This is a genomic window from Treponema denticola ATCC 35405 (assembly GCF_000008185.1).
Taxonomy (GTDB): domain Bacteria; phylum Spirochaetota; class Spirochaetia; order Treponematales; family Treponemataceae; genus Treponema_B; species Treponema_B denticola.
In genome coordinates this window covers 519,042-576,312 of the sequence record NC_002967.9, presented here as the reverse complement: position 1 = coordinate 576,312, position 57,271 = coordinate 519,042, and the positions used below count along the sequence as shown (strand labels likewise).

At 36.7% G+C, this 57,271-nt stretch carries 66 protein-coding genes (1 of these 66 running past the window's edge); 45 read left to right on the top strand and 21 right to left on the bottom strand.

Annotated features, from left to right (window positions below; translation table 11 throughout):
* The 10 genes from TDE_RS02580 to TDE_RS02535 all read right to left on the bottom strand — a co-directional run.
* Nucleotides 1–263 carry the beginning of a hypothetical protein gene (locus TDE_RS02580; protein ID WP_002681674.1) on the bottom strand. The gene continues 325 nt to the left of window position 1, outside the view, so only the first 263 of its 588 coding nucleotides appear in the window; it begins with the start codon at nt 261–263; the stop codon falls past the left edge of the window.
* A 37-nt stretch (nt 264–300) separates the two neighbouring features.
* Entirely contained in the window at nt 301–603 is a 303-nt protein-coding gene (locus tag TDE_RS02575) for a hypothetical protein (RefSeq protein WP_002681672.1), read from the bottom strand.
* Nucleotides 604–630: 27 nt separating this feature from the next.
* A complete protein-coding gene (locus tag TDE_RS02570) occupies nt 631–1,365 on the bottom strand; it encodes a hypothetical protein (protein ID WP_002681670.1) in 735 nt (244 codons plus the stop codon).
* Nucleotides 1,366–1,369: 4 nt separating this feature from the next.
* Nucleotides 1,370–1,810 (bottom strand): Imm12 family immunity protein, encoded by a 441-nt coding sequence (locus tag TDE_RS02565; RefSeq protein ID WP_002672522.1) that lies wholly within the window; start codon nt 1,808–1,810, stop codon nt 1,370–1,372.
* 61 nt (nt 1,811–1,871) lie between these two features.
* Nucleotides 1,872–2,372, bottom strand: a complete 501-nt coding sequence (locus tag TDE_RS02560; protein ID WP_002681667.1) for a hypothetical protein — start codon at nt 2,370–2,372, stop codon at nt 1,872–1,874.
* A 1-nt stretch (nt 2,373) separates the two neighbouring features.
* Nucleotides 2,374–2,967: a HEAT repeat domain-containing protein gene (locus TDE_RS02555; protein WP_002681666.1), complete on the bottom strand. Its 594-nt coding sequence runs from the start codon at nt 2,965–2,967 to the stop codon at nt 2,374–2,376.
* Between the two features lie 124 nt (nt 2,968–3,091).
* Nucleotides 3,092–3,886, bottom strand: a complete 795-nt coding sequence (locus TDE_RS02550) for a hypothetical protein (protein ID WP_002681664.1) — start codon at nt 3,884–3,886, stop codon at nt 3,092–3,094.
* Nucleotides 3,887–3,922: 36 nt separating this feature from the next.
* A complete protein-coding gene (locus TDE_RS02545; RefSeq protein WP_044971615.1) occupies nt 3,923–4,693 on the bottom strand; it encodes a hypothetical protein in 771 nt (256 codons plus the stop codon).
* 396 nt (nt 4,694–5,089) lie between these two features.
* Nucleotides 5,090–5,623, bottom strand: coding sequence for a DUF2271 domain-containing protein (locus tag TDE_RS02540; protein WP_002665878.1), 534 nt, complete (start codon nt 5,621–5,623; stop codon nt 5,090–5,092).
* A gap of 77 nt (nt 5,624–5,700) precedes the next feature.
* The gene (locus tag TDE_RS02535; protein ID WP_002681659.1) at nt 5,701–6,156 is read right to left on the bottom strand and encodes a DUF2004 domain-containing protein; all 456 of its coding nucleotides are present in this window, start codon (nt 6,154–6,156) and stop codon (nt 5,701–5,703) included.
* A 115-nt stretch (nt 6,157–6,271) separates the two neighbouring features.
* Between TDE_RS02535 and TDE_RS02530 the strand changes: the two genes are divergently transcribed.
* Nucleotides 6,272–6,985 (top strand): DUF4241 domain-containing protein, encoded by a 714-nt coding sequence (locus TDE_RS02530; RefSeq protein WP_002681658.1) that lies wholly within the window; start codon nt 6,272–6,274, stop codon nt 6,983–6,985.
* A gap of 23 nt (nt 6,986–7,008) precedes the next feature.
* Here the strand turns inward: TDE_RS02530 and TDE_RS02525 are convergent, their stop codons facing one another.
* Nucleotides 7,009–7,674, bottom strand: a complete 666-nt coding sequence (locus tag TDE_RS02525) for a DUF4272 domain-containing protein (protein WP_002681656.1) — start codon at nt 7,672–7,674, stop codon at nt 7,009–7,011.
* 296 nt (nt 7,675–7,970) lie between these two features.
* Here TDE_RS02525 and TDE_RS02520 point away from each other — a divergent pair, with 296 nt between their 5' ends.
* The 28 genes from TDE_RS02520 (at nt 7,971) to TDE_RS02385 (ending at nt 27,642) form a co-directional block, all read left to right on the top strand.
* Nucleotides 7,971–9,467, top strand: a complete 1,497-nt coding sequence (locus tag TDE_RS02520; RefSeq protein WP_002681654.1) for a carboxylesterase family protein — start codon at nt 7,971–7,973, stop codon at nt 9,465–9,467.
* A gap of 94 nt (nt 9,468–9,561) precedes the next feature.
* A complete protein-coding gene (locus TDE_RS02515; RefSeq protein WP_002681651.1) occupies nt 9,562–10,149 on the top strand; it encodes an SMI1/KNR4 family protein in 588 nt (195 codons plus the stop codon).
* Between the two features lie 84 nt (nt 10,150–10,233).
* A complete protein-coding gene (locus tag TDE_RS02510; RefSeq protein WP_002681650.1) occupies nt 10,234–10,785 on the top strand; it encodes a hypothetical protein in 552 nt (183 codons plus the stop codon).
* A gap of 162 nt (nt 10,786–10,947) precedes the next feature.
* Complete coding sequence (locus TDE_RS02505; protein ID WP_245522440.1) at nt 10,948–11,520, top strand: hypothetical protein; 573 nt, start codon at nt 10,948–10,950, stop codon at nt 11,518–11,520.
* A 97-nt stretch (nt 11,521–11,617) separates the two neighbouring features.
* Nucleotides 11,618–12,076 (top strand): hypothetical protein, encoded by a 459-nt coding sequence (locus TDE_RS02500; RefSeq protein ID WP_002665895.1) that lies wholly within the window; start codon nt 11,618–11,620, stop codon nt 12,074–12,076.
* A gap of 24 nt (nt 12,077–12,100) precedes the next feature.
* Nucleotides 12,101–12,415, top strand: coding sequence for a hypothetical protein (locus TDE_RS02495; protein WP_002665898.1), 315 nt, complete (start codon nt 12,101–12,103; stop codon nt 12,413–12,415).
* A gap of 24 nt (nt 12,416–12,439) precedes the next feature.
* Nucleotides 12,440–13,453: a hypothetical protein gene (locus TDE_RS02490; protein WP_002681648.1), complete on the top strand. Its 1,014-nt coding sequence runs from the start codon at nt 12,440–12,442 to the stop codon at nt 13,451–13,453.
* A gap of 26 nt (nt 13,454–13,479) precedes the next feature.
* The gene (locus TDE_RS02485; protein ID WP_002681645.1) at nt 13,480–13,803 is read left to right on the top strand and encodes a hypothetical protein; all 324 of its coding nucleotides are present in this window, start codon (nt 13,480–13,482) and stop codon (nt 13,801–13,803) included.
* Between the two features lie 106 nt (nt 13,804–13,909).
* Entirely contained in the window at nt 13,910–14,704 is a 795-nt protein-coding gene (locus TDE_RS02480; RefSeq protein ID WP_002681643.1) for a DUF4261 domain-containing protein, read from the top strand.
* A 76-nt stretch (nt 14,705–14,780) separates the two neighbouring features.
* Complete coding sequence (locus TDE_RS13140) at nt 14,781–14,939, top strand: hypothetical protein (protein ID WP_010956759.1); 159 nt, start codon at nt 14,781–14,783, stop codon at nt 14,937–14,939.
* Nucleotides 14,940–15,141: 202 nt separating this feature from the next.
* Nucleotides 15,142–15,810 carry a hypothetical protein gene (locus tag TDE_RS02475; protein ID WP_002681642.1) on the top strand — a complete coding sequence of 223 codons (669 nt, stop codon included), beginning with the start codon at nt 15,142–15,144 and terminating at the stop codon, nt 15,808–15,810.
* A gap of 39 nt (nt 15,811–15,849) precedes the next feature.
* Entirely contained in the window at nt 15,850–16,419 is a 570-nt protein-coding gene (locus TDE_RS02470; RefSeq protein WP_002681641.1) for a hypothetical protein, read from the top strand.
* Between the two features lie 44 nt (nt 16,420–16,463).
* Nucleotides 16,464–17,180 carry a hypothetical protein gene (locus TDE_RS02465; RefSeq protein WP_002681638.1) on the top strand — a complete coding sequence of 239 codons (717 nt, stop codon included), beginning with the start codon at nt 16,464–16,466 and terminating at the stop codon, nt 17,178–17,180.
* 50 nt (nt 17,181–17,230) lie between these two features.
* Nucleotides 17,231–17,440 (top strand): hypothetical protein, encoded by a 210-nt coding sequence (locus TDE_RS02460; RefSeq protein WP_002681636.1) that lies wholly within the window; start codon nt 17,231–17,233, stop codon nt 17,438–17,440.
* A gap of 65 nt (nt 17,441–17,505) precedes the next feature.
* The gene (locus TDE_RS02455) at nt 17,506–17,778 is read left to right on the top strand and encodes a type II toxin-antitoxin system RelB/DinJ family antitoxin (protein WP_002665927.1); all 273 of its coding nucleotides are present in this window, start codon (nt 17,506–17,508) and stop codon (nt 17,776–17,778) included.
* Complete coding sequence (locus tag TDE_RS02450; RefSeq protein WP_002665928.1) at nt 17,775–18,056, top strand: type II toxin-antitoxin system YafQ family toxin; 282 nt, start codon at nt 17,775–17,777, stop codon at nt 18,054–18,056. The genes TDE_RS02455 and TDE_RS02450 overlap by 4 nt, the downstream gene beginning before the upstream one ends.
* Before the next feature lie 62 nt (nt 18,057–18,118).
* Nucleotides 18,119–18,754 carry a hypothetical protein gene (locus tag TDE_RS02445; RefSeq protein WP_002676860.1) on the top strand — a complete coding sequence of 212 codons (636 nt, stop codon included), beginning with the start codon at nt 18,119–18,121 and terminating at the stop codon, nt 18,752–18,754.
* Between the two features lie 37 nt (nt 18,755–18,791).
* The gene (locus TDE_RS02440; protein ID WP_002681628.1) at nt 18,792–19,643 is read left to right on the top strand and encodes a DUF2262 domain-containing protein; all 852 of its coding nucleotides are present in this window, start codon (nt 18,792–18,794) and stop codon (nt 19,641–19,643) included.
* 21 nt (nt 19,644–19,664) lie between these two features.
* Nucleotides 19,665–20,729: an ankyrin repeat domain-containing protein gene (locus TDE_RS02435; RefSeq protein ID WP_002681626.1), complete on the top strand. Its 1,065-nt coding sequence runs from the start codon at nt 19,665–19,667 to the stop codon at nt 20,727–20,729.
* 181 nt (nt 20,730–20,910) lie between these two features.
* A complete protein-coding gene (locus TDE_RS02430; RefSeq protein WP_002681624.1) occupies nt 20,911–22,038 on the top strand; it encodes a hypothetical protein in 1,128 nt (375 codons plus the stop codon).
* A gap of 104 nt (nt 22,039–22,142) precedes the next feature.
* The gene (locus TDE_RS02425) at nt 22,143–22,532 is read left to right on the top strand and encodes a hypothetical protein (RefSeq protein ID WP_002665934.1); all 390 of its coding nucleotides are present in this window, start codon (nt 22,143–22,145) and stop codon (nt 22,530–22,532) included.
* 193 nt (nt 22,533–22,725) lie between these two features.
* On the top strand, nt 22,726–23,706 hold the full coding sequence (locus TDE_RS02420) for a C45 family autoproteolytic acyltransferase/hydolase (protein WP_002681622.1): 981 nt from the start codon (nt 22,726–22,728) through the stop codon (nt 23,704–23,706).
* Between the two features lie 273 nt (nt 23,707–23,979).
* Nucleotides 23,980–24,297, top strand: coding sequence for an ATP-binding protein (locus tag TDE_RS02410; RefSeq protein WP_002681620.1), 318 nt, complete (start codon nt 23,980–23,982; stop codon nt 24,295–24,297).
* Nucleotides 24,298–24,342: 45 nt separating this feature from the next.
* Nucleotides 24,343–24,849, top strand: a complete 507-nt coding sequence (locus tag TDE_RS02405) for a hypothetical protein (RefSeq protein WP_002681619.1) — start codon at nt 24,343–24,345, stop codon at nt 24,847–24,849.
* A gap of 184 nt (nt 24,850–25,033) precedes the next feature.
* On the top strand, nt 25,034–25,252 hold the full coding sequence (locus TDE_RS02400; protein ID WP_002681617.1) for a helix-turn-helix domain-containing protein: 219 nt from the start codon (nt 25,034–25,036) through the stop codon (nt 25,250–25,252).
* A 129-nt stretch (nt 25,253–25,381) separates the two neighbouring features.
* The gene (locus TDE_RS02395) at nt 25,382–25,711 is read left to right on the top strand and encodes a HipA N-terminal domain-containing protein (RefSeq protein ID WP_002681615.1); all 330 of its coding nucleotides are present in this window, start codon (nt 25,382–25,384) and stop codon (nt 25,709–25,711) included.
* A complete protein-coding gene (locus TDE_RS02390) occupies nt 25,708–26,664 on the top strand; it encodes a HipA domain-containing protein (protein WP_002681613.1) in 957 nt (318 codons plus the stop codon). Before TDE_RS02395 ends, TDE_RS02390 begins: the two co-directional genes overlap by 4 nt.
* Nucleotides 26,665–26,880: 216 nt before the next feature.
* Nucleotides 26,881–27,642 (top strand): class I SAM-dependent methyltransferase, encoded by a 762-nt coding sequence (locus tag TDE_RS02385; RefSeq protein ID WP_002681611.1) that lies wholly within the window; start codon nt 26,881–26,883, stop codon nt 27,640–27,642.
* On the opposite strand, the gene TDE_RS02380 is transcribed toward TDE_RS02385, so the two are convergent.
* Both TDE_RS02380 and TDE_RS02375 read right to left on the bottom strand, forming a co-directional pair.
* Nucleotides 27,596–28,705: a sensor histidine kinase gene (locus TDE_RS02380; protein WP_002681602.1), complete on the bottom strand. Its 1,110-nt coding sequence runs from the start codon at nt 28,703–28,705 to the stop codon at nt 27,596–27,598. The two genes, TDE_RS02385 and TDE_RS02380, sit on opposite strands and share 47 nt — an antisense overlap.
* A complete protein-coding gene (locus TDE_RS02375) occupies nt 28,705–29,271 on the bottom strand; it encodes a hypothetical protein (RefSeq protein ID WP_002681599.1) in 567 nt (188 codons plus the stop codon). The genes TDE_RS02380 and TDE_RS02375 overlap by 1 nt, the downstream gene beginning before the upstream one ends.
* A 158-nt stretch (nt 29,272–29,429) precedes the next feature.
* On the opposite strand from TDE_RS02375, the gene TDE_RS02370 reads away from it, so the two are divergent.
* Both TDE_RS02370 and TDE_RS02365 read left to right on the top strand, forming a co-directional pair.
* Nucleotides 29,430–29,951, top strand: coding sequence for a hypothetical protein (locus TDE_RS02370; RefSeq protein ID WP_002681597.1), 522 nt, complete (start codon nt 29,430–29,432; stop codon nt 29,949–29,951).
* A 216-nt stretch (nt 29,952–30,167) separates the two neighbouring features.
* Nucleotides 30,168–31,067, top strand: coding sequence for a hypothetical protein (locus TDE_RS02365; protein WP_002681596.1), 900 nt, complete (start codon nt 30,168–30,170; stop codon nt 31,065–31,067).
* Between the two features lie 40 nt (nt 31,068–31,107).
* Here TDE_RS02365 and TDE_RS02360 read toward each other — a convergent pair whose 3' ends face one another.
* Nucleotides 31,108–31,683, bottom strand: a complete 576-nt coding sequence (locus tag TDE_RS02360; RefSeq protein ID WP_002681594.1) for a glucosaminidase domain-containing protein — start codon at nt 31,681–31,683, stop codon at nt 31,108–31,110.
* Nucleotides 31,684–31,809: 126 nt separating this feature from the next.
* Here TDE_RS02360 and TDE_RS02355 point away from each other — a divergent pair, with 126 nt between their 5' ends.
* The 4 genes from TDE_RS02355 to TDE_RS02340 all read left to right on the top strand — a co-directional run bounded on the left by TDE_RS02355 (nt 31,810) and on the right by TDE_RS02340 (nt 36,527).
* Entirely contained in the window at nt 31,810–32,595 is a 786-nt protein-coding gene (locus TDE_RS02355; RefSeq protein ID WP_002681592.1) for an ABC transporter ATP-binding protein, read from the top strand.
* A gap of 15 nt (nt 32,596–32,610) precedes the next feature.
* The gene (locus TDE_RS02350) at nt 32,611–33,411 is read left to right on the top strand and encodes an ABC transporter permease (protein WP_010956754.1); all 801 of its coding nucleotides are present in this window, start codon (nt 32,611–32,613) and stop codon (nt 33,409–33,411) included.
* A gap of 20 nt (nt 33,412–33,431) precedes the next feature.
* Entirely contained in the window at nt 33,432–34,217 is a 786-nt protein-coding gene (locus TDE_RS02345) for an ABC transporter permease (protein ID WP_002681582.1), read from the top strand.
* Between the two features lie 189 nt (nt 34,218–34,406).
* On the top strand, nt 34,407–36,527 hold the full coding sequence (locus TDE_RS02340) for a methyl-accepting chemotaxis protein (protein ID WP_002681580.1): 2,121 nt from the start codon (nt 34,407–34,409) through the stop codon (nt 36,525–36,527).
* Nucleotides 36,528–36,567: 40 nt separating this feature from the next.
* On the opposite strand, the gene TDE_RS02335 is transcribed toward TDE_RS02340, so the two are convergent.
* Nucleotides 36,568–37,368, bottom strand: a complete 801-nt coding sequence (locus TDE_RS02335) for a putative ABC transporter permease (RefSeq protein WP_002681579.1) — start codon at nt 37,366–37,368, stop codon at nt 36,568–36,570.
* Nucleotides 37,369–37,456: 88 nt separating this feature from the next.
* Here TDE_RS02335 and TDE_RS02330 point away from each other — a divergent pair, with 88 nt between their 5' ends.
* Nucleotides 37,457–37,675, top strand: coding sequence for a type II toxin-antitoxin system HicA family toxin (locus TDE_RS02330; protein ID WP_002665984.1), 219 nt, complete (start codon nt 37,457–37,459; stop codon nt 37,673–37,675).
* Between the two features lie 9 nt (nt 37,676–37,684).
* Complete coding sequence (locus tag TDE_RS02325) at nt 37,685–38,026, top strand: type II toxin-antitoxin system HicB family antitoxin (protein ID WP_002665986.1); 342 nt, start codon at nt 37,685–37,687, stop codon at nt 38,024–38,026.
* A 21-nt stretch (nt 38,027–38,047) separates the two neighbouring features.
* On the opposite strand, the gene TDE_RS02320 is transcribed toward TDE_RS02325, so the two are convergent.
* A complete protein-coding gene (locus tag TDE_RS02320; protein WP_002681576.1) occupies nt 38,048–39,484 on the bottom strand; it encodes an alpha-L-fucosidase in 1,437 nt (478 codons plus the stop codon).
* A gap of 78 nt (nt 39,485–39,562) precedes the next feature.
* Between TDE_RS02320 and hcp the strand changes: the two genes are divergently transcribed.
* On the top strand, nt 39,563–41,194 hold the full coding sequence (gene hcp / locus TDE_RS02315) for a hydroxylamine reductase (protein ID WP_002681572.1): 1,632 nt from the start codon (nt 39,563–39,565) through the stop codon (nt 41,192–41,194).
* A 45-nt stretch (nt 41,195–41,239) separates the two neighbouring features.
* Here hcp and TDE_RS02310 read toward each other — a convergent pair whose 3' ends face one another.
* Nucleotides 41,240–41,890, bottom strand: coding sequence for a Crp/Fnr family transcriptional regulator (locus TDE_RS02310; protein ID WP_002665989.1), 651 nt, complete (start codon nt 41,888–41,890; stop codon nt 41,240–41,242).
* A gap of 55 nt (nt 41,891–41,945) precedes the next feature.
* Here TDE_RS02310 and TDE_RS02305 point away from each other — a divergent pair, with 55 nt between their 5' ends.
* Genes TDE_RS02305 through TDE_RS02295 form a run of 3 tightly spaced genes read left to right on the top strand, consistent with a single transcriptional unit; the run spans nt 41,946 to nt 45,070 of the window.
* Nucleotides 41,946–43,253, top strand: a complete 1,308-nt coding sequence (locus TDE_RS02305; protein ID WP_002681571.1) for an ABC transporter substrate-binding protein — start codon at nt 41,946–41,948, stop codon at nt 43,251–43,253.
* Nucleotides 43,254–43,308: 55 nt separating this feature from the next.
* A complete protein-coding gene (locus TDE_RS02300) occupies nt 43,309–44,025 on the top strand; it encodes a GTP-binding protein (RefSeq protein WP_002672626.1) in 717 nt (238 codons plus the stop codon).
* On the top strand, nt 44,015–45,070 hold the full coding sequence (locus TDE_RS02295; protein ID WP_002681570.1) for an ATP-binding cassette domain-containing protein: 1,056 nt from the start codon (nt 44,015–44,017) through the stop codon (nt 45,068–45,070). The genes TDE_RS02300 and TDE_RS02295 overlap by 11 nt, the downstream gene beginning before the upstream one ends.
* Before the next feature lie 48 nt (nt 45,071–45,118).
* On the opposite strand, the gene TDE_RS02290 is transcribed toward TDE_RS02295, so the two are convergent.
* Genes TDE_RS02290 through TDE_RS02280 form a run of 3 tightly spaced genes read right to left on the bottom strand, consistent with a single transcriptional unit; the run spans nt 45,119 to nt 47,797 of the window.
* Entirely contained in the window at nt 45,119–45,433 is a 315-nt protein-coding gene (locus TDE_RS02290; protein WP_002681569.1) for a hypothetical protein, read from the bottom strand.
* Nucleotides 45,434–45,452: 19 nt separating this feature from the next.
* Nucleotides 45,453–47,552, bottom strand: a complete 2,100-nt coding sequence (locus TDE_RS02285; RefSeq protein WP_002681568.1) for a heavy metal translocating P-type ATPase — start codon at nt 47,550–47,552, stop codon at nt 45,453–45,455.
* 26 nt (nt 47,553–47,578) lie between these two features.
* Nucleotides 47,579–47,797 carry a DUF6110 family protein gene (locus tag TDE_RS02280; protein ID WP_002665998.1) on the bottom strand — a complete coding sequence of 73 codons (219 nt, stop codon included), beginning with the start codon at nt 47,795–47,797 and terminating at the stop codon, nt 47,579–47,581.
* Between the two features lie 137 nt (nt 47,798–47,934).
* Here TDE_RS02280 and TDE_RS02275 point away from each other — a divergent pair, with 137 nt between their 5' ends.
* Entirely contained in the window at nt 47,935–49,566 is a 1,632-nt protein-coding gene (locus TDE_RS02275; RefSeq protein ID WP_002681567.1) for an InlB B-repeat-containing protein, read from the top strand.
* 129 nt (nt 49,567–49,695) lie between these two features.
* On the opposite strand, the gene ftsH is transcribed toward TDE_RS02275, so the two are convergent.
* The gene (gene ftsH / locus TDE_RS02270; RefSeq protein WP_002666001.1) at nt 49,696–51,672 is read right to left on the bottom strand and encodes an ATP-dependent zinc metalloprotease FtsH; all 1,977 of its coding nucleotides are present in this window, start codon (nt 51,670–51,672) and stop codon (nt 49,696–49,698) included.
* A gap of 563 nt (nt 51,673–52,235) precedes the next feature.
* Here ftsH and TDE_RS02265 point away from each other — a divergent pair.
* The 3 genes from TDE_RS02265 to TDE_RS02255 all read left to right on the top strand — a co-directional run bounded on the left by TDE_RS02265 (nt 52,236) and on the right by TDE_RS02255 (nt 57,217).
* On the top strand, nt 52,236–54,953 hold the full coding sequence (locus tag TDE_RS02265) for an efflux RND transporter permease subunit (RefSeq protein WP_010956752.1): 2,718 nt from the start codon (nt 52,236–52,238) through the stop codon (nt 54,951–54,953).
* Nucleotides 54,950–55,723 (top strand): outer membrane lipoprotein-sorting protein, encoded by a 774-nt coding sequence (locus TDE_RS02260; protein ID WP_002681563.1) that lies wholly within the window; start codon nt 54,950–54,952, stop codon nt 55,721–55,723. The genes TDE_RS02265 and TDE_RS02260 overlap by 4 nt, the downstream gene beginning before the upstream one ends.
* Nucleotides 55,724–55,792: 69 nt before the next feature.
* Entirely contained in the window at nt 55,793–57,217 is a 1,425-nt protein-coding gene (locus TDE_RS02255; protein ID WP_002681562.1) for a hypothetical protein, read from the top strand.
* Nucleotides 57,218–57,271 lie beyond the last annotated feature (54 nt).

Genomic DNA, 57,271 nt, shown 5'->3' with positions numbered 1-57,271 from the left:
TTTGTACTGCTCTGAGTTAAAGCTTTCATAAAAATTCTTGTAAGAAATATAAGAGCAAACGGAGTTGCATACCACAAAGTGCTTTGATGTTCAATATTTATTGCTATTTCATACAATGCATTTTCTATTTTATCCGTATCCTGCATCTTTTCCAATATTTTAAAATATTGAGGAAACAAAGTCGATCTTCCATAAGTTGTAGGAAGCCGATGCCAAGGGACATCTTCTATTTTTAAATTATGAATATAAGAATTGCTTTTCATACAATATAACTCCCTGTGTATTTATGGTAAATTTGTTTTACAGCTTATATTTTTCAATCAGCTCCATCAGCACAGACGCGGTATTAATTTCTTCTGAAAGTAAATCGTCAAACTCTTCTTCAAGTTCATCTTGTCTATCGCAAATCCATGATAAAAATTCTTTTGATTTTTCATAGTTTTGATGAATAAAATAATATTCACCTAAAATACATTTTGCAGATGTAAGACTGGCAAGATCATCATCGAGTTCGATTACCTTATTCAAAGTCGCCAATGCTTCATCATACAATTTTTTGTTTAGTTGAAGAAGACCCTTTTTTAGATATAATTCTCCGTTCATCTTTTTACCCCTATAATGTTTATTTTATCATTTTTTTACCGTTTTTGTAAGTGCTGTAATTATATTGTCCAGTATTTCAGATACGGAATTAAAACCGGCTTTTTTTGCAGCCTTAGGAGTTTTTTCCAATGAAAATGATACGGCTTCTTTTAAAGCTTCTGCATCCTTTAGTGAAATAAGATTTTCTTTCGCCACAGCATTCCCAAACGAGTCTGTAATAATTTTATCATCATTCAAAAGTAAATAACAATTGCGAACCATTATGCCGATATGAGAAAGTGTTATATAATCACGTTTTTTCTGCATAAGCTCTATGATTACAGGCCAAACTTCGGAAGTTTTCTTTAAATACCAAAGCAGGCTTGCTGCAGCTTGCCGTACAGAGGCATCCTGATGCACTAAAAACAATTTTCCGAGCTCACAAGCCTTTATTTTGAATTCTGTGTTTTCTTTTTTTGAGATAAAGTTTTGAGAATCTTTTACCAAATAAGCTAAATCAATATAACGCTCACAATATGTTTTAATCAAAAATAAATATTCCCATAACAGTTTCGGATCTTTTTCTGATTTTACTATTTTAAAAAGCTTTGTGTAATTCTTAGTTTCAGAAAACCAATCCCTTATCGGATAAGTATTTTTTGTACCCGTTTCCAAACAAGAGGCTTGTCTTAAAAACTTTATCCCTTTTGTTTTCATGCTAATATCGCTGCTTTGCGCTTGCAGCAATGCTTCATCTAATGCTTCTTTTGAATACTTTGCCATATTCTTAACTAATTCCTCTTAAACTTTTAAGAACAATTTCTTTAAACAGCTCGCCATCAAAATTATATCCGGCTGCTTTAAGTTTTTTTTCAATAATTCCGCCTAACTGTATCAACGAGTTTTCCATGAATAGAATAAACTTTCTATCCACTGGAAGAACAGGTTCTAACGACCAATAGTTTTTATCGATACAAAACTCTGTCGTATATTCTGTCTTTGCACGGAAATATCGGGTTGCAGTAATACCCGTTTTATCGCAATAAGAAGAAACATCTCCGCTGATATATACGTTGATTTTTATTCTATCTAGCCCTTCAAAAAATATTTTTTTAAAATGCTCTTTCAAGGAGTTTCTCATTTTTATTATCAATGAATGAACAATTTTCCCACCATCAACCTCAACCGTAATTTCACCGCCGATTACCGTACTCAAAATAACTTCCATATTGCTGTCTCCTCATATTTATTCTATCATCTTTTAGCAATTTTGTAAGTGTACTATTCTTTTATATTGTTACCTTCATTGCAAGATTATCAAAAACGCTGTCAAAAAAATAAAGAGAAAAAATAACAATAATGGGAATGATGATAAGTTCAATGTAGTATAGCTTAGCCGAAACTGTATTTTGTTGAAAAATTTTTATTTTTCTTGTGAGCTGACTAATAGCTAAAAACAAATTCGTTATTATAAACGATACTAAAAATCTATAGCCCTCGATAACAATATCAAAAGAAAATTTGAGAGTTCCGGTAAAAACTCCTGTCTTTGGGAAATAGTACCCGATGATATACACCGCAATATTCAGTATGATGTAGTTCAAAAAAGTTTTAAGATATTTATTTTCAATTTTCGAAAACAAATCGGGAAGCCCGCCCCAAAGAGGAGCCGAATCATTATATCTTCTTTGTTTTATCAGTGTGAAAAATCTTGTGATTAACACTATATCGGCTGTAAAAATTAAAAGAGTAAAAATTACCATTACTGTTGTAGTTACAATTTTATTCATGTTAATTTCTAAAGATATGCGGAAAATTTACTGTGAACACTTCCTGTTCTTTGGGAGAAAGATTCTCGAAGTCTTTATTTATCCTTGCAAATATCTTTTTTGCAAGTTCATTTTCCGGTGCAAATCTTGCAAGATACTCAACTATTAAAGAACCCGCTTCCGGTTTGTTTTTCGAACTTTTGATTGTCTTAACCCCATACTTAGCTGCATAAGGGACAGCTTTACCGTCGGGTTTGTGATTGAAGGCAACAGCGGCATACCATTTTGCTTTGAAATCCTTATTTAACAAGAGGCTCGCCAAATATTCATTTTCAGAACCCTCGGCTAAGTAAGCAATCGTTAAAACGCTTGCACCCTGCACATCTAAATTTTTATAAGTGCTAACTTCTTTTAAATATTGAATTGCTTTCTGCGTTCCTAGCATACGCAGAGCTAAAACAGCCCAATAGATTTCGTATTTATTACGCTTCATTTTAAGGCACTTAATCATTGTCTCTTCGGTGAAAGGTATTTTTTCATTATGAAAATATTCCGAAATTGCCCCCGTGTCATCTGTGTCATCTAATGTCCAATTTGGAAAAAGCGTTGTCTTCATTTATTTTTTCCCCCTTCAGTCATTATTTTATGCAGCTCTTTTATGTCTCTCATATTTTTAAAACTGTCAACTAAGGCTATATTGCCTATTAATTTTATAATATTTTATCATTTTTTTAATTATATCACAGTTTTTGTTCTTTGATAATCCTATCTAAATATAATTTATCTACGCTGATCCATTCAATGCTTTCTTTCCCATTTTTATAATTGCAATATTGGAATATCATCTCATCCCTTGTTTGAAATAATGCATTCACAGTCCAATTTTTTTCTAAATCATCTATTTTACAATCAATAATAAGCTCATCAATTAATTCAAGTGCGGATAAATCAAATACATAGCACTTCCCTTCAGTGGTACAAAATATTCCGAAACTATCATTGATTTTCTGTACATTGGATAATGAATCTTCTTTAAACAAAGAATATGTATTTTCAGCAATCGGTGTAAAATCCGAGGAAGAAATTTTAAAAAAAGCCGAACTGTAAAAATCAGCAAGAAAAGCATATTTATCGAAGCTAAACATATAAGATAAATTTTTAGGAAACTTATATATTATTTTCAGCTCATTATTGTTTAATTCTATGCAATAATCTTGGGAGCCGTCCTGTCCTGCTGTAAAAGATACTATTATACGATTTTCTTCATTTAAACTTGTAAAAGCTATATCTGAATCGCTCAATTCATCTTCCATTTTTATAGAAGCAATTTTGTTTGCAGTTTCATCAAATGCTATTATGCTTACGCAATTTTCGTTCAGCCGTTTTGATGCCCAAATAATCTTATTTGTATGAGGAGATTGATAAATAATGTCAGCGTCGGGATTGTTGATTATTTTTTCAATCTCGGCACTTAGTTTTCTGTTGATGTCCTCTAAACAACCTTTGCTTTTAGTATAAAATTTAATATAAATCACAGTTCGTTCTTTCCTTAAAAATAATGGTTTAATTTTTTATCGAGGCTGTTGATTTGAAAAACCTGAAAAAGTATTAGGCAATGCATTTTCATAGACAAAACGGCTCAAATCATTTTCAATAAATAAGTTAAATGATTTATTTATAATATGTATTTGATTTTTCCCTATATCATGAAAATATACAGAAGCTTCATATGGTCTGATATATAATTCATCCCCATCACTATTCAACCACAATTCCCCAATTTTAATATATTCCTCCCGTAATTCTAACATATCAAAATCAATAAGAATACCTTCCATTTTTAATTGCGAAATACAATAAAAAAATGTAATCACATCACTATGCAATAATTTATAAAAAAATGATGAGGTTAATTTTTCTTCGGTTAAATTATTTTCCACAACATCACTTTTCAATAAGTGTTTTTTTATTACGGCAAACAAGTTAGGGTAACTTTGCTTCAATTTGGTAAATTTCAAGTCAAAATCAATAATATCAACTTTGTCACAGTTCAAGGAGATATCATCTATTTGCTTTCTCCATCCTTCCATATAATTGACTTGTGAATTTTCGTTATAAGATTGATTTATAGATTTTAAGTATTCACGAGCCGCATTTTGAGATATTAGTGCGGCACCCATTAAACCTTGTGACATCTTAGGTTTTATCTTTAAATACCACCGCGGCGACAAAAATTGTTTTGCAATTTTTTCATTTTGTTTCCACCAATCAATCCATTCTTCGGGTAGGAATAGTCCTTCAGATAAATGTTTTAGCCCGTTTATTATATTATTCGTTTCCATAATGACTTCTACTGTTAGATTTTCATTTACTGTTTTCATTTATAAAATCTCCAGGTCATCAATACAATTTTGGGTATTTCAAAATCGGATATGTACTAGAAACGGCCGCAATACTTTTGAGCTTTACCGTATTTTAACCTATTCAATATCTTTTATAAATGTTACGGCATTTTCAATGTCTTTAGCATTGGGATGCCCTTTGGCTAGGTCGCCGAAGAATTTAAATAGGCCGTAGGTATCAAAGTCCTTACATTCAAATGATCGATTCTAAAACGGCAAAATCTTTACTTTTTAAATGAGAAGAAAATTTTTGTGCGTATATAATAACTGTTTTTCATAATATCTCCGCACAAAGACAAACCTCAAAAAACTCCAGTTTTTGAGGTTTGTCTTGATTTATTTTATTTCTACATTTTTTATCAAGGTTTGTTTATTATAATCTTTTCCCGAGATTTTTTCTGTAATTTCGCCTATTGTAACATTGTCATCTACCTTTATTTCGCATGTAAATAAGACGGTATTTTCCCATTTTATATTTGCTTCAATAAATATTTTATAGATGCCTTTTTCTACTGGTTCCCCGTTTTCATTTTTGATATCCCATTGCAATTGAATCTTTCCGGATTTAGGAGTCGCACTGCTTATTCCATCTATGTCGGCATCTTTTACGGCTTTTCTCCATGAAGGCAAACTTTCGGGTCTTTTTTCCCAACCTTTTCCTGCTGTAAAATCGGTAACAAATAAATTTTTTACGAGCATTCCGTTTTCGTTTTCGACCCATACGGCAAATTGATTACTCGCAAGCCTTAATTTTTTGCTAAAATCAAAACTTATGCTTATGGTATTTTTCTGGATATTCAGTTCCCCTGCAGATATATTTACAGAAAAGGCTGTAAATATAATTAAAATAGTCAATATTATTTTTCTCATGTTACACCTACCTTATTCTATTTTGTTTATTATACATCAATAAGCGGAATTTTGCAAGCCTAGTAATTAAATAATTATTAACTTTCCCAATCAATGGAGATGATTTTGACATCTTCACCGAATTTTACGCAGAGTATTTCATCGCTTTCATCAGGTGCAATCATAAAATCCATTGCGATGTGCGGCTTTTCACTGTCAATCCATAAGCTTACATTCGTTATCTTCATCTTACTTACAAACTCGATAATATCAGTCGGCAAATCTTCTAGTCCGCATTCTTCAATATGAAAGTCGATATAGTAACTGTCATCGTTTAAATATGCTATAAGTGCTTTTCTTGCTTCTTTTATTTTATCGTCTATGTTCTCAAGAAACTGTGCATAAAGGTCGAGTATGCCGGTAGACAGTTCTACATTTTTGCCGAGCCAAAGACAGGTATCTATCCCCTGAATCTCTTTTTCCCAAATTACTTCCACATCATCTGTTGTCGCAAGATTCAACTGACCGAAGTATTGATGTTCCATTTTTTTCATAGTTTAACCCCTTATAAAAGCTTTTTATAAGTATATCAAAAAATGAGACTTTTGTCTGTGGACACATGTACTGATAAATATTATACTATTCAATGACTACATGGAGGTCTATACGATGATACCGGAAAAAGAATGGGTTGAAAAATATGAAAAAGTGAAGGAGCTGCTTAAGTCTCCTGTGCATTACGGTAACTTGTTTTCTCAAGATGAAGTACAGGGGAAAAAGTTATTTATATTGCCGATGGGAACCGTGCATTTTCCTACGGGAAATATTTTGGTGCGTGATCCGCTTGTCTACCTTAACAAAAGCGAGGAGCCGTATCTGCAAAAAGTACCTACAGGAATTTTTCCATTAGAAACTTTAGTTGCCGAAATAGAAGAAGACCATTACCGGTATGTTGCAACACGGGTAAGGTTCTCCGATGAAAAGGCTGCCGTGTATCGTGAAGCCTTGATTGGTAATGAAGATTTGGATGACGTCGATGAAGAAAGTTTTTTCGGGTTTAATGTAGATGCAGGACTTGCAACGGTTGTCGATGTAAAAGCACGGGATGCCTATTGCGATTTTGAAAGCCGTTGGGTAAATGAAAACCCCGGCAAAAATATATACGACGATTATTTTGCAAAAGAATTCGAAAAGAGTTATGCTGCAAATCCACGCTTTCAACGCGACGGCGGGGACTGGATTAACTATCCTTTAGAAGGAACGGACTTGACCGTTCCCATGATACAAAGCGGTTTCGGTGACGGGAAATATCCGGTATATTTCGGCTACGATAAAAACGATGCCATCTGTGAGCTTGTCATCGAATATATTTTCGTCGGATAAAAATAGCGATGCAGTAAAAAGGATTATGTATCCATCGAAATATCGAACCAATCGCTTTCTTCGGAAATAAGCCATTCAAGTCCGCGCCTTCGTTCCATTAAAACATCGGGATTTAAATCTTTGATTTCCGTTTCGGGGCGGAGCCGCTTTTCTTCCGTTGCCCAGTGGTAACGGTAGTGAAGATCAAGCATATCCAGTATTTCTTCTATTCCACGTAACTTACATTGTGCTTTAAACGCAGTTTTCCCATCGGCGTCGCCGACCAGTCTTATCGCTCGCTCCACATCACAGATATCATTCGGATACGAAATATCTTCGACCAAGCCCAAAGCCCACAGAAGCGACCAATAAGCTTCATAAGTCCAGCATACATCGATGACATCCTGTTCGCTGTATGTTCCGTCAAAAAGCCGTTTTTCTTTTTCCAAAAGGCAACCCGATACTTCATATTTTTCAAGCAAACTTAAAAAAAGCTCCTTCGATTCTTCATACCCTTGCTCATTATGAATATCTTCAGCCAACTGAATCGACAAAAGACAAGCGATGGCTCTGTCACAGATTTCCTCAGAGCTTTTAAGCTTCGCCTCTTTTGATGATTCCCGCAAGGGCAGTTCTTCCATACAGGCAATTCCCATCCCCTTTATTTTTGCATTCGATTTTTCACGCCGATCTTCAGGTTTTATGTACATAATAATTCTCCTATAAAAACTTTTTGCAGCAAATATCAATTTGCGAAAAAAGTTTTTTCAAGTGTGTGCCGAAAAGCACACACATATAATAATGCGATGTTTTGTGCAAAGCACAAAACTCGTCAGATAAACAGTGGGGCTGAATTTCTGCCGAACTGTTTATCATATCTCCTTTGTTTACGCTGCCATTATATCAAAAAATAAGATTGTTGATAACCCGTAGAAAAAACACCATTGAAAATGGTATAATATCAGCAAACATTTAGAGAGATTTCATAGAATAAAGGAGATGCAAAATGAAGATAATACAGACAGAGATTGGCAAAGCATATGCGAATGTAGTCGGAAAAACGAAAGAAGGCACGCCTGTGTATTCTATATTGAGTGTGCCTTATGCACGAGCAGAAAGATTTGAATATGCTAAAATTCTTGATAAACAAGACTATTCACCGGATATGATAATTAATCGTAAAGAAACAGTATGTTTTCCACAAAGGAAATATCCTCTGTTTTTTAATATTTTTATGAAGCACCATATGTTACGACCGGAATTTCAACCGTTAAAAGATACACAAACGGAAAATGCATTTGTAGTAAATATATGGGCACCCGAGAATTTTACGGAAAGAAAACCGGTAGTTGTATTTTTACATGGCGGAGGCGAAGGGTCGGGAACAGTTCCAATATACACAATGGAACATATTGCCGAACAAGGTGTTGTAGCAGTTACAATTACTTATCGAATAGGAAATTTCGGATATATGCCTGTTTTTGATAAGGGAGAAATAAAAGCTTCTCTTGCTTATCTTGATCAGCAAACAGCTTTAAATTGGATTTATAATACTATAAGTTCTTTCGGCGGGGATAATACAAATATTACGCTTATGGGGCATTGCGGCGGTGCGGTTGCAGCGCTGTATCATTATTTAAATCCTGTAAGTAATAAACTGTTTCATAAATTAATCCTATGTGCAGGGAATGTCCCGATATTGTCGGAATTTGATTTTGCAAAAAACGAATATGCAAAAATGCTGTCAAAAAATCATCTTAAAGGACTTGAAGAACTAAAAAAACTGTCAGCCAAAAAATTGATGAAACTAAAAGGAGGACAGAATGATATTGTTGACGGTATATTCTTTGCAGAGCACCCAATGAAATTATTAGAGCGTGGAGAATTCCCTTGTATGCCAGTTTTGATAGGCTCTAACAAAGATGAATTTTCTATGATTGAATTACCTATGTTTTATAAGGCTCTCGGAATTACAAAGAAAAAGAAAAATTTAAAAGATGTTCTTTTAAAAAAATACGGTGAGTTTGCAGAAACACTCGAATCCGAATTTAAATCGGAAGCAAATGGAATTGTAGATTTACAGATTCAAATAATGGAATTGCTGATCTTTCATTCAAGCGCGTTGTTTCTTATGGAAACGTTAAGCAAAAAATGCCCTGTATACGGCTATAGAATGAACTATATCCCTCATTTGTATAACGGACTGCGAGGTTCGTATCATGGGGCGGAGCTGGCATTTTTCTTTGGAACCATAGATAAAATGAATATACCCATTACCGATGAAAATAGAAAAGCAGTTATTTCAATTCAGAAGGACTGGATAGAATTTATAAGGACGGGAAAAATGAAAGACCGGACTCTTTTTAATGAAACAGGAAAAATTACGGAATATGATAAAGATATTAGAACTATACCGTTTCCGCATGCACATCTTATTCATCACATTCAAAATAGCGGCATTGCCGATAAGCTACGAAAAGAATATATCCACAACCGTAGATAATCAACATACTCCGGTACAGAGCATAGACGAGGAACATCAGCGGTTAAATCCTCCGAGCAAATAAAATTGGGAACAAAAAAGTTAGGAGAAAGTTATGCAACTAATTGACAAGATTAAACAGATAGAAAAGTATATATGTGAGCATTTTGAAGAATGGGATTTGGATGATCCTGTCGAAGAAGAATATCTGGACGACTATCAGGAAATTTCCGGAGCTTCAGAGGAAGAAATATCAGCCTTTGAGGAGAAGCTCGGTATAACCCTTCCGGAAGACTTCAAAGAACTTTACCGATATAAAAATGGAAGTAAATACTTAAGTATTTTACCCTGCGTTATAGATGAAATAGAAATGCCGTTTAATCTGATGAGTTTACAGACTGTAACAAACACAAAAGAACATTTTCAAAACAGAGATGCGCTCTTAACGGAATTTACGGATTATTTTACAAACGAAGATATTGAAAATATGAAGGATAGCAGGATTAAACCCTATCTCTTCAATAAAAAATGGATTCCCTTTGCCGAATACTGCGACAGCTGCTTTCTGATGCTTGATTTTGATCCGGATACAGCGGGAAAAGAAGGTCAGATTATCTGCTATATTCATGATCCTGATAAAGTGGTTTATGCAGCGCCGAGTATTACGGAATTGATTGATGATATAATTGCAGAAATTGATTAAACTTATTTTCAAAAATTAGGTTGTTCTCTCAGTGCATTATTTTCACAAAAGAGATACAACAAAGAAATACGGAAGAGAAACGATATGAAGTATATGGATTGGGATAATATGCATACAAGATTGGAGGCGCTATATATTTTGGATAATGCTTTGACGGACCCGTCGGAAGACGACTTGCGATTGGTAAGAAAGAAGAAACTCGACTCGAATCTCAAATATGTTATTGATAACGGAGCAGGAGATTCGTTATCTGTAATCTTTACGGAAACAGTGGTGTTGGTAAAAGGCTTTGCACATGAAAACAGTCTGAACCAATTTGCTGCCGACGAATGGAATCAAAGTATTATAGACAAGATGTACGAAGGGCTTGACGAGAAATTGATAAATCTTTTTTCAGTAGACGAAAGGGCGGAAACAACATTTTTCATTTGGTATGATGGGGCAGTTCACCAAAATCAAACAGATGAACATGATGGAGATTACTGGCTATTGGGATATGCTTTCGATAAGTATGAAAGATTTCGAGAATTTGTTACAGAATATTACTCTATGAAATTCGATGATAATTTGTTGAGAAAACTATATACGGATTCCGTTTTATCATATTTTGAATTATCAGAATTGATTGCAGGATGAATAGATGTATTTTACGAATCGTTCAGAGAGATGAGAGGAGAAGCTGAAAATGTATCTATGAACTATACGTGCAAAAACGAACCGACGCCGTAGGGCGATTATGGTGAGCTTTTAAAAGATGCATTGTAAATAGTCGGAGCAATTGGAGGTTGCGAAGGATATATGAGCGTAGCAATGAATTTTTGGATAGCCATACCGGTAGATGATTTCTTTCGGTATAGCAATGACATAATGAAAAAATACGGCGTATCCGCTTATGTGGAAGTAATTGACAATAAGTCCGGAAATCGGAACGTGTATACTTATCGGGAAGACAGGCCTAATGTATTTACCGAATATTTCTTTGAAGAAAGTTATCATTCTTTTTATTTTTCATGTTATCCGTTTGATGATGAAAAAAGTTCTATTCCGTTTGGCGCCTTTTATACACCTGAAATAGCTCCTTTTACAATCGAAGGCAACGGCGGATATGAAACGGAGAGTACACGAGAACAAATATATTTAAGACAAATTGATAAGCGGCCTGATAAAAACATCAAAAAATTTTATTCGGCTTTACAGCAGAAATTAAAAACTCTGCCGGGTATACAAAACGGCTGTGTAATGGGAAAATACGAATATAAAAACCGCTATTTTTTGCCGTCATCAAAGATAATTATTCCCAATAATCCGCATAATAAAAACATAAAAGGAACGTGGGAGGACTATTATCTTAATTATCAGTATAATAAATGAAACAGAAACGACGGATGATATTGTGAAATGGTTACAAGGAATTTTCAAATAAATCAGCATTGAATGACATATACTATTAGTGAAAAGGAGATAACAAATGCTAAAGATCGGAAAAAATTATACGTTTGAAGATGACTGGAACGGAAGACAGAGCTGTCTGATGTATTTTAAAGAAGATGGATCTGCATCATGGTCAGTGGATGTCGGATTTGCTAAAGGTAATTTTAGGGGCGAAACAATAGCACCTTCTATTTGCATAAATCCAATAAGTACAGACAAAAACTCAGCAGCAGAATTAATTGGAGAATCCTTTTCTGTAATGACAATAGAAGAAAGCGATGACAGAGAAGATTCATTTTACATTTATGAACACGAACCGATAGTTTCATACAAATTAAAAATTCTTGAAATAAGGAATAGCAAGGCTCATATCCAATGCAGCGGAATATTAATAGTGGATGGATATACTGAACCCTATGAACAGGAAAAATTTGAAATCGACAGTTGGATACCTGTTATTGAATCGGTTAAGGACTGGGAAAAATTCGGATTATAAGGAAGCAGTACAGAGAGCGAAAAAATGGATAATATTAATTTATTACACCTAAAACAAAGGCTTGATTCGATAGACTGGAGCGGTAATTTTGAACAAGCGGACAAAGAACATTATGAGACTCTGGACAGTCTGTGTGAATACATCGAGGTAGAACTTGGTAGAAATCCAAAATCCGAAACGATAGATAATGCTCTATTACTCCTTGCAGAAAACATAGGCTGTGCCGAAGATTTTACAAGATACGAAGAAAACTTTGTAAACAAGCTTGCAGACAAGGGGCTGCTGACCAAAGAACGGACTAAATTATTTTACAATAATACAAGCAGAAGACAAGGATAGAACTTTATTGTAGGAGAGAAAATTATGCAGGTAAAATTAGATAAAATTTCAGAGTGGACTACTACAGGATTCAAGCTAAACAACGGCGCCTATCAATATGCTCCCATCAATGCAAAAAATCATTTTGCACGAGGAAAAGACGAATTCGTTATCTGGGGCAGTGGCGATGACGGCACGAGCTACGGTATCGTTTGGATAAAGGCGGGGCGATGGTCATTCATTCCGTCTCCCGCACAAAAGAAAAGCTGGAATAAGCCCGTTTTGTTGGATACAGGTTCCGACATTTTAATTATTAGCGGAGAAGACAAAAAAGCCTGGTGGGTGTCGTCTCCCGAGCAGAAGCCGTGCGAAGTAGTAAGTGAAAACCTGTGTGCCGCAGAGAATATCACGGAGATTTCCACACTTGGCGAAAAGGGGGTTTATCCGATTATTTGCCGTGTCGACGGAGAGGTCTTTGCCGCAAATAGTTTTACCTCTCTACATTATGACAATGAGACGCATACGCTGCACTGGGACAAGCAACTCATCACCGTGTTTACAAATGAAAAAGTCCGAAGCAATTTTATGCTATCCTTGGGACGGGCAGAAGGTATCCATCACAAAATGGATTTTAGTTACTCCTATCCCCAGATAGGCAGCCTTATGATAAAAGATAATTCGATTTATGCCTTCGTGGAAGCGGATACGATAAATCCTTGCAGCTTATCACAATTCAAGTATTATTGGTATCTCGAACTCACCCAAGACGGTATCTACAAGAGACAAATATGGGGAAAAGAAAAATTGGAGAGGCTTGCACAAAAGCATGGCTTGAGAGGGAAATTCAGTGCCCAAAAAGAATATCTGATACTATCCCCGATTTTCAAGACAGATGAATGGAAAGGGAAACAAAAACTGTTGAGATTGTCTGACCTGGAGCTTCTCGATATTACACTCCCAAGAGGATATTCCAAATTCAGGATTATGGATATTTGGGATAATCACGTATTTATCAGCGATGAGATAGACCATATCGCCCTTTGCAGAATGGTGGTATAGATGATTCCCGAGAGGAGGTAATGACAATGAACGAGGAAATTTTAAATACGGTTTATAGTGCATCTCTGGAATTTGGAGAAAATTTCCACAAACCGATAATTGACATTGTTGCAGAACTTTATCCGTATATTCCCGATGATGAAAAAACCGCCATTGCCGATTATATCGGACAAACGAGAGACGCCATCGAGCAGTATTTTTATGACAAATACGATTACAAAAACGAAACAGCGAATAAACAGTTACAACATCAAGGCAAGCAGTGGATCGAAAACAAATATTGTTGGATGAATAGTGAAAATGTTAATCGTGCGGCAGCTCAAGGAATGTATTATGCTTGGCACAGCTGATGACTATAATACGGTAAAAATCAGAAACACAAGAACATGTAATGGCAGTACGTTGATATTGCATAAAAAATGGGTATAATTATACTAAATAACGGAGGTTGATATTATGGGAATTCTAAATAACATATTTGGCAAGAAAAACGAAAAACCAGAAAATAAAGGACAACTTATCCTGTCTATGCCGATGTTCAAAGGCGATAGAGGGTATTCTCTGGATAAGGTTATACAGGATTTAAAATCATATTGGGGACTTAAGGTTGGTGAGATAGAGGGAGATGATAATACTGCCACATTTAAAATCGACGAGGAACTTGTGGCTCTTGCATTGATGCCTGCACCGATACCTGCTGCGGAATTTGAATCCATATACAACTATTCTTACCTTTGGAAAGACGCCGAAAAAGAGATACAAGAGCATACCCAACATGCAATCGTATCGCTTTTAGGCAGCAATACACCGGCAGTCGAAAGATACTCTCTACTGTCCAAACTGAATGCTTCTATTCTGAGGACTTGTGAAACTGCGATAGGGATATATCAAGGCGCCTCGACGCTGCTGCTTCCAAAGAATCTTTATATCGATTTTACAGATCTCTTGTTGGACGATATACTGCCAATTCAGCTTTGGGTGTATATAGGTATTATCAATAGCGATGAAAAAAGTAGCGTTTATACTTATGGAATGAAGGAGTTCGGCAAATCTGAGATAGAAATAATAGATGCAAAAATGAAGGGCAGCGAACTATACGATTTCCTACTGCCTGTACTTGACTATGTCCTACAGCAGGATGTAACACTGCAACACGGAGAAACCATAGGATTTACCGAAGAACAGAAAATCAAAATCACAGAGTCGAAAGCAGTTTTTTTGGATGGGAACTCATTAAAATTAGAATTATAAATTGTATAAAGAAGCATACTAAGGGAATGACATCGAATTATCAGTATATAAACTATGTAACAGGCAAGGTAATGGATTGAAGTACTATGAAAAAAAATCAAATGGAGATGACAAGATTCTCAAACAGGATATGAGTCAAACTGCCGACCGTCCGGGCATGGTTTTTATGATTCATTTACTTATGGAAGAAAAATGCGGAATGCCCGAACGGCAGCGAAATTCTGGAAACTTGTAAATATCAAGCGATGACAGAGAAGACTCATTTTACATTTATGAACACGAACCGATGGCTTCATACAAATTAAAAATTCTTGAAATAAGGAATAGCAAGGCTCATATCCAATGCAGCGGAATATTAATAGTGGACGGATATGCTGAACTCTATGAACAGGAAAAATTTGGATTATAGAAAAAAGATTTTATGGAGAAGAATTAAAATGGATAAACTACAATATATCAGAGAAAATGAACCGTTAAATATTCTGCTTATGAATGAATGTGATATTTATTTTTATAAGGAAACAGGAGATACTCAGTTTTTGGAAAATAATGAAGAATACTCTCTTGGATGTAAGTCATTTGCACAAGATGGCAGCGGAGGAGAATATGTTTTTCTTGAAGACGGAAGTATAGGCTTTATCGGAAGTGAAGGTGAAGTTGGGCGAGCGGCAGAAAGCTTAGATGAGTTATTGACATTTTTAATCCATACCGGCTGTATTTCTGATTTTAGTTGTAAACATATTTATAAAAATAAAGAGCTATTAAAAACTTATTGTAATGGATATATATCAAAAATAAGGGAGAGATATAAGACTCAAAATAAGGATTGGGACAAGGTGCGAAGCGATATTGCAAACAGTCTGTCGCTTGTTTTTTCTCCTGATAAATTAGAGAATATCACAATGAAATTTTATAAAGCAGCAACAAGAGAACCGATATTTTCCTGTAAGTATCTTGACGGTAAAGAAGAGTATATTTGTGATTCTATACTTTCGGATATTGTAGGAGTATGGACAATGGAGCTTGTGGGGATGAGCAGAGAAGAGATTGAAAATTACAATCAACAACCCCGATGCAAGCGTCGGGGTATGTCAATAGACGATTAACAGACAAACCATTAGATATGTAAGAATTTTGGAGGAACTATGAACGAGATTGAGAAATATAGAATATTGAGTGCAGGAAAAGCATTTGGTCACCGTGCCCAAATTGCTTTGTTGTTGCTTGATAGCAGCACAGCCTATGAAGAACTTAAAGAGGAAGCGGCACAAACTTCAGTTGCCGGAAGTTACGGTTGTGCCGGAGGTTTTCCATCCGAAATACTTGAAAGAATAATAATAGAATTGATATGCCGCGATACCCGTAACACCTGGTATCTGCCTGACAATGTAAAATTTTGGGACAGGCGTTTCGGCAGTCTGTTTGAGACCAAGTTTTTTTGCTATGATGATGAGGTAGAAACATGGAGCAAGATACTTTACAAATTCTTTGTAAAACTCAAGTGGATGCCTAAAAGAGAAGATTATACTTCAACAAAAAGCTATAATAATGTTTGGGGATATTTTGCAGAACTTTTAGCGGTTGTAAAACAAAATAATCATCCCGAATTTGATAAGTATTATGAAATTGCAATCAAAAACGGAATGGATCCGGCGGTGTTAGAAAAAAAGTTAAAAGAGCTGTCTGAAATAAAACAGTCCTTTATCGGAATTTAAATCAAGTAGTGAACTGACTGTTATGTAAATATGGGAGAATAATTATGAATTACTATAACTGGAATGCAAAATGGGCAGGAAACTCTATTACAGAGTTAAAAGATTATACAGGAGAAGAAATTTTAAAATTATATTGCTACGGATTATCTGAAGAAAAATATCCTTTAAAAAAAGACAGAGACAACATTTTAAAAAGCTGGATAGATTATTTTAACAATACAAAAACAAACATTAAAAAGCTTTTAGTAACAGGTATTGTAAATCAGGAGTTATTGGAAGCGATATGTAATCAAACATCACTTGAAGAACTCGTTATATTTCAGGGCAATTTCTCGGACATACAGTGTATTGCAAAATTAAAAAACTTAAAGGCTCTTTCAATATATGCTTCATCAAGAGTAAAAAGTTTGCAGCCTATAGGCGAAATACAAAATTTAGAAGTGCTTATATTATCTAACTTCACCGGCGTTACGGATTATTCGCCGTTGGGCAAATTAAAAAATCTTAAACAACTGGGAATTCATAGTTCTATGGGAAATATAATTAAAGTAGATTCTTTTGATTTTTTAAAAAGTTTGAAGAATATTAAAAATCTTCATACAACGGGATTTAGGCTATTGAACGGAGATTATTCGCCCGTTTTAGAACTTGAAAAATTAGAATTCCTATCTGTTAATATGCCTGCTTATGACTACAAAATATGGAATGATAGGTTTGCAGAAAAGTTTAAAGATATTCCACAAAATGACCATGTTCGTTAGTTCATACTGTAATAAAATTTTATTTATGAGATATATTAAGGAGTGATAAATTGAGCACTTACATAATTAAAGAAAAAACTTTGGTTACTCTTAAAGATGAAATATCTTTGGAATATCCGTTTTCCGATGACATGCCTATGGTTTACTTAGGCGAGATAGCTAATATGCCGGAACATGGAATTTTTATAGGTCAATCGGGGAAATGCTATTTTGGGTATCATATTTCAAATTTTAGAGAATTAAGCGAAGAAGAAGTATAAATATGTAATGACAATATATTGACATCGCACGAAATAATGAATATACTTAAGAATGGGGTGATATTATGGCAACAACAAATTTGAATATCAGAACAGATAAAGAAATGAAGGAGCGAGCAGAAGCTATTTTTTTTGAGTTAGGGCTTAATATGACAACGGCTATCAATATATTTTTAAGAACAACTATTAGAGAAAATGGAATCCCGTTTGCTTTGAAATTAGATATTCCCAATGCAATTACAGCGTCGGCAATAGAAGAAGGTAGAAAAATTGCTTATGATGATACCGTAAAAAAATATTCAAATATAGACGATTTGCGTAAAGCGCTGGAAATATGAAATACGAAATAAAATTTACAAACCAATTTAAGAAAGATATTAAACTCGCAAAAAAACAGAATAAAAACTTAGATAAGTTATTGAAAGTTATTGATTTACTTTCAAATGGAGAAAAACTTGAAGCTAAGTATAGAGATCATGATTTATCAGGAAACTATAAGGGAACAAGAGAATGTCACATAGAACCGGATTGGCTTTTAGTATATGAAATTAGAAATGATGTACTCGTACTTATGCTTTATAGACTTGGCTCACATTCAGAGCTTTTTAAAAAATAAGACAAAAAAATGTTTCAAGAAGTTTACAATGAATAATCAGATGGATTTTGATGAGTGTGTAAATGATGCTGAGAATGGATGAATATAAGGATGATTTAAGTTTTTTGAATAGTATGAAAGAGTATAAACTTAGAGGTTATAACCGGATTAAAAGATTTATTATTGACATGATTATATTTTTGCTAAGAGATGCAATACCGATATGTGGAGCGGTTATGGCAATGTCGGCAGTTATCGGAACTGTGAGTTGGTTAGTTGTAGATAATATGATATTATTGCTATTTTTGGCTGTAATTGCATTATTTATTTTAATGTCTGTTCAATATTTGATTTCTAAAATAATTAGTGTACAGGCTGAAAAATTATATGGAAGACAAGAGTTGTATTTGATTAATAATAGCTTGTATTTTACTAAAGATGTAAGAATCCGTTTTAACCGTAAAATCAGTTGTATTAAATTTCTTGAAATCTATCAGGTAAAGAAAACAAAGTTTTATTGGGAGCTTGATTGCAGTTGCAATAAAAATGAAAAATACTGTAATGCAAGAGAAGATATTGAGCTTGCTTTGGAAAAATTGAGGCAGGATAAAGAAAAATTAATGACAGTAAAAGAAATACTATTAATCAAAAGGCAATATGATAACCAAACCGAGAAAGTTATAGAAGATGTGTTTAATAACCACAAATCAAAATTATAAATATTTTAAAATTATTTGGGATTGATTGGAGGACTTAATGGAATTAATTGAATACATGCGGCTAAGAAATAAAATGACACAAAAAGAATGGGAAGACTCTTTTGAGAAAAAGGAACGAGAGATTATTGTTCTAAGGCACGAAGGCGGCGGCGGAAGTTTGAGAAACGGTTTTTGGGACTGGGCCGCTTATTTTTTAGCTTATGTGGACTGTGAAACAGGTGAACTGCATAAAGAAGAAGGGCGTATAGTATTTCCTGTCACAGACAAAGAAAATTTGCCATATCAATTTGAAGACGAAACCATTTACAAATTAAAGGTGCGTGCAAAGCTTCCTGAGGAAGTTCCAAACGGTGTACTACCGACAAAAAAACATTTTTTAGTTGTGGAAGTTCTTGAAAAAAATGCGGCTTGTAAGGAATTGGAAGAAATACTTGCAGAGTATAGAAAACCTATAATTTTACAAGATGATATATTAGGTGAACTGATTTATGATAAACAAATTAAAAGTTTTCAAGGAAGTATTATTTGGCAGGATAGAAAAATAAATATTATATTAGATGTAGATAAGGATAATAAATCAGGAATAACAAAGGCGAAAAAAGCCCTGAAAACAATGGTTTCAGAACAGGAAAAATGGGATGCAGAACTGCGTAGTTTTGCTGCCAAGAAACTTACTAAGCTTGCCTGCGAATGGGCAGAATCTGATGAAGAAGCTGCTGAAATTACAGAAGAAAGTTTTGCAAAAAGAATTAGCCTCAGTTCAATTTGTATGACATCAGGCGATTCATTTTCTGCCTATTTTGATGATGACGACCTTTTCTTCGGGCATTGTATAACAGTATGCGGAAGCTTAAAGAAGGGGATTGTGTCGGCTGATATAGAAGGGTGAGAAAATATAAGGAGAAGAAAAATGGCAAAGAAAAGAATTACCTTACCACAAAATTTTGATGAACTGATTACAGCAGGAGATGTTGAAGCTCTTAAAGCCGTCTATGATAAATGTGAGCTTACAGCTCATAACGGTAGATACAGCTTAAATACGGCACTTCATTATGGCGGTGTTCCTGATGAACTTGTGATCTGGCTCGTTGAACAGGGCTTAGATGTAAATACACTCGATTATTATGGGCGTACGCCATTATATAAACATGCCACTCTGGGCAGAGATACTGTAAAACTGCTGTATGAATTAGGAGGAGATATACAAAAACCTGATACATATGGAAGTACACCTCTGCATACGGCAGCAGGGTTTTTCCGACCTAAGATAGTAAGTTTTTTGATTGAAAAAGATGCAGATGTTAATGCAAAAAATGATATGGGACGAACTCCGCTAGCCGAAGCCCTTGCTACTTGCAGAAATAGTAATGTTGTACAGGCAGCGGAAATTGCAGAAATGCTGATAAAGGCAGGTGCTGAGGTAGTACCTGAAATGGCTGAAAGAGTCGAAATAATCGGTAAGGATTTTGAATTTCACAGAGAAAACTTTAATAAAGACTCTCTGGCCGAAACAGAAGCAGGGCTTGAAAAACTCTATGCACTATTTGATGTAAAGCCTGCTCCAAAACGTAAAATACATGACGGCGTTTCTCCCATTATTGTAAAGACAGGTTCTTGGAAGGAACAATACGATGAACTTTGGGAGATGCTGATTCCTTCAAGCGGAGCTGCAAAAACAGTACAGGGAGAAGTTATCCGTATAACAGGCAGGGTGCAGGATGAGCTATATAGAAATGGCGGAGTAAACTGGGATAAAGATTATAGAAATATGCTTAATTCTCTGCCAAATCATTTTGCTTCAGGCACACCGCTTTCTGAGGAAGAACTGAAAGAGACCAAAGAGCTTATTTCAAATATCCGTGCAAACGGTGAGGATGAAGAAGTTATAACAGAGCGTTTGCGTGAACTTTCGGTTCTCTGGGTATTGTTAAATCCTACTCCTATTCTTTTAGGAAAAACAAATTATAACAGATGATTGAGAATATAAACTTATAAAAATAGTTCTTTGAGGCGGCAAAATGAGAGGGAAACCTCATACAAGTATTTTTTGTTCTCTTATAAATAAGCAATAGGAAAAGATGGAATAAGCCGTATTATCTTATTGAAAAACAAGAGAAAGAAAACAACTTTGATGCGAACATAAAAGGAGAATGTATATGAATATTTTTAAACCAATAGTCATTTTATTATGTATTGTGTGCAGTGTAATTTTTTTAAATGCCTGTTCTCATATTAAAGAAGATAGTGAAATGATAATCAAATATTTGGATAATAGATTTGGTAAGGATGCATATACCATTAAGAAAGATAAATATTATCGCCGCTGGCTTGTGACATTAAATGAATATCCCGATCTCATCATTTTTTATACTGTTTCCCGTGATCCTCTTTCCATGACATCACCATCTATAAAAACGAATTTTGATGAGATTTTCGGCGAGTATATCATTGAGGAATACAAAAAAAATTATGAACTTGGTAATGATGAGATTTTTTGGGAAATCCCTATAAATTTTATATACTATACGAAAGTACATTCACTTGAAGAATTGAAAGTTCCTTATGATAGAGCGATGGAATTTATTGCATTCGTTTCTGAAAAACATCCGATGCTTATTGATGAGAGATTACTAAACATACGAATGGATATTGACGGCATCAAACTGAAAGGTGCAGCTGATGATGATAGCATGATATATCAAGATATTTCTGAAGTAAAAAAAGATGGGCTTAACATAAAATCCTATGAAGCTATTTGTAAGGAATTGAAACCGCAATTAAAAACGCATTCGGATAATCCGAATGGATTTACATTTCATGCAGATATTGGAAGGTCTTTTATTTTAGGCAGTGATACATTTGAAGATTGTTTCTTTAAAAACCTTATTATAAAGCAAGGAACGATTGAAGAATTAAAAAACATCATTTTGCAACCGGGGGAAATAAGTAAGGCTTATGTTTTTAAAAGTGATAATCAATATGAGTTTACAAATATAACTTTACAAGCTAAAAACTTATCGGATTCACCATGTTCTTTGCTTGAGGCAACGATTATCAAAGCAATTATAGATGATGCAAAAGAAATATATATTGAACCGGTATGGATTGATCTTGTTTTTGATAAACGGAGAGAATGGAAAGAGCCTTATGAAATACTAGGAGTTTCTCCTCCAAAAACAGAGCAAGAGAATATGGAAGGTGTGCAATATAAAAATATTAAGATTTTATTTGAAATGAATCAATATTACAAAGAAGTCAAAAGGATTACATTAACCTTTCTATAAGTAAGCAAAACTAAATAAGCAACACTTGTTAGGGAATGTATTAGAATTGCGAACGGAGAGATGATAAATGGCAATAGACGGTGCAAAAATTATAGGCAGTGACGATGGGTATGATAATGATTACTGAATGGATAGAAAGAATAAAGCGAAAACACAATTGTAAAGCACATTTTGGGAGTGATAGTTTTCAAATGAAAGACTGTATCATAGCTCCGGTCCACCTGATTCCGGAGGAGATTTATGATAATCAAGAGTTTGATTTCTATGTCAAAACAAAATATGATGTTTACCTGCTCCGTATTATAAATAATGAAGCTAAGTGCGGGATTATTTATCCGGCAAAACTTAGCGGTATTATATATATCATAAGCAATTTACCTATTAGCAAAAACAATATAACCGAATCTATTCAAAAAACTCTAAATCGATTAGAGGAATATGGCTTTCCAAATTTAAAGAACTCAAAATGCAACATCGCATTTCAAATAGAGTGATAAATTGAGTGTTTACGCAATTAAAGAAAAAACTTTGGTTACTCTTAAAATAAAAGACTCGAGACAATTAGGAAATATGGCAGTAGAAAAACAGCTTAAATATGATGTAATTCTCAATATAAAATAATTATAATAAGGAGATATCTTTACTAAAATTTTTTATTCTGTTACTCTGAAAAGCGGAGGTGATAATTTGTATCATTCAAGATGGAAAAACAATCATTATTCAGCCGGATTTTCTTATGGAAGCCGCTTGTATAAAAATAATGTAAAAATTGATTTTGCAAAGTTTTTAACTAATGAGAAAATGAAATATGGCAAAGAAGTTTTTAGTATTTATCATGAATATTATTCTGAAATCATAGAAGAAATTCAAGGTTTTGCAGATGGACAGAACTATGATTTTGATAAAGTATTTTCTTTTCTTGTAGGAATGTATGTATTTACTTATGATACACATTGTTCTATGATTGCATTTTCAAATAGTAATGGAATATATTTTGCCAGAAACAGTGATTTTATGATTGAAGTTGAAAAACTGTCTGACAGTGCTTATTACAAACTTAATAAGGGATATTCCTTTATTGGAAATACGACAGCAATGATCGAAATGGAAGATGGAATAAATGAAAAGGGATTAGCCTGCGGACTTACCTTTGTATATCCTACGGTAAAAGATGTAGGATTCAATGCGGGGTTTCTAGTAAGGTATATTTTGGAAAAATGTGAAACAATAGAAGAAGTAAAAAGCTTTTTAAAGAAAATTCCGATAGGATCTTCACAAAATATCATTGCAATAGATAGGTATGGGACAGTTCTATCTGCTGAACTGAATGCAAGATGTCAGGATATAAAAATAGGAAACAGGGCTCTTAAAACAAATCATTTTGTATCAAATAAATTAAAATCCTACAAATATGATGGAAAAGACGATATTTACTCTCATGAAAGATACAAAACTTTAGAAAGCCAAAAATTTGAGGAATACACACTAGATAATGTATTTGCTTTAATGAGAGGAGAAAGAGGTTTTTTATGTCAATATAATAGAAAAAATGGATTTGATACAATATGGTCATCTGTATACGATATAAAAAATAAGGTGATTTATAGATGTGAGGGGAATCCAGATAGAAAAAAATATCAGATAGATAAGAGGATGCGTAATTTGTAAACATATGAAAATGGAATTACTCAGGATTTTGGAGTATGGGATTCTCCGGATGAATTGCTGAAACATCATCATCAGGAAGTGTCAGGAATAAAAGCCTTTGCTTACAAACATTTAGGAAGGCATTTGATGAACTACAATGTAAAGAAAATAAGAGCGGGCGCTACTCTCTGACGTTTGATTTGAATTGATAAATAGAATGGAATATGATATAATTTTATTCAAATCAATTTGAATAAAATTAATTTGAATCAAACTATTAATGAGGATATACATATGTTCATTGGAAGAGAAAAAGAATTATCATATCTAAATGAATTTTATCAAAAACCCGGACTCGGAATGACAGTTATATACGGACGCAGACGCATCGATAAATTTACCCTTATTTCGGAATTTGTGAAAGATAAAAAGGTAATTTTTTATACAGCAACCAAAGTGGGCAAAGAAAGAAATCTGGAGTTATTCTCAAAACAGGTAACGGATGTATTTTTAGCCGGTATTGAAGATAGAAGCTTTCGTACAATCAGGTTACATGATTCTTTGCAGGATGAAAAGACAGTATTAGTATCACTTGACGAGATGTATCAATAGTCAGTGCTTGTATGGAATAAAGCGTTGAAAAAGGAGTTGTAAATTATGAGAAGAATAACATTTCAATGCAATAAATATTCACCCGGTGTATTGTATATTATGGTGTTATTCGGAGTAACTCTTGGACTTTTGACTTTTTATGCATTTCTTGTGTTTTCCGGTATTGAAAAAGGACCGGAACATGGACCGGTATATTTCAGAGAACATCCCATGCATGCTGTTTATTTGATATTCGGCTTAATTTCTATTGCTATGTCACTGCCGGCATGGATTGCCGCAAAATGTTGGAGCAGCAAGGAAGAAGAAGCACAGCTTGAACTATATGAAGATCATGCCGTTTTATATTGGAAAAATAAAGAATTACACATCAAACAAGGAGCGTTAAATATTAAGATTCCCAAACCACAGCCTTATTGGTATAAAACTTACGTATTAAAAATACCAAAACATAGAGTAGTTTTGGTCGGCTCCGTAAAAGAAACAAAAGAAAAGAGAAGAAGGCAGCTTTCTTTGGATATTGCAATAGAAGAGCTGTCAGTTTACAAAAAATAAAAAGCCGTGTACATAATGTAGATAGAGTATAAAATCATTAACCATTTCAAGATACACCCTATCGGGTATATAATCGCCTCTGATTAAATAATTATACCTGTTAGGGTGTATTTTAGTGCTAATTGCTTGACATTATACCCTAAAGGGTGTATATTATTCTTATAATAACTTCAAAAGAGGCAATATGAATAGGATAGCGGAATTCATTAAGACCAGCAGAAAATCTGCCGGTTTGACACAAGAAGATTTTGCGATAAGAGCCGGTCTTGGACTTCGCTTTGTCCGTGAATTGGAGCAAGGAAAAGAAACCGTACGCATGGATAAAGTGAATGTTGCACTGGCGATGTTCGGTATGGAGGCCGTCCCGGGAAAAAAGGAAGGTGTAACTTCGGCAACCAAATAAGATTGCCTCGTTAACCGTCGAGTTTGCTGACCGCAAACATCGCATATTACAATGTGCGCGTTACGCGCACCAATGCAACAGTTTTCGAGAATTGATATTCTCTCAACTGTTCCATTTTAAGGAATATAAATGAAAAACATATTCAGAACTGCGGATGTCTATGTATATAATAACTTTGCCGGAAAACTGAGCGAGACTGATGAAGGATATTCTTTTTCTTACGATAAAACCTATATCAAGGCAAGTAACCATCCGGTTTCATTGACACTTCCGATACGTGAAGAACCTTATAAATCAAAAACATTATTTTCTTTTTTTGACGGACTGATTCCTGAAGGCTGGCTTCTTGATATTGTAAGCCGTAATTGGAAGATAGATCCTAAGGACAGATTTGCATTGCTTTTAGTTGCTTGTAAAGACCCTATCGGAAACGTCAGTATCAGAGAGGAAAAGATATGAACTGTCTGTGTTGCGGAAAGCCGATAAAAGACAATAATGAAAGTAGCGGCTGGCATAAAACATGTATAAAAAAATTTTTCACAACAGCCGTTATTCCGGAAATTGAAATAACAGATTCGGTGTTGGAAGAACTGGCAAAAGAAAGCACCAATAAAGGGTATACTATTCCGGGTGTTCAAAAAAAACTTTCATTACATCTTTCAAAGGAAGTTTATCCCAGATTGACTGTTGTGAATTACCCGACGGGATATATTTTAAAACCTCAAGTAAAAGAATTTCGTGCATTGCCTGAGGCTGAACATCTTGTTATGTCTATGGCAGATAAAGCTAAGATTAGAACAGTTCCTCACGCTCTTGTAAAAAGCAAAGACTCTTATGCGTATATTACAAAAAGAATCGATCGTGTTTTTTCAAAAGATTCCAATGTAAAGCTGATTGCAATGGAGGATTTTTGTCAGCTTGATTTAAGATTGACTCAAGATAAATATAAAGGCTCTTGCGAACGGTGCGGAAATATAATTAAAAAGTATTCATCCCGTTCAGGCCTTGATATGAGCGAACTATTTTATCGGCTGGTATTTTCGTTTATTGTTGGAAATTCCGATATGCATTTAAAGAATTTTTCCTTGATTGAATCGGAATCGGGCTCAGGAGAATATCATCTTTCCCCTGCATATGATTTGCTTCCGGTAAATGTAATTATACCTGAAGACAAGGAAGAATTTGCTCTGCCGATAAATGGAAAGAAAAGAAATATTCATCGTAAAGATTTTCTTATCTTTGCAGCCGGTTGTGGAATAGCAAAACTTGCAGCGGAGAAAATGATAGGACAATTAATATTTATGGAGCCTGTATTCATTGATATGTGCTGTAATTCTCTAATGCCTCAAGACATGAAAGAAGCCTTTATAGAATTAGTAGATAAAAGAGTATCAGCTCTTATGGTATATTAAGGGTTTACAAACATTGCTTTTCACTATGCTGTTTAATATGTTCATAGCGGTTTTATGTTATATTTTTATGGTATATAATGTACTTTATTATCGGAATTCCGGAATGAAATCGTCATAGTTATCCTCGTAATTATCGAATCATTTATAACCTACTGCTAGAAAAACACCATTAAAAATGATACAATCCTCAATACAAAATAACTTTGAGAAAAAAATATGGAAAAACAAGCACTTTTAAATCAATGGCTGCATGAGCAAGAAACAGCTCATATTAAAGGTTGGGATTTCTCTCACATTAGAGGAAGGTATAAAGAAGAGGACGATCTTCCATGGGATTTTGGAAAAATCATAAAATCTTATCTGAGTGATACCGATTATTTATTGGATATGGAAACAGGCGGCGGAGAATTTCTTTTATCTTTTATGACCAATGCTAAACACACTGCTGCGATTGAAGGCTATGAACCAAACATCAAAATATGTGAAGAAAGACTTCTTCCTTTAGGGATAAATTTTAAAGCATGTGACGGCGGAGATATCCTTCCTTTTGAAAATAATTACTTTGACATTATTACTAACAGACACGGTAAATACAATGTAAATGAGATTAAAAGAACTCTTAAAAAAGGAGGAGTATTTCTTACACAGCAAGTAGGCGCTGAAAATGACAGAGACCTGGTAGAGCTTTTAATTGGCAATATTGACATTCCGTTTCCGGAAGCTTATTTGAATATTGCAAGACAGGAATTTGCAGATAACGGATTTGATATTATAGAAGAAGCTGAAGTCTATAGGCCGATAGAGTTTTATGACGTAGGTGCACTTGTCTGGTTTGCGAGAATCATTGATTGGGAATTTCCCGGTTTTGAAGTGGAGAAATATCAGAAGAACCTTTTTAAAGCGCAGGAAATTCTTGAGAAAGAAGGTGTAATTAAGGGAAGAATTCATAGATATTATTTTGCGGCAGCTGCATTATAATAACGGCGCCTTTTCTTTCTTCGCTTTCGGCAGAGACCGAACCGCCTAGCACTTGCATAATACTTTTAACGATAGAAAGCCCCAATCCCGCTCCGCCTGCACTGCGGACATGTGCTGCATCTCCGCGGTAAAACCTCTCAAAGATATGCGGTAATGCATCTTCTCCGATTCCCGGACCGTTATCCGAAATCGAGATAATATAAGAATCCCTATATTCGGCCGAAAGAATGATGTGTGCATTTTCTCCTGCAAATTTTACGCTGTTGGAAATAATTATTGTACAGGCCTGATGCAGCAGTTCCGCATCGGTATGGATAGTTTCAACCTCGATATGAGTATCGAAGCTTATACCGGGAGCATATGTTTTTGTTTCGTCTACGAGCCTTTCAAACAGCGCCGGGATGGAAAGAGACGCAGCCTTAATCTTGATACTGCCGTTTTCAAAACGGGCAATACGCAGCAGGTTTTCAATAATCGACTGCATAGAATGAGCTTCGCGGATCAGCACAGAAAGCGAGTGCTCCAGCCTATCTGGATCGTCTTTTCCCCAACGGCGAAGCATATTCGCATGGCCTAGTATGACGGCAAGCGGCGTTTTTAACTCATGAGAAACATCGGCTGTAAACTGCCTTTCTCTGGCAAAATCGGTTTGCAGGCGGGAAAGCAGGTTGTTAAACGTCTTTGCAAGTTCATCAAAATCATCCCCTTTGTCCGTAACAGGCAGCCTTTCATCGAGATTGGATGCTCCGATTTCAAAAGGCTTTGCAAGATAATCGTCAGCACCGGAATCAAGCCCGCTGACCTTATCGAAGGTTTCTCCCCGCGCTGTAAGCATAATGACCGGCACGCTCGATGTCTTTCTAATCCGCCTGAGCACTTCAAGCCCGTTCAGTTGAGGCAGCATAATGTCAAGCAGGAGAATATCGGGAGTATCGCTTTCAAAAAGCTCAAGAGCTGTTCTTCCGTCGCCGGCGTGTAAAACGCTGTAGCCTTCATGTTCCAATTCGAACCGTAAAAAATCCGCAATTCCTTCATCGTCTTCCACAATCAATACTTTGTTCATCAATCATCCTCCTCAAAACGCAGATACTCGCTGTAATGATTGTGAGTTATTTTGCCGTGTTTTTCTTTATCCTTATGCGGATGAATATTTACAAATTCAAATCTGTATTCTTTGTTGCAGTGTATATCATCGAAATGAGAACTATACAGAGGAATATGATTAAAACTCTTTGCTTCAGGTAAATCGATATAAAAGGGTTCATCTTTTTCTGAACCTAAAACAACGGAGACAGGAATCAGTATTTTTATTTTGTTTCCTGCCTTATTAAAAGAAAGAACCGCAGCGCCCGGCAGCGGATTTCCGTTTATGCGGATAAACTTTTTTTGCAGGGTCCGCGGCTCGACAGGGATATTGAATTTTATTTCTATTTCAAGATAATTGCCGGACTCTATTTCGCTTTCTATTTTGGTAACATAAAATAACTCAACGGCCGAGGGCAGACGCTTTCCGCGATATCGAAGTGTTTTGCAGTCATCATCATGTTTTTCTGCAAAGGCTGCCGCATAAAGCATAAAATATATAAGTGCCGCCGCAATAAAGACGATACGTTTTCTATTCTTTTCCATAAACATATTATACAATATTTTTGCCGTCTTGTGTCGTAATTTTAGATTAAAATTTTTTAATCTTTTTACAAGCCACCTTTCATGATACAAATAAAAAAAATCGGTATATTTACTGCGGACGGTGAGAGTAACCGTATCAATTTTTAAGGAGCATACAGATGAATAAAGGTATTGAAAAAAAAGCAAGGGTAATTACGATTGCACTATTCTTGTTGGGAGGCTCGGTTTTTGCAGATTCGCATAAACCGAATTCGAAAGAGGGAAAGCACGGTCACGGTAAAGGGTTTACCTATAATAAAAGATCGGCAGACAGCAAGGCTGATATTGGAACGGCAGGATATCAACTCATGGGAGATTGGGTATTTCGCGGCACCGATAAAGCCGAAAAGGTAGAGTTCGACCGCGATGGTACAATGGAAATCAAATGGCATCAGGGATTTGATTCGGAAACGGAATGGGAAGGATTTTGGACGGCAACGGATACCGAAATCACTTTTACCGTAAAAACAAAAGAAACGGAAACATGGATAAATGGTGCAAAAAAAGAAGTCCGCGAAAATATAAATGCAACATGGAAAATCCAATACTCAATAACCGATGATACGCTCACACTGACAGGAAGCGATTTGCCTAAAGAACTTGCAAACCTGCAGCTGTCACGAACCGGCCGATGGCATTAACAAAAAAGCACACGGGTGAATACCCGTGTGCAAAACCTGATTGAATCTTTTAATAAATTGTATTATCTTTAAATATAAAATTTTCTTTTTGTTAGATAGCTTAGTTTATCAAAGAGCTTAAAATGAAAAAAAATGTTTACCGGCAAAAAACTTTATCTTGTTTTTTATTTTATTTTTTGATAGAATAAGGACAATAAAATATTTGGAGCTATTTAAATGACAGACAATGTGGAAAAAATACTTAACCGTTTCTTTTTTAAAAATGTAAACGGTATTTGGACAGGAAATATAGGCAATAATAAATTTCTTATTAGGCAAGATAAATCAACCAATCAAGAACTTGTTCTTAAAACTTCTTGTGCCGTAAGCGGAGCAAAGGGAGACCTATTCGCTTTTTTAGATGAGCAAAAAAAGATGGGAAAGATAAAAACCTTTAATATGGATGAAGATTTGTTATCCTTGACCTATACTTGCAATAACAACGATTCAGAGTTTGAATTTTTCTTAAAAGATCTTTCCGATATTTTAACAAAGTTAGAATCACACGATGTTTGCTTTTCATGTAATAAAATACGGGAAACAAATGCTTATAAAATCAAGAACGTTCCAACATTTTTATGCTCAGAATGTGTAGAAAATTTTAAAACTAAGATGGAAAAAGTAAACAATGAACCGAATAATTATTTAACCGGAGCCTTATGTTGTATTATAGGGGCCTTAGTCGGCTCTTTAGCTTGGATCTTAATAGGCTATTTCGGTTTTTATGCATCCATTGCAGGATATTTTATAGCCTACTCTGCATTTTACGGTTATAATTTTGGAAAAGGAAAGGCAACCAAAACAGGTGCTATAATAAATATCATTGCGATAGTTTTTGCTCTGCTTTTTGCCGAATACATAGGCTTATTTTTAGCCGTCCAAAAAGAGGTTAGCTTAGATTTTGTATCCTTTGTAAAATTCTCTCCGGTATTTTTTGCCGATCCGGTCTTTATAAAATCCATCCTTCCCAGCTTAGGTCTCGGTTTTTTGTTTGCCGGCTTAGGTTCTTATAGAATAATCAAGGATATGTTTACAAAGGCAAATGAACTTTCAGACATCTCTATAGAAAGAATTTGATAAGTTTACAAGAGTATCACATTGAATAAAACCGCTTCGCTTAATAAACCGATTTGTACAATCGTGTCAATATGTTTTCAAGCTTTTTGCCGTAATTCGGGTCTGCAGCCCAAGTTCCGGCAAGCCCGTAAATTGTAGGAGCCTTCCCCTTAGGATTAACATATTTGTATCGCGGATCAGCCTGAGGGCGGACAAGGGGCTTAGCCGTAGCATAAGCCTTTAAGTGCTGAACATGGGCTAAAACTCCGGTCTTCTCACTTGGAAAACTTTCTCCTTTTTTTCCGTCTCCGAGTGAGCCCAGTCCGCAAAAATTATTCATCTCCTCGCTTACAAGACCTCCGAAACGCAAAAAACCTGTTTCCAAACACATTTGCGAAAAAGCAATATCCGAATTTATTCCTTCCGTCTCAGCTTCTTCTATATAAAATTGAGCCAGCCGTTTTACCTTCGCCCTATCGACCTTGGGGTTTTGGCTCATAAAAAAAACGGTTAAATCATCAGCCGAGCATCTGCCTCGGCTTTCTATTAAATGAGGAGGCCGTACAAAAAAACTCAAACATGAAAAAAACAAAAACGATAAACCAAAAATAAAGATATAAAAAATCCGCTTTCTCATAGTTATAGTTTCGGAGAAAATACATCGCACTTGAATTTTCTCTTGACCAAGTTTCTTTTTAATGATATTATACCGCCCCTGTAAAAAATTTGATAATTTTTGCAAAAAGTTTTTATGGAAGAAAAAATGATTAAGGTTCAAAATATTTGCAAAACATACAAGGTCGCAAAAAGAAATAAAGGCTTAAAGGAAGCAGCAAAGGCTCTTTTTAAGAGGGACTATGAATATATAAAAGCTTTAAACGATGTTTCTTTTACAATTAGCGAAGGAGAAACCGTAGGTTACATCGGACCGAACGGAGCCGGAAAGAGTTCTACCATAAAGGTGCTATGCGGAATCCTTACTCCCGATTCGGGAACTTGCGAAATTGCAGGTCTTGTTCCATGGAAAAAGCGAGTGGAATATGTAAAAAACATCGGTGTAGTTTTTGGGCAAAGAACTCAGCTGTGGTGGGATATCCCCGTTATAGATTCCTTTGAACTTTTAAAGGATATTTATTCTGTACCTCAAAATCTTTTTCAAAACAATTTGGAAGAGCTGATCAATCTTTTAGAATTAAAAGAAATTGTCAAAACACCTGCCCGTCAGCTTTCTTTAGGCCAAAGGATGAAGTGCGAAATTGCAGCTTCTCTTTTACATAGTCCCAAAATTCTTTTTTTGGATGAACCGACAATCGGGCTTGATGCTCTTTCAAAATTGACGGTTAGAAAATTTATTTCGGAACTGAACAAAAAAAATAAAACGACTATTATTTTAACAACCCACGACATGCAGGATATCGAAGCAATTACCGAGCGTATTATTTTAATAGACAAAGGACGGATTCTTTTGGACGGCACATTAAAGGACATTAAAAAGGATTCTTTATCTTTGGATGAAAGCCTTGCCGAGTTTTATAAAGAGAATTGTTAAAGGGCTGCACGGCTTATGAAAAAATATCTTTCTTTTTTTAAAATACGCTTTATCGCAAACTTACAATACAGGGCAGCAGCTCTTGCCGGCATTTCAACTCAATTTGCATGGGGAACTTTAAATATAATTTTATTTAAGGCCTTTTATGAATCCTCTCCGGAAAATTTTCCTATGGGCTTTTCTGCTTTTGTTTCTTATATTTGGATGCAGCAGGCATTCTTAGCGTTTTTTGCAATGTGGACATTTGAAAGTGATATAACCGATTCGATTGTTTCGGGCTCCATCGCATATCAAATGTCTAAACCGATAAACATATACAATCTTTGGTTTACCCGCTCGGTTGCATTAAGACTTGCAAGAGGTCTTTTAAGATGTTTTCCGGTTTTAATAATTGCCTCAATTTTACCTCAGCCTTACCGTTTGATAATGCCCGATCTTCTTACTTTTTTTATATTTATAACTTCTATGATATTGGGACTTTGCACGGCAGCAGCCTTTACCTGCCTGATATACGTGCTTTGTTTTTTTACTGTTTCTCCCAAAGGGCTTCAAATAGTATTTTTCTCGGCCTCCGAGATGCTCATGGGACAGATAATCCCTATTCCTTTTTTCCCTGAAACAATAAAAAAGATTTTGGAATTTTCTCCCTTTACCGGAATTCAAAATATTCCTTTAAGAATTTTTTCTTACGATATTTCATCTGTCGATACAGGCAAAAAAATACTCCTGCAAGTCTTCTGGCTCCTTGTTTTATTTTTATCGGGAAAAATTATTGCAAGAGCAGCAGAAAAAAAACTGGTAGTGCAAGGAGGCTAAATTAAAATTTTAAAATAATTATGAACGGCTTAAAACTTTATTTTAAATATCTAGGCATTCTTTTAAAAAGCACAATGCAATACAAGGCTTCATTTTTTTTATCCTGCTTGGGTCAGTTTCTTTTAACCTGTAACAGCGCGGCAGCTCTTTATTTTCTATTTGCGCGCTTTCAGTCCATAAAAGGTTTTTCTTTTGGCGAAGTTATCTTTTGTTATTCAATAATGCAGTTAAGTTTTGCCATTACCGAAAGCTATGCAAGGGGCTTTGATACGTTTTCTACACTGATTATAACCGGAGACTTTGACAGAATTCTTTTGCGTCCCCGAAATTTACCCCTTCAAGTGCTGGGAAGTAAATTCGAATTTTCAAGGATAGGAAGATTACTCATAGCCGTCGTTTTATTTTTTTACGGCATAAGATTCGGAAATATCGATTGGTCTTTTTTAAAGGTGTTGACTGTTTTCTTTATGCTCTTAGGAGGCATAGCAGTATTCTCCGGGCTCTTTTTAATCTATGCAGCTATTTCTTTTTTTACCATACAAAGCCTTGAGTTTATGAATATCTTTACCGATGGGGCTAGAGAATTTGCCTCATATCCTGTTTCAATATACGGAAATAAAATTTTACGCTTTTGCACATTTATAATTCCTTATGCCCTTTTCCAATATTATCCGCTTTTGTTTTTATTTGACAAATACAAAAATCCTGCCCTCGCCTTTTTACCTCTTCTTTCATTTTTGTTTTTGATTCCTGCTTATCTTTTGTGGCGGCTCGGAGTTTCAAAATATAAGTCGACGGGCTCGTAAAAAACATCGGCATTAAATTTCTATTTTATAAGTTTTCTCCATTATAATATTTTTCATTTATTTATTACATAAACATCTAGTAAAAATACAAAAATTAGTGTACAATCGCGTCTGCCAAATCTTAATGTACATTCAATAAAAATCAATTATAAATAGTTTTTAAAATAACATTTGAAAGGAACTCTAAATATGGTAGGTGAAAAAAATTATCGGAAGGAGGGAAGACGGTTTTCTATTTTAAGAAAATTGGTTTTCTTTTTTGGTATGTTAATCCTGATAGGAGGATTTACAATGGGAGCCTCTGCTTTATTTGTAGCAAAAAAGGCCTTATTGGGAAAAATTGAAGAAGCTCTACTAATGAAGGCAGAGGATACGGCCGAAATTGTCGACAGCAGGGCGAATTCCATGTTATATTTTTTGGAAGGTCTTGCGCGCATTCCGGCACTGCGTGATTCCAAACTCAGTTTTTATGAAAAAGTAAAGGCATTACAAAAAGACGCAGAGCGGAATAAAACGATAGAATACTTTGGAATTTCCGATATAAACGGGATAAGATATTCTGCTGATGGATATTCCATTTTTGTCGGTGATAGGGAATGGTATAAGGAGGCTATTAAAGGCAAGAATTTTATTTCCGAACCGATTATAAGCCGTACAACGGGTGAACTGCAAATTATATTTTCCGTGCCTATTTATGATGATGAACACAATATTTTGGGCGTATTTAGCGCCGGCGTTAACGGTTTGGCCCTTAACGATCTAATCGACGACATCGTAATAGGAGAAACGGGCGGCTGTTATATTATCGATGCTTCAGGGACAACGATTGCCGATAAGGATATAGAATTGGTTAAGAGACAAGAGAACAGCATTAAAAAGGCTATATCCGACCCTGAACTTAAAAGCATTGCCGATTTTGAACAAAAAGTCTTAGCATCTTCTGAAGCAGGTTTAGCCAGATTTGCATATGAAGGACAACAAGAAATAGCCGCTTATTCTCCTATGAAAACTAAAAACTGGAAAGTCATAATCAGTGCTCCCGTTAATGAACTTACCGGCAGCCTCCGGCCCTTAAAAATTACAATCAGAATTATAGGTGTTACCATATTGATTATATCCATTATACTTACGGCTATTATCGCCCTTACAATAGTAAAGCCCATTACATCAACGGTTCAAGCGCTTAAAAATATTGCAGATGGGGACGGAGATTTAAGGGTGCGCTTACCAATCAAAAGAAATGATGAAATAACCGATTTATCAAAATACTTTAACAAAACAATTGAAAAAATAGGAAACTCAATCAAAACGGTAGGTTCCGAAACTCAGGAAATGAAACAGATAGGAAATGAGCTTGCAAGTAATATGACGGAAACGGCAAGCGCCATCCATCAAATAAGTACAAACATAGAAGGAGTAAAACAACAAGCCCTTACACAAGCGGCGAGCGTTACCGAAACCTCAGCGACTATTGAACAGATTATTAAAACTATCGCACAATTAAACGGCATGATAGAATCTCAAGCTGCCAATGTAGCCGAATCTTCATCGGCAATAGAGCAAATGGTAGGAAACATAAGCTCCATAACTCAGACTCTTGCAAGAACGGATGACGCAATCAAAAATCTTGCAGGAGCTACAGCTGAAGGAAAAGAAACACTTTCTCTATCAAATACCGTAACTCAAAAAATTTCGGAGGAGTCGGGCGGCCTCTTAGAAGCTTCAAGCGTTATCCAGCATATTGCAAGTCAAACAAACCTCCTTGCCATGAATGCAGCGATTGAAGCAGCTCATGCCGGCGAAGCAGGGAAAGGCTTTGCCGTCGTTGCCGATGAAATTAGAAAGCTCGCAGAAGAATCAAGTTCACAGGGAAAAACAATAACTTCAACCTTAAAGGTTTTAAGCAAAGAAATTGAAAATCTTTCATCTTCTTCAAAATTGGCTGAAGAAAAATTTGACAGCATCTTCGCTTTATCGGAGCAGGTAAAAAAGATGAGTGAGTCTCTTATGCTTGCAATGAAAGAACAAGAAAACGGCGGCCGTGAAGTTTTGACGGCAATTCATAATATCAATTTAATAACTTCTCAGGTAAATGACGGTTCTGCCGAAATGCTTGCGGGAGGAAAAAACATTGCCGTTGAAATGCAAAAACTTGATGACCTTACAAGAGTTATCACTGCAAGCATGAATGAAATGGCAGCGGGTGCATTCCAAATAAATGAAGCGACTCAAGAAGTCAATATTATTTCGCAAAAAAATAAAGAAAATATCGGCAATCTCGTAAACGAGGTTGAAAGATTTAAAGTCTAAAAATTAAGAGGAATAAAATTCTAATTTTATTCCTCTTTTTTTATTCTCCCCTCTTCTCCTTAAAATATTTTAAAAGTTTTAAGTGTAAATTATTTTTTCTTTGCCTCATATTCGGGAAGGCCGATAAAATATGCCCCTTGTTTTTTTCGGCAATAAGTTTAAGTTGTTCTTGTACTTTTTCATAAGCGGAATATCCGTCTTGTTTTAGTTTTTCACGCAGAAGATTAAAACTTTCTGCAATATTGCTTTCGCTTATCCTTTCGTGTATATTGAGAGTTTCAAGATGTGTGTAAAAATTCTCTGTCAAATTTTTAATATGTAAGAGCGCATCATGGAGACCGATCAGAGCCTTAAGCGTAAAAATAAAATCACCAATAAAAATAAAAAGCAAGGCTTTTGAAATAATCAGAATAAATAAATCCGGTATTTGATTTACATATTTTGAAATAAACGGATTTACTATATACATTAAAGCAAGCCCCAATATTCCAAAAAGCGTCGAATTAAGGGCACAAACCCTTCCGTTAATATTCAGTTTGTGTTTTGAATAATCCCACCACAGGGTATCAAATAAATATTCCAAAATAAAACTTGCCGCATACTCAAGAGAACTTGTTAAAAGTACGGCAGCAAAAAACAAAACTATAGGATAAGGGATTAAATTTTTTAGCGAAAAAATTAAAATCAAAGCCCCAAAACCGTATATGGGACATACAGGTCCGTAAAGCATTCCTCGGTTTAATACAAACTTCCTTTGTAAAAGCGAGCAATAGACTACTTCACAAAACCATCCGATAAAACTGTAAATAGTAAAATATAAAATCAAATAATCCAATGCCATATTAGTATTTTACTATAAATAAAAAAAAATAACTATTAAAATTTGAAAATATGTTGACAAATGATATTATATATAGTACCATATAAACATGGCTAGTGTTGAAAAAATAATTGAAAAAATGAAAAATCAACCAAATGGTATAAGAATTCAAGAGGCTGACAAAGTTCTTGAGTATATAGGCTATAGGTTTGACCGTCAAAAAGGTTCTCATCGGCACTATATAAATGCTCAAGGGGATGTTATAACCGTGAAATCCGAAACCCCATTAAAAGCATGCTATGTAAAAGATATTTTAAAAAGAATGTAGGAGGTACTTATGCAAATAAAGGATTATTTAAATTTACCGTATTCAATTATCACAAAAAAAATACACGATGAGAGCGGCGTATATTATTATGCACAAGTTAAAGAGCTTGATGGTTGTCAAAGTTCAGGTGAAACATTAGAAGAAGTGTATACAAATATATATGAAGCAATGGAAGGCTGGATAGAAGCAAAACTTGAAAACGGTTTCACAATACCTATGCCTCAAGACGAAAATAATTATAGCGGAAAGTTTCTTTTAAGACTTCCTAAATCTTTACACAAAGAACTAGCTTTAAATGCAGAACATGAAGGCGTTTCCTTAAACCAATACGTTCTTTATAGACTTTCTTAAAATTTAAGGGAATGGCCGGCATCATTTTCCTTCTACTCTTAAAATTAAGTTATCCTGTTTTAAGGCCTTACGCAATGAAGGTGTTCCGCCTGTAGATACTGAAATTTTAAGCACACTTTCTATTTTTATGTTTTTAAAAATTTCCAATTCTTTTTTGTTTGCGGGGAAACAAAATTCCTTTCCGTTTATTTCCAAAACCTCATCTTGGGATAAGGGCTTTTTTCTGACGAGGCTGATTGTCCAGAAATTTGTTTTGTATAAGCCTTTTGAAATTTTTAGATTAAGTTCAAGCTCTGTGCAAATAAAATGAGAAGAGTAATAATCTTTTCCCGTAAAGCGGTAAAGTTTTTTTGTAAATGGAATTTCGTTTTTTTCTCCGCTTAGTTCTAAAATACTATCTTGAGGAATATCTAAATTTAATTCTTTACAAAGTTTTTTTGCGCACCCTTGAGAAGGCGCTTTTGATTTAAAAAAGCTGCCTATTTTCTTTAAGACCTCGGCTTCAAATGCGACCACGGAGCCGTCACCCTTTGGGCCTATGTTCAAAAGATAATTACCTCCCATGGCTCTTACCCTTATAAGGCTTTCTATAAGCTCTTGGGCTTTTTTATTTTTATCGCCCCGTCTTTGCCATGAACGGTAGCCCCATGTTTCATGATAAATTGAAGCAGGGGTTTGCCAAGGAACATTCAAACTTTTATCAGGAAATTTGTTATCCCCCATTGTACAAAAATCTCCGCAGTCATTCCATATACGGCCGTTTATCATCATATCGGGCTGAAGCTTTTGAGCAAGGGCTCTTACTTCTTCACTTTGCTTTTTTGTCGGGTAGCCCATATCCATCCAAAGCTCGCAAAGAGGACCGTAATTTGTAAACAATTCTTTCAGCTGTTCAATATTAACTTTTTGATGCTTGGGCGGAATTTTATCGCTGTTATGATCGCTTATAGGAAGAGCAAATTCGCAGTTCCAATCTATCCAAGAAAAATAAAGGCCGAACCTTAAACCGTTTTTTTTACATGCTTGAGAAAGCTCTGCAATAAGGTCTCTTTTTGCAGGAGCCTTCACCGAATTATAATCGGTAGTCTTTGTGTCAAAAAGACAAAAGCCGTCATGGTGCTTTGCCGTGATAATGATGTATTTCATTCCTGCAGCTTTTGCGAGGGCACATATCTTTCCTGCATCGAAATTCTTACAGGTAAATTTATTTTGTAAGGCCTTATATTCTTCTTTAGGAATTTTACCGTGACTTAAAATCTGCTCACTGTAACCGCGCTTTACCGGTTCACCCTTCCATACACCTCCGCATAAAGAATAAAGTCCATAATGAATAAACATTCCAAAACCTAATTTTTGCCACTGTGTAATTTTATCCGGTTTCATAATATTGAGTATATAGGATAGGATAAGAGATTTCAAGTGAGCAAAAATAGGCTTAAAACAACAAAAATTTAACATCCACGTAACATCCGTTACCGACTTCTATTCATAAAATACTTATAATTTACTCAAACCTTTGAAAAATAGGAGAATACTATGGACACTATGTTTTGTTTTCAATGTCAGGAGACATTTAAAAATTCAGGCTGCGTAAGGGTCGGAGTATGCGGGAAAAACCCCTTAGTTGCAGGATTACAGGACTTTCTCATCTGGGGAACAAAAAAGCTTTCCGAGGTGACAAGTTATATGAGGGAAAACGGGATTAAGGTTGAAAAAGAAATTAACCACATCGTAAGCACAAACCTTTTTGTTACAATAACCAATGCAAATTTTGATGAAAAAGCAATTAACAACAGAATAAATATTACTCTTAAAGCAATCCATGATTTGCATAGTTCTTTAAACCGCCCCTTTGATCCGGAGATTGAAGTGTATATTGACTCGGATATACCGAAAAGACTGGGCAAGGCCATTACAATAGGCGTTTTGCAGACAAAAGATCCCGATAAGCGCTCCTTAAAAGAACTTATTATCTATGGTCTAAAGGGGCTATGTGCCTATGTAAAACATGCTAACGCCTTAGGCTATGAAGACGAAGAGGTTGATGCCTTTATTCAAAAAACGCTTTCAATGCTCATAGATGAAAAATTGAGTGTTGATGAACTTATTTCTCTTACCTTAAAGACAGGAGAAGCAGGAGTTAAGGGAATGGCTCTGCTGGATAGCGCCAACACAGGCAGCTACGGTAACCCCGAAATAACCGAAGTTTCGATAGGTGTAAGAAATAATCCGGGCATCCTTGTATCTGGGCATGATCTAAAAGATATCGAAATGCTTCTTGAGCAAACTGAGGGTACAGGCGTTGATGTTTATACTCACTCCGAAATGCTCCCTGCAAATTATTATCCGAAACTAAAAAAATATAAGCATCTTGCAGGTAATTACGGTAATTCGTGGGCCAAACAGGTTTCCGAATTTGAAAGTTTTAACGGCCCAATCCTTATGACAACCAACTGTATAATTCCTTCAAAGGCTTCCTACGTATCAAGAATGTACACGACAAATGCAGCAGGACATCCCGGCTGTGTTCATATCGAAGCCGATGAAAACGGACATAAGGACTTTTCCGAAATTATAAAAAAGGCAAAATCCTGTCCGCCCCCAAAAGAAATTGAAAGCGGAAAGATTATAGGCGGCTTCGCTCACGCCCAAGTTTTTGCTCTTGCCGACAAAATTGTCGAAAGCGTAAAAAACGGAGATATTAGAAAATTCATAGTAATGGGCGGCTGTGACGGCAGGCACACAACAAGATCTTATTATACGGGTTTTGCAGAAGCTCTTCCAAAAAATACCGTCATTCTAACGGCAGGCTGTGCAAAATACAGGTATAATAAATTAAATCTTGGAGATATAAACGGCATTCCAAGGGTATTGGATGCAGGACAGTGCAATGATTCTTATTCCCTTGCCCTTATAGCTCTTAAATTGAAGGAAATATTTAACCTAAGCGATATTAATGATTTACCTATAATTTTTAATATAGCATGGTACGAACAAAAAGCCGTTATAGTACTCTTGGCCCTATTGTTCTTAGGCGTAAAAAACATACACCTTGGGCCTACTATTCCCGGCTTCCTTTCACCCAACGTAAAGGATGTTTTAATAAGCAAATTCGGATTATCGGGAATCTCTTCAATAGAAGATGATATAAAACATTTTTTCGGTTAGAAACATAATCGGGAGGACAGGCTAAGGGCTTTTATTGATAAGCCCTTAGCTAAAGTCTTCGAGTTTATCAAGGTTGACAATGATGGTATCTTTTTCGATTTTTAAAAGCCCATCTTTTTGCATGCTCATAAGCTCGCGGGATAAAGATGGCCGAGGAACCGCTAAGTATTCGGCCATAGCCTCCCTGTTTAGGTTTAGCTCAACCTTTGAACTTCCTTCAGCCTGCTGCAATAAATAGAGGGCTATCTTTTGACGAAGACTGAATGAAGAAAAGATAAGAAGCTTTTGGTTTAAAAAATAAGCCTTATGAGCTAAAATATTTAATAGGTTCTTTAGAACCTTAAAATGAGTTTCGGAGTACGCTCCGGCACCAAAGACCCCTTCTATGGGGAGACAAAGAATTTCGGCATCGCTAATTACACGGCATGAGTAATCGTAGATAGCCGAATCCAAAAGAGCATAGACTTCGGCAAAAACCGTACCGGGGTTTTCAAAGCGGTTTACAATAAGCCGCTTTCCATCGGCAGTGTTTTTTTCGATTTGAACGATACCCGATTTTAAAACAAAGAAAAAAGCGGGAGTATCGCCCTCAAAAAAGATAAAGGCATCTTTTTTATAGTTGAGGGTTTTAGCCTTGGTATTTTTTAAATATTTTTCCGCTTCTTGAGCGGGTATATTTTTAAAAATAGGATTCATACTTTTAATTTCGGGTTATTTTGATTTTAACTTGATTATAGATCGGAGGATTATAATGAATAAATATTTTAATATGGATGAAAGTGTTTTTGATATTACCGAACGCTTTCCTGAAACGATAAGATACTTGGCAGAAAAAGGTTTTACCCCTCTTACCAATCCCCTTATGCGCAAAATAATGGGGAAAAAGATTAGTCTTGAAAAAGCCCTTTTAACGAAGAATCTTGATATCGGCTTGTGCGAAAAAGAGCTTATTGAAGTTATCGAACAAAATAAAAATATCGGTTTTGCCGAAATAGATTTAAGCTTAGAAAAGAAAAACGCACAAAACACCGGTTATGATGACGGCAAAAAAAATATAAGGATTGAGGGAGTTCTTCCATGTCCTATAAGAATCCCCTTGCTTGAAGCCTTTAAAGAATTTCATTCCAAGTATATTGAAGAAAATAAAGATGAGCTTGAAAAACAAAACTATAAAATCAGCTATGATCTTCGTTCCGCAAACCTCGGAATCGACTGGATAATAAAAGAAGCTCAAACAGGAAAAAAGGAAAACCTCCCCGATATTCTCCTCTCTGCAGGGTTTGAGCTTTTTTTCGACAAAAAGCTCATGGGCTCCTTTATCGAGAACAAAGATTTTCACTGTTCAATCGAAAAAATGAATAAGGACTTTTGCAACGATTATATAGACCTTAGAGACGGCAAAAAAAACTATGCAATTATCGGGGTAGTTCCCGCAGTAATGATTGTAAACACCGAGCTGTTAAGAGGAAGAAAGATGCCCGAAACTTGGGCAGACCTCCTTTTACCTGAATTTGAAAATTCGGCGGCAATTCCCTTCAGCGATTTGGACTTGTTTAATTCGGTAATCCTAAATATTTACAGCCGTTTCGGAGATGAAGGTATAAAAAAATTGGGCAGAGCTTGCCGCACCTCTCTTCATCCGGCACAAATGGTAAAGGGAAAAGCGTCTCTGGTTTTAAAAAATCCTAAATCCGTTGTCAATGAACCTCCTGCCGTAAACATAAGCCCCTACTTTTTTTCAAAGATGATAAAAGAAGATTCGGCATTAAAAACGGTTTGGCCCAAAGACGGGGCTATAGCGGCTCCGATTTTTATGCTTGTAAAAAAAGAAAATGAGGCTTTGACAAAGGCCTTTGCGGATTTCTTCCTTTCAGAAAAAACCGGAAGGGTGTTTTCCGAAAGCGGTTTTTTCCCGTCAACGAATCCCGATGTCGATAACCGTTTAGGCGAGGATAAAAAATTTTCTTGGGTAGGTTGGGACTTTATTTATCAAAACGATATAGGTTCTCTTTTGGAAAAAATCAAAACCGATTTTGAAACAGCTGCCGGAAAAATTTAAGGTCTGTGTAACATCTGTTACAGACTTCGTCACATAGATTTGTTATATTATATTTATGAACTTAATAATATTTTCAGGCCCGCCATCGTCGGGCAAAACAAGCGTAATCTTAAAAACAATAGATGCCTTAAAAAAACAAAATATAAAAACGGGGGCAGTAAAATTCGACTGCCTTTATACTGATGATGACCTTCTATATCAAAAGGCCGGAGTTCCCGTCCAAAAAGGAATCTCCGGCTCCCTATGTCCCGACCACTTCTTTGTGTCAAACATAGAGGAGGCCGTGCAATGGGGAATCAAGGAAGGGCTTGACCTTTTGGTAAGCGAGTCCGCAGGGCTTTGTAACCGCTGTTCCCCCTATATAAAAAATATTTTAGGTATCTGCGTAATCGATAACCTGTCGGGGATAAATACGCCAAAAAAAATAGGCCCTCTTTTAAAGTCAGCCGACATCGTAGTTATCACAAAGGGAGACATCGTTTCTCAAGCTGAACGCGAAGTTTTTGCGGCAAGGGTAAATGCCGTAAATCCTAGGGCGGTCATCATGCATGTAAACGGTCTTACGGGCCAAGGAGCCTTTGAGCTCAGCACCCTTTTAACGGATAAGGCCGAAGATATTTCTACGGTACAAGGAATGGAACTCCGCTTTCCCATGCCTGCCGCCCTTTGCTCTTATTGTTTGGGTGAAACAAGAATAGGAGAAAACTTCCAGATGGGAAATATCCGCAAGATGAAAATTGCCGAAGAACAGGGGAGAAAAAATGAACAATGAATTTTATTTAAGTGATGAAAATACAGAGGTTAAAAAACTTTCTGAAAAATCGATTCAAGATATTTTAAGCGAATACCCTTTTATCGAAGATTTTATAAATGAAAACCGCTTGATTGAAATAGGTATTTTAAAAAACAAAGAGCAGACTCTAAAAGATTTTTTACAATCGCTTTCCGATGAAGTTTGTGAAGAAGAAGCAATAAACAGAGAAGAACTTTACTCTGCATTTTTTGAATACATAATTCAAATGAAGTCTTTCCTTAATTTGGAAAATGCAAACGAGGTTCACAACCTCACAATTCTTCCCGGAACAAACAAGTCAGGCGAAACCGAAAACTTTGATGAGCTTACCCTTTATACCTCTCAAATTATTTCGATTGTAGGCCCGACAGGGTCCGGAAAATCGAGGCTCCTTGCCGACATCGAATGGACTGCTCAAAAGGATACTCCTACAAACCGCAGCATTTTAATTAACGGTAAAACACCCGATAAGACAATCCGTTTTTCGGTAAACAATAAACTTGTGGCTCAGCTCTCGCAAAATATGAACTTTGTAATGGATTTATCCGTCAAAGAATTTATCGAGCTCCATGCGGAAAGCCGTCTTATCCAAAACAAGGAAGATGCGGTAAAAAATATCATAGAGGCGGCAAACAATCTTGCGGGAGAAAAATTTAATTTGGATACGCCGATAACGGCCTTGAGCGGAGGACAGTCGAGGGCTCTTATGATTGCGGATACAGCTATTTTAAGCTCCTCTCCCATCGTTCTCATAGACGAAATAGAAAACGCAGGCATTGACCGCAAAAAAGCCTTGGAACTCTTGGTTTCAAAGGAAAAAATTGTTTTAATGGCCACACATGATCCGGCTCTGGCCCTCTATGCGGATAAGCGAATAGTTATCAAAAACGGAGGAATAGCATCCGTTATAGAAACTTCAAAAAAAGAAAAAGAAATTCTTGCCGAGCTTGAAATTATGGATGCAAAAATTCAAAATATGAGAACAAGGTTAAGGGCAGGAGAAGAGCTTGGGCTTACAGGCTAGAGGAGAATGATAAATCGGGAACTTCAAAATCGCAGCTAAAATTGCTCTTTATGCGTTTTTTAATTTTTCCCAAAGTTCTGAAATCTTTTCGATGATTATTTCCTTTTCTACCTTGCCAGAAATATAGGCATCGGAAAGTTTTTTTAGCTCAGGTAAATCTTCTTTAAAGATTTCAAACTTTGACAGAGGCAGGGCCTTTGCATCATACTCAATGCAAAGGCTTCCTGTCCTCTCATTCCTTTCAATTTTGCTGACAGCCTTATGAGAAGAGGCGGCCTTTTCAAAAGCTTCAAAAATATCCTTATCTTTTATCATCTCGCCCCTGAGCCTTATATGCCCGGGAAAAAAACTTGAAACAGTCATTACTTTCTCCGGCCTCCAATTAAATAGATTCGGCAAGGGGCTGCTCATAGCTTCTCATTGCAGACATACCTATGGCAACCGTCGAACCGTTATGGACTAAGGCCGCTGTAGCCGGAGGAATTGAGCCCGCAAGTTCCCCTGCAATAAGGGCTGAGTTAATGCCGATAATCGCCTTATTGTTTACATTGATTCTTTTGATCAAGCCCGTTGCTATACGCCTTAAAATGGGTAGGGCCCTTAGGCCGTCATCCGGCAAAAGAATATCGGCGGTTTCTCCTGCTATCGAAGAAGCCTGTCCCATCGCAATTCCTACATCCGCTTCCGACAGAGCAGGGGAATCATTTATCCCGTCGCCTATCATGACGATTTTTTTACCCTCCGCTTTTAACTCTTTAATAAAATCGGCCTTTGTATCGGGAAGAGCTTGAGCATGATAACGGTCGATACCCGTCTTTTCGGCTATACTGCGTGCGGTTTGGGGGCCGTCCCCTGTCAGCATAATTATGTTTTTTATTCCCAGTTTGTGAAGCTCTGAAACAACTTCTTTTGCCTCAGAGCGAACAGGATCTTCTATCGCAATGATACCGGCAAGTTCTTTTCCTATCGATAAATATAACTGGGAACAGCCGCTCTTCGACAAATCTTCAATGGCTTTTTCGGCCTCTTCAGTTTTTGGAATACCCTCATCATCGAATATAAAATGAGCACTTCCTATACGCAGCTCCTCTCCTTTTAAGGTAGAAGCAAGGCCATGGGCTAAAATATAGGAAACTTTTGTATGTTCTTCTCTGTGTTTAATTCCCCTGTTTTCGGCTTCCCGTACAACGGCCCTTGCAAGTGAATGTGGAAAATGCTCTTCAAGACAGGCCGCTATTTTTAATACGGCTTTTTCCGGCCTGCCGCCGAAGGTAATTATCTTTTTAACAGAGGGCTGGGATTCCGTAAGAGTTCCCGTCTTATCGAATACGATTGTATCCGCCCGGGCAAAGTCTTCTAAAAACTTTCCGCCCTTTACGGTAATACCGTGCTCGGCACAGTTTTTCATGGCTGAGAGCACGCAGACAGGGGCTGATAACTTCATCGCACAAGAATAGTCGACAAGAAGAGTCGAGGCAGCCTTTGCAAAGTTACGGGTAAAGGCGTAGGTCAAGCCTGCAAGTAAAAAGTTATAAAAAACAAGTTTATCCGCAGTCCTTTCGGATTTGATTTGTGAAGCCGCCTTTAAAGATTGAGAGCGGTCAATCATATCGGCTATCTTGCTCACTCTGGTTTCCCGTCCGCAGGCCTTTACGCATACATGGATTTCCCCCTCTTCAACGACGGTAGAAGCAAAAACAGTATCTCCCGAAACCTTGTGCACGGGAAGGCCTTCTCCCGTCATTGAAGCCTGATTAACGGAAGCCTCGCCCGATACGACTGTTCCATCTGCAGGAATAACCGACCCTATCCTAAGAATAACCGTATCTCCGGCTTGAAGAAGATTGGCGGAAATTTCAGTTTCATTTCCGTCTTTTAGAACATGAACCGTTTCTTTTGTATTTAAAAAACTGCGGGTTAAATTTTCATAGGACTTCCGGCGGGTATAGTCTTCCAAGATTTCACCCATTTCAAGCATCATTGCGATGGTTCCGGCTGTGTTTAGGTCTCCCGTCGCATAAGAAAGAGAAAGAGCTGTTGCATCTAAGGTTTCGGCACAAAAAGGCCGGCCTCCTTTCAATGCTCTCATTCCGCCTTTTACGCGGGGCATAATTGAAAAGAGAGCCAGTATTCTACGGACAGGAATAGGTAAGAGTCTGCGGATAAAAAACTCTGCAAGCAGCATCCCCAGAGAAACCGTTAAGCTTTCGCTCACTATAGGTTCCTCTACATTTTCTAACAGTTCTTCGTTTTCAAGGTAAGAAGAATTTAGAGCTTTTATATAAGAAAGAGCTTCGTCTTCGCTTATCCCCGAATATTCAATTAAGATACTTCCTGAAACAGGATTTACACTTATCGATCTTATGCCTTCTTGCAAAGACACAAGAGTCTCTACAAGAACGGCTTGTTTGCGGCTTAAACCTCTCCGGCTATATCTTAAACGCAAACGCCCAGGGAGGCGGTGAGCAATATAAAAATTCATAAAGATTTTATTGGTAAGAGATCAAATTATTTTGCTTCTGCGGCTTCTTTATTATATGCCGCTTCTGCCATTATATCTTGAGCGTCTTCTTTTACGGTTTCAACAAAGGCGGCTGCATCGTCTTTTAATTTTAAGCCGGCCCCAACTACCTTGGCACAAGCCTTTTTAAAATTAGCGTTTCTGGCTAAAAGAACTGCGGCTCCGCCTGCAACAACACCGAGTGCAAATGCTCCCCATCTGGTCATATATACCTCCAATAATCCTATCTTTGTAGGGCGTATTTTATCATTTTTTTATTATAGTTACAAGCAGTATCAATTTTTTAAAAAGCTTGACATTCCTCCAATACTTGTATAAATTATGCTTTTAAGGAATTATTGAAATGAAAAATAGCATATCAGTTTTTTTACTTGTTGTTGCAGCCCTTGTTTTACTGGCAGGCTGCCAGCAAAAGGCGAACAAGAAAGACGGGGGCAACCAGCAAGGGGGCCTAAATCCGCCTAGCCCCGGCACACCAACTTTTACCGTAACATTTGATGTGCAAGGCCGCGGAAAAACACCGGCGGCTTTAACCGTACCGAAAGACAGCTTATTGACTGCAGCTCAAACCCCGCCTCTCGAATTTTCGGGCTGGGAATTCGGCGGATGGTATAAAGATGCTTTTAAGACCCACGAGTGGAACAATGCTTCCGACACAGTTACCGAAAACACAACGCTGTATGCCAGATGGACACATACATACCCCCCCGCTGTACAGGATTTATGGCAAAGCAAAACCGACCGTCCTGAGGATTTTTACCGCATACCCGCCCTTGCAGTAACAAAGGATGGAACCCTGCTTGCCGTAACCGATTTGCGCTATAAAAATAACAGCGATTTAGGAAATAACCACCGGATTGACTTATTAATTAAACGCTCGGAAGATAACGGTAAAGCATGGTCGGAAGCTGTCAACATTACAAAAACTTTACCTACCGATCAAACCGGCTACGGAGACGCTGCCATCGTTGCCGACCGCGAATCGGACGATGTGCTTATATTGTGTGTGCACGGTAACGTAACGTATCAAGCCGGAAATGCTTCGAATCATCTGAAGGTTATTCAATTTGTATCTCACGACGGGGGCAAAACCTTTCCGGAAAAAAAAGATATTTCCAATACCATTTTCGGGTTTAATCACTCGTGGTTCAGTCTGTTTTTCGGTTCGGGCAGAATTATGCAGTCGCGCTATATTAAAGCCGGCAGCCATTACCGCATTTACTCGGCTCTGTTAAGCAAACGTTTTATCCACAGCAATGACCACCATGACAATGCCGTCGTATATTCCGACGACTTCGGTTCTACGTGGCATGTTTTGGGAGATGCGTCTACTTCTCCCATTCCTGACGGAAATGAGGCAAAGGTGGAAGAACTGCCGGACGGCAGCGTTATACTTTCCAGCCGTAACGGTACTGCAAACGGTAGATTGATAAATATTTTTACGTATAGCGATCCCGATACGGGTGCGGGAAGTTGGAGCTCAAAACAATTTTTGAATCTCGGAAGCGGAAGCGGCACAAACGGGGAAATTCTTATCTTAAAGGCTCGTAAAACCGATACAAAAGACCCGGTTTATCTTGCCTTCCAATCACTTCCCGACGGTCCGGGACGTTCAAAGGTTACCATTCATTGGCGCGAGCTGACTAACAATACGATAACTGCACATGATTTTGTTTCGGCTGCCACATGGAACAGCCACAGTTACGTGGTGCAAACCGGAGACAGCGCCTATTCGACTATGGATGTACAACGTGACGGCGGTATCGGCTTTTTATACGAAAGAAATACACGCGGGCTTGAGTACGACATAGCCTACAAAAACCTGCCTATCGATGTCATCACAAACGGCGCTTATGAGGCTATTTTCCTCGGTACGGGTTCCGTGCAGTGCCCCTACACCGATTTGGAAGGCAAGCCCGTTGATCCAAGCGTAAAAGAATATTACAAAAACGAAAAACTGCACTGGAAAGAATAACTGCCGGATGGTTTTAACGGGGTATCCCCCCGCTGAAGAATGTACGCCGCACATGATGTGCAGTGGTTATCTAGTATGAGCACTTTGAACTTACCGAATTTCTCGACTAAATTTTGATAATATTACCGTCTATTCACTCTCTTTTTCAAAAAGTTTAGGAGCCTTCTCCTCAGCGATTATCGCATCGAATTCTTCGTTTTCTATGGTTTCCTTTTCTAAAAGGGTTGTTGCTATCTTTTCCAAAAGATGCTTTTTTTCGTTCAGCATTTTTATAACACCCTCATAGCGGGTATTGATTATCTTTGCGATTTCTTCATCGATGTATTGCTGGGTTGTTTCGGCATATTCACGCACCAACCTAGGTTCATTATCGCCAAGATATCCGGCACCACGCTTGCTCAAGGCTACGTTTTTAAATTTAGAGCTCATACCGTAATCGGTTATAAGGCTTCGGGCAATATCGGTGGCACGGGTTAAATCGTTTGCAGCTCCGGTAGAAACCATATTGAATTTTACCTGTTCTGCGGCTCGGCCTCCTAAAAGAACATCTATCTCGGCCAAAAGCTGTTTTTCGGTAACGATATGTTTATCGTCTTCGGGAATATGGAAGGTATAGCCCAAAGTCGAGGTTCCGCGGGGAACTATGGTTACCTTATGGACCTTATCGGCTCCATCGGTAAAGCTGCCTACGATGGCATGACCTGTTTCATGATAGGCTATTACTTTTCTTTCTTCTTCACGAATTACGCGGGATTTTTTCTGTAAGCCTATCATTGCCTTTTCAACAGCTTCATCCAAGTCAGTCATAATGACGGTCTTTCTTTTACTTCTGACAGCCAAAAGAGCGGCCTCATTTATAATATTTGCAAGGTCGGCACCTGAACAGCCGGCTGTAATGCGGGCTATCGAAGCCAAATCGGCCGAAGCATCGAGTTTTACATTTTCTGCATGAAGCTTGAGAATCTGCTCTCTTCCCTTTACATCGGGGCGGTCAACCACAACCTGCCTGTCAAAGCGGCCGGGTCTTAACAAGGCCGGATCCAAAACATCAGGGCGGTTGGTGGCAGCCAAAAGAATCAAGCCCGTCTTATTGTCAAAGCCGTCCATTTCAACCAAAAGCTGGTTCAAAGTTTGTTCCCGCTCATCATTTGAGCTGTAAGAATTATGACGCGATTTTCCGATAGCATCCAATTCGTCTATAAAGATAATACAGGGAGCTTTTTCACGGGCCTGCCTGAATAGGTCACGCACACGGGAAGCTCCTACGCCGACAAACATTTCGACAAAGTCCGAGCCGCTTATTCTAAAGAAGGGAACCCCTGCTTCACCTGCAACGGCTCGCGCAAGAAGGGTTTTTCCCGTTCCGGGAGGGCCTACCAAAAGAACACCTCGCGGAATCTTTCCGCCTATTTCGGTATATTTTTGAGGATATTTTAAGAAGTCTACAACTTCCATTAATTCTTCTTTAGCTTCATCGACGCCTGCGACGTCCTTAAAGCGGGTTTCAACCTTTCCCTCGTCTATTGCAGCACTTCTGGCCTGCCCGGGAGAAAAAATACTTCCGCCCAAACCGCCCATCCCCTTGGTCATCCGTCTCATGATGGCACGCCAAACAAGGAATATCAAAAGGAAGGGAAGTACCCACTGTAAAAGAAGCTCAACAATATAGCTTCTTTCCTTAGGCTTTACATGATAAACCACATGATGGTCATCTAAAAGCTGTAAAAACTCCGAGGTGTATATCCCGACTGTTACATATTCATTAGTATTTTTTTGTACCGACAAAAATGAAAATAAAGAGGTATTTGAAGAATCATCATCCTGTATGCTGGTATAACCGGTAAAATAAACAGGACCGAGAACAACCTTTTTTATCTGTCCCGTTGTAATTCTATCCTTAAATTCCGAAAAAGGAATCAGGGCGGAACTATTGAGCACCATTAACTGATTAATTAAGATAAAAATGATAACTACAAGCGGCGCTAAAAGCCATAAAGAAAAAAACGGCTTCTTGGGTGATTTTTTATCGTCTCCATCGGAATCCGGCCCGAAATTAAAAAAGTTAAAGGGATCGTTTTGGTTTTTATCGTCATTATCTTTACTCATACATTCTCCAATAATATCTCTAATTTATTTTACTATAATACATAAAAAATAAGAAAAAGTCGATAGGAAGGCAAATTTATATTTTAATTAAGGAAAACGTTTTTATAGAAAAATACCCTCAAGCCGGATTTTTTTTTCGACGTTGAGGATATTTTTAAATAATTTGTTCATTTTTTACCTCTTGTAAAAATTATTTAACTAAGGAAGAAAAATTCCCCCTTTTCATAATTATTGTACGAAAAGTTTGCAATAAATAGCAAAATTCTATTGATTTCAAACTCAATTAGAGAATTGACCTTTCTTCTGTTTTAATCTCGACTTAAAGAATAAAATAGAAACTTTTTAATAATGCCGGATTCCAAAGGGCGGCAAGCCCTTTGGCAGCGCGAGTACAACCAGCGTAGCTTCGAGGTAAAAGAGAGGGGGTTATAGGGGGAGAGAAAACCCTGCTCTGACTTGAAAAGCCCGTAAGGGAACGGGGTGTTCTCTCCCCCTAAACCATTGTATTGACAAAAAGATAAGACGGCTATATAATTAACAAATTTTGTCGAGGGAGCCCCATTATGAAAAAAAAAGAAAAAAAACGCATATTTTCCATAAATAACTTTTATAAACATCCCGTATCAATGCTTATAACAATTCTTGCAATAACCTTGTTTTTCGCTCTTCAAATAATAAGATTAAATTTTGATAATAACAACTTCCGTTTTATTCCTAAAAATGATCCTTCCAGAATCAGTGCAAAAAAAATTGCCGACATTTTCGGAGAAGATGTACCGATTTTGATAGGTATAGAACGCCGTTTTTCTACCATTATAGACAAAGAATTTTTAGATGAAGTGAAACAACTGGATGAAAAACTAAAAGAAATCGACTTGGTAAAAAACACGACTTTGATAACAAATACAACTCATATAGACATAGGCGAAGAGGGAATTGTAAGCGAGCCCATTATTCCGCCGGACTTTTCGGGCACTGAAGAAGAAATTAAGGCCGTTAAACATAAGCTTCGCAACTGGGATATGTATGAACGGAGCCTTGTTTCCGAAGATTTACATGCAACCCAAATCTTTGTTTTTCTTAATGTAACGAATGAAGAAAGCGGTTCTCCCGAAACCATTGCGGCCTGCCGTAAAATTATGAAACTGACAGAATCTTGGAATTTTCCCGATTCTAAAATTTACCTGACGGGAACACCCATTTTTAACGAGATAGTAAATGAAGCAACTGCCCATGACTTAAGCTTTTTAGTTCCTCTGGTTATCATTGTCGTTTTAGGCGTCTTATTTCTTTCTTTTAAAAGGTTTACCGGTGTATTTTTACCTCTTTTGACGGTTATATGCTCCGTAATCTGGTCACTTGGAGCAATGGCTCTTTTTAACGTTCCCTTGTCGATTCTTTCTACAATTTTACCGATTATTTTAATTGCAGTCGGTTCGGCATACGGCATCCATGTTATCAACCACTATTATGATGAGGTCGTACAAGATGATTCCATCTCAAAGGAAGAACATAAAGAACAGGTTGTTAAGGCCTTAAGCGAGGTTATAAGGCCGGTTTTTTTGGCTGCTCTCACAACCTTCGCAGGCTTTGTTTCTTTTTGTTTTACCTCCGTCGTCCCCATCTTCGAATTCGGTATCTTTTCGAGCTTCGGTGTTGCTGCAGCATTTTTAATATCCATAACCTTAATTCCAGGAATATTGATATTAAGAGGGCCTAAAAAACCGTCAATGCGTTGGGCATCAAAAAAAGATAACACCAGCCGCTTGGATCGCGGCATTGCAAGTACCTTTGTAATCATTGCAGAACATTCCCGCTCGGTAATTCTTTTTGTCGGCCTCATAGTAGTTTTTTCCGTATTAGGAGTAAAAAAACTCGTTATCGATAATGTTTTAATGGAATACTTTGATAAAGATGTTGCAGTAATTCAATCCGATAGTTTTATGCGTAAACACTTCGGCGGTTCAAAAGTGCTTGAAATGGTAATTAAAGCTAAAGACGGTTCCGATATTTTACGTCCGGATATTTTAAAAGCTATCGATGATCTTTCTTCTTTTTTGGAAGAAGAAATCGAAGATGTAGGCAAGGTTACCTCCATTGTTCCCCTAATTAAGCGTTTAAATCAGGTGTATAATGCCGATGAATCCCCTGAAGAAATTTCTAAAGGAAGTCAAGGAGCCGGCGAAGATATAAATGAAACAGAACCTTCAGACGATTTCGGAGACTTCGGAAATTTTGAAGAAGAATCAGATGACGCCGATATTCAACTTGCAAAAAACACCTCTAAACCTAAAAAGCAATACAGCCAAGAAGAAATTATGGCTATACTGAACGAAGCTGCGGAGGAAAGAACCAAAAAAAATCTTTCTGCAGAAAAGCTCGTTTACGAATTCGGGAAAAAGGTAAACTACAAAGGACTTGCCTACTATGAAATTCCAACCGATCCTAAAAAATACGGCAGAAATTCTCAAGAAGAACTTTCGGCCATAATGCAAAACTATCTTATCCTTTTAGGAAAAAATACTGAAGGCTTTTTAGATAATAATACAAATCCCAAAACATTAAAAGTGAATATTCAGCTCCGCACCGTCGGACAACAGGATACGGACAAGGTTCTGGAAGAAATTAACGAATTTGTACGCCTTAGATTCCCCAAGGATGTAATCGCTGAAACAGGCGGTTTTGTATTGGTCGAAAAGACCTTGAACAAACTCGTAGTAGAATCTCAATTGATTTCAGTTGGAGTTTCTCTTCTTATAGTATTTTTGATTCTTTCCGTCTATTATAAATCAGCCTTTGCAGGCCTTTTTGGAATTATTCCGCTGGCACTTTCTATCCTGATTAATTTCGGCATAATGGGCAGATTGGGTATAAAGCTCAACATAGGAACTGCAATGGTTGCAAGTTTTGCAATAGGAATAGGAGTTGATTATACAATCCATCTTTTGGCAGCCTATCATAAATGCTTTTTAAAAACAAAGGGCAGCGGCCAATTTTTGTATCTAACCTTCTTGGGCTCGGGAAAGGCTATTTTATTCAATGCCGTATCCGTAGGAGCAGGTTTTGCAGTTTTAATGTTCTCAAAATTTAACATGCTTTCAGAGCTGGGCTTTTTAATTGCCCTGATAATGATAACCAGCTCTCTAGGCAGCTTGACTATTCTTCCGGTTTTATTAAATTTAATGAAACCAAAGTTTATAAGAAAACTTTTACCTGTAGATATAAAGGAAGTCAAAAACGAACATCCTTTTAATGAAGTAAAAGATACGGAGGAAGTATGAAAAAATTTACTTTAAGTTTAATTTTTGCTATCGGATTTTGCAGTTTAATCTTTGCCCAAAGTGCAGAAGAAATTGTAGCTAAAACAAAGACAAAAAACACGGCATCTTCACTTGGCTCGGAATCAAGTTTGGATATGCAGTCAGGCGGAAAAACCCTTTCAACATTAGAGATTAGACAATATTCTTCTTTAGACAAAAACGGTTTACAGAGAATGTTTGTCGAAATAAAGAATCCCCCGTCTTATAAGGGCTCAAGATTTTTAATGATTGAAAAAGCCGACGGCTCCACGGACCAGAAAATGTATTTGGCCCAAACAAAAAAGGTGCAAAAAATATCGGCCCAAGGAAGTGCCGATGAGCCATTTATGGGTTCGGACTTTTCAAATAACGATATTTCGTTTATGGAACGGGACACAAAGCTTGATAATTTTAAAATTTTAGGTGAAGAAGAATATGATGGGAAACCCGTCTATCTTATAGAATCTACACCCAAGGATAAAAATTATACATATTCAAAAACCATAATGCGGATCACAAAGGATAAAAACCTTTTACTCAAGGCCGAATTTTATCAAGGTTCCCAGCTTGTAAAGATTCTTGAGCTTTACGATTATAAGGAAGTAAACGGAATAATGACAGCCCATAAAACAAAACTGTCCACCGTCAAAACAAATACTTCAACCATAATCACAATAAAAAGAATAGAATACGGTATGAAGATACCCGATTATATTTTTACACAAAAATACTTGGAAACAGGCAAAAAATAAATTATTTAGAAATTAAGGGAGACCTTAAACTCAAATTTAGTTAAGGTCTCCTATAAGGTATTTTACAAAATGAAAAAGTTTTTTTTTACGTTAGTTTTTATCCTTTCTATAAGTTCCTTGATTTTTAGCGAAGATGACAGCTTAGGAGATTTCGGTTTTGATGATGAAGAAAACGGAACCGAATCAAGCGTATTCAGCATAGATTTCGGCGGTGCTTTTTATGCGGGCACAGAGGTCTTCTTTGATGCCTTTAAAAAGCCTGAAAACTTTAAACCACCCTTCCCTCTTTGGGGCAGCCTCCATTTAGAAGCAAAGTCGCCCCTTGCCGAAGCCTACGCCTCGGTAAACTTAAACGCCAAAACTATTGCGGCCGGAATGGGTGAAACAGCCGAATTCTTTCCCGGTCCTCTTTTCCCTAAATGGATTGACGAAACCTATGTACAAGCCCTCACAGGCCCTGTAGTTTTCGGCGGAGGAATAAAAAAAATAAACTGGGGGCGGGCTAATTTTTTCAGTGTTTTGGATATTGTAAACCCCAAGGACTACGGCAAGCCCTATGAATTCTATCCCGAAAAAATTAAAAAAGCTTCTCCGATTTTTTTTCTTTCGGCCTATCTGCCAAAAGAAATGAAGCTTGAGCTTGTATATCTTCCGGTTTTTGAAGCCGATGAATTTGCTCTCGACGGGCGATGGGAAAAAAACACCTTTGCAAACATTACTCGATCTCTACCCTCTTCTGCGGATAAAGAAGCCTTATTTGAAGCAAAGAAAAAACTTTTTTCACAACAGGCCCCAAAGGCAAACACCTTTGATTATGCCCAAGGAGGCTTGCGTTATAGTCTGACAATAGATGGTAAACACGACCTAGGCTTTCAGTATTTTACGGGCTTTTTACATGAGCCTAATTTTAAATCGGACTATAAACCTTCCGCTCATACCGAAGCGGAATTTACACAAGTCTTCGATAAGGCAGAACTTACATACAACCGCTATCATCAAATCGGAGCCGACTACGAGGCGATGTTCGGGCAGTTTACAGTACAGGCCGAATTTGCCGCAAACATAACCGCTGACTTAAAAGGAAACAATCCCGATATATACAACCCGAACCTTGCATGGAATTTAGGCCTTTTATACGCTCTTCCTAAAAATATAAGCTTGAGACTTCAAGCTGCCGAAACCGTAAGGCTTTTAAATTCGGGAATAAATCAAGATAAACTCAACCTCGACACGGAAAAAGGAAACCCTATAACAGATACCCGCCTCCTTTTCTCCATCTCTCAAACCTTGGTACGAGGCTCCCTTGAATGGAAGCTCAACGCCATCGTAGGAATAGAAGATGCGGACTTTATGATAAACCCCGAGCTTTCGTGGCTTATAGGCACAATCGACTTCGATCTAGGCCTCGGCCTTTTCGGCGGCAAAAAAAGCGGTAAATTAGGCCGGTACCAAAACAATCATTTTATAAAAATGAGCATCGGCTATGAGTTTTAGAAAATTTTATAAATTGTAGTATTTTATCTGGAAATATGTTAAAATGATTTTATG

Coding starts and splice junctions, on each gene's coding strand:
- TDE_RS02280 (WP_002665998.1), bottom strand. CDS start 47,797: ATGACCAGATGGGGAGCATTTGCACTCGGTGTTGTTGCAGGCGGAGCC.
- TDE_RS02320 (WP_002681576.1), bottom strand. CDS start 39,484: ATGTTAAATTTTTGTTGTTTTAAGCCTATTTTTGCTCACTTGAAATCT.
- TDE_RS02455 (WP_002665927.1), top strand. CDS start 17,506: ATGGCAACAACAAATTTGAATATCAGAACAGATAAAGAAATGAAGGAG.
- TDE_RS02495 (WP_002665898.1), top strand. CDS start 12,101: ATGGATAATATTAATTTATTACACCTAAAACAAAGGCTTGATTCGATA.
- TDE_RS02300 (WP_002672626.1), top strand. CDS start 43,309: ATGAACTTAATAATATTTTCAGGCCCGCCATCGTCGGGCAAAACAAGC.
- TDE_RS02535 (WP_002681659.1), bottom strand. CDS start 6,156: ATGAAAAAAATGGAACATCAATACTTCGGTCAGTTGAATCTTGCGACA.
- TDE_RS02385 (WP_002681611.1), top strand. CDS start 26,881: ATGGAAAAACAAGCACTTTTAAATCAATGGCTGCATGAGCAAGAAACA.
- TDE_RS02540 (WP_002665878.1), bottom strand. CDS start 5,623: ATGAGAAAAATAATATTGACTATTTTAATTATATTTACAGCCTTTTCT.
- ftsH (WP_002666001.1), bottom strand. CDS start 51,672: ATGAGTAAAGATAATGACGATAAAAACCAAAACGATCCCTTTAACTTT.
- TDE_RS02480 (WP_002681643.1), top strand. CDS start 13,910: ATGGGAATTCTAAATAACATATTTGGCAAGAAAAACGAAAAACCAGAA.
- TDE_RS02510 (WP_002681650.1), top strand. CDS start 10,234: ATGAAGTATATGGATTGGGATAATATGCATACAAGATTGGAGGCGCTA.
- TDE_RS02395 (WP_002681615.1), top strand. CDS start 25,382: ATGAAAAACATATTCAGAACTGCGGATGTCTATGTATATAATAACTTT.
- TDE_RS02555 (WP_002681666.1), bottom strand. CDS start 2,967: ATGAAGACAACGCTTTTTCCAAATTGGACATTAGATGACACAGATGAC.
- TDE_RS02370 (WP_002681597.1), top strand. CDS start 29,430: ATGAATAAAGGTATTGAAAAAAAAGCAAGGGTAATTACGATTGCACTA.
- TDE_RS02330 (WP_002665984.1), top strand. CDS start 37,457: ATGGCTAGTGTTGAAAAAATAATTGAAAAAATGAAAAATCAACCAAAT.
- TDE_RS02505 (WP_245522440.1), top strand. CDS start 10,948: ATGAGCGTAGCAATGAATTTTTGGATAGCCATACCGGTAGATGATTTC.
- TDE_RS02520 (WP_002681654.1), top strand. CDS start 7,971: ATGAAGATAATACAGACAGAGATTGGCAAAGCATATGCGAATGTAGTC.
- TDE_RS02470 (WP_002681641.1), top strand. CDS start 15,850: ATGAACGAGATTGAGAAATATAGAATATTGAGTGCAGGAAAAGCATTT.
- TDE_RS02380 (WP_002681602.1), bottom strand. CDS start 28,705: ATGAACAAAGTATTGATTGTGGAAGACGATGAAGGAATTGCGGATTTT.
- TDE_RS02570 (WP_002681670.1), bottom strand. CDS start 1,365: ATGGCAAAGTATTCAAAAGAAGCATTAGATGAAGCATTGCTGCAAGCG.
- TDE_RS02515 (WP_002681651.1), top strand. CDS start 9,562: ATGCAACTAATTGACAAGATTAAACAGATAGAAAAGTATATATGTGAG.
- TDE_RS02545 (WP_044971615.1), bottom strand. CDS start 4,693: ATGGAAACGAATAATATAATAAACGGGCTAAAACATTTATCTGAAGGA.
- TDE_RS02265 (WP_010956752.1), top strand. CDS start 52,236: ATGAAAAAAAAAGAAAAAAAACGCATATTTTCCATAAATAACTTTTAT.
- TDE_RS02430 (WP_002681624.1), top strand. CDS start 20,911: ATGAATATTTTTAAACCAATAGTCATTTTATTATGTATTGTGTGCAGT.
- TDE_RS02260 (WP_002681563.1), top strand. CDS start 54,950: ATGAAAAAATTTACTTTAAGTTTAATTTTTGCTATCGGATTTTGCAGT.
- TDE_RS02305 (WP_002681571.1), top strand. CDS start 41,946: ATGAATAAATATTTTAATATGGATGAAAGTGTTTTTGATATTACCGAA.
- TDE_RS02295 (WP_002681570.1), top strand. CDS start 44,015: ATGAACAATGAATTTTATTTAAGTGATGAAAATACAGAGGTTAAAAAA.
- hcp (WP_002681572.1), top strand. CDS start 39,563: ATGGACACTATGTTTTGTTTTCAATGTCAGGAGACATTTAAAAATTCA.
- TDE_RS02275 (WP_002681567.1), top strand. CDS start 47,935: ATGAAAAATAGCATATCAGTTTTTTTACTTGTTGTTGCAGCCCTTGTT.
- TDE_RS02255 (WP_002681562.1), top strand. CDS start 55,793: ATGAAAAAGTTTTTTTTTACGTTAGTTTTTATCCTTTCTATAAGTTCC.
- TDE_RS02565 (WP_002672522.1), bottom strand. CDS start 1,810: ATGGAAGTTATTTTGAGTACGGTAATCGGCGGTGAAATTACGGTTGAG.
- TDE_RS02465 (WP_002681638.1), top strand. CDS start 16,464: ATGAATTACTATAACTGGAATGCAAAATGGGCAGGAAACTCTATTACA.
- TDE_RS02485 (WP_002681645.1), top strand. CDS start 13,480: ATGAACGAGGAAATTTTAAATACGGTTTATAGTGCATCTCTGGAATTT.
- TDE_RS02365 (WP_002681596.1), top strand. CDS start 30,168: ATGACAGACAATGTGGAAAAAATACTTAACCGTTTCTTTTTTAAAAAT.
- TDE_RS02410 (WP_002681620.1), top strand. CDS start 23,980: ATGTTCATTGGAAGAGAAAAAGAATTATCATATCTAAATGAATTTTAT.
- TDE_RS02405 (WP_002681619.1), top strand. CDS start 24,343: ATGAGAAGAATAACATTTCAATGCAATAAATATTCACCCGGTGTATTG.
- TDE_RS02490 (WP_002681648.1), top strand. CDS start 12,440: ATGCAGGTAAAATTAGATAAAATTTCAGAGTGGACTACTACAGGATTC.
- TDE_RS02525 (WP_002681656.1), bottom strand. CDS start 7,674: ATGTACATAAAACCTGAAGATCGGCGTGAAAAATCGAATGCAAAAATA.
- TDE_RS02530 (WP_002681658.1), top strand. CDS start 6,272: ATGATACCGGAAAAAGAATGGGTTGAAAAATATGAAAAAGTGAAGGAG.
- TDE_RS02400 (WP_002681617.1), top strand. CDS start 25,034: ATGAATAGGATAGCGGAATTCATTAAGACCAGCAGAAAATCTGCCGGT.
- TDE_RS02325 (WP_002665986.1), top strand. CDS start 37,685: ATGCAAATAAAGGATTATTTAAATTTACCGTATTCAATTATCACAAAA.
- TDE_RS02390 (WP_002681613.1), top strand. CDS start 25,708: ATGAACTGTCTGTGTTGCGGAAAGCCGATAAAAGACAATAATGAAAGT.
- TDE_RS02435 (WP_002681626.1), top strand. CDS start 19,665: ATGGCAAAGAAAAGAATTACCTTACCACAAAATTTTGATGAACTGATT.
- TDE_RS02440 (WP_002681628.1), top strand. CDS start 18,792: ATGGAATTAATTGAATACATGCGGCTAAGAAATAAAATGACACAAAAA.
- TDE_RS02335 (WP_002681579.1), bottom strand. CDS start 37,368: ATGGCATTGGATTATTTGATTTTATATTTTACTATTTACAGTTTTATC.
- TDE_RS02425 (WP_002665934.1), top strand. CDS start 22,143: ATGGGTATGATAATGATTACTGAATGGATAGAAAGAATAAAGCGAAAA.
- TDE_RS02445 (WP_002676860.1), top strand. CDS start 18,119: ATGATGCTGAGAATGGATGAATATAAGGATGATTTAAGTTTTTTGAAT.
- TDE_RS02355 (WP_002681592.1), top strand. CDS start 31,810: ATGATTAAGGTTCAAAATATTTGCAAAACATACAAGGTCGCAAAAAGA.
- TDE_RS02310 (WP_002665989.1), bottom strand. CDS start 41,890: ATGAATCCTATTTTTAAAAATATACCCGCTCAAGAAGCGGAAAAATAT.
- TDE_RS02575 (WP_002681672.1), bottom strand. CDS start 603: ATGAACGGAGAATTATATCTAAAAAAGGGTCTTCTTCAACTAAACAAA.
- TDE_RS02360 (WP_002681594.1), bottom strand. CDS start 31,683: ATGAGAAAGCGGATTTTTTATATCTTTATTTTTGGTTTATCGTTTTTG.
- TDE_RS02290 (WP_002681569.1), bottom strand. CDS start 45,433: ATGACTGTTTCAAGTTTTTTTCCCGGGCATATAAGGCTCAGGGGCGAG.
- TDE_RS02340 (WP_002681580.1), top strand. CDS start 34,407: ATGGTAGGTGAAAAAAATTATCGGAAGGAGGGAAGACGGTTTTCTATT.
- TDE_RS02375 (WP_002681599.1), bottom strand. CDS start 29,271: ATGGAAAAGAATAGAAAACGTATCGTCTTTATTGCGGCGGCACTTATA.
- TDE_RS02475 (WP_002681642.1), top strand. CDS start 15,142: ATGGATAAACTACAATATATCAGAGAAAATGAACCGTTAAATATTCTG.
- TDE_RS02345 (WP_002681582.1), top strand. CDS start 33,432: ATGAACGGCTTAAAACTTTATTTTAAATATCTAGGCATTCTTTTAAAA.
- TDE_RS02450 (WP_002665928.1), top strand. CDS start 17,775: ATGAAATACGAAATAAAATTTACAAACCAATTTAAGAAAGATATTAAA.
- TDE_RS02560 (WP_002681667.1), bottom strand. CDS start 2,372: ATGAATAAAATTGTAACTACAACAGTAATGGTAATTTTTACTCTTTTA.
- TDE_RS02285 (WP_002681568.1), bottom strand. CDS start 47,552: ATGAATTTTTATATTGCTCACCGCCTCCCTGGGCGTTTGCGTTTAAGA.
- TDE_RS02350 (WP_010956754.1), top strand. CDS start 32,611: ATGAAAAAATATCTTTCTTTTTTTAAAATACGCTTTATCGCAAACTTA.
- TDE_RS02500 (WP_002665895.1), top strand. CDS start 11,618: ATGCTAAAGATCGGAAAAAATTATACGTTTGAAGATGACTGGAACGGA.